Annotated in this window: 50 protein-coding genes (2 of these 50 running past the window's edge); 23 read left to right on the top strand and 27 right to left on the bottom strand. The window is 73.7% G+C overall.

Going from position 1 to position 56,066, the window contains the following annotated elements; genetic code table 11:
* Positions 1 to 225, top strand: the 3' portion of a protein-coding gene (locus ACQYWQ_RS30095; RefSeq protein WP_431038967.1) for a DUF6458 family protein. It extends 51 nt beyond the left edge of the window; only the last 225 of its 276 coding nucleotides appear in the window; its start codon lies beyond the left edge, outside the window; the stop codon is at positions 223 to 225.
* A 114-nt stretch (positions 226 to 339) separates the two neighbouring features.
* Here the strand turns inward: ACQYWQ_RS30095 and ACQYWQ_RS30090 are convergent, their stop codons facing one another.
* From ACQYWQ_RS30090 to ACQYWQ_RS30075, 4 genes are all read right to left on the bottom strand, one after another.
* On the bottom strand, positions 340 to 1,704 hold the full coding sequence (locus ACQYWQ_RS30090; protein ID WP_431038966.1) for a GH1 family beta-glucosidase: 1,365 nt from the start codon (positions 1,702 to 1,704) through the stop codon (positions 340 to 342).
* Between the two features lie 20 nt (positions 1,705 to 1,724).
* A complete protein-coding gene (locus ACQYWQ_RS30085; protein ID WP_431039407.1) occupies positions 1,725 to 2,564 on the bottom strand; it encodes a carbohydrate ABC transporter permease in 840 nt (279 codons plus the stop codon).
* A gap of 88 nt (positions 2,565 to 2,652) precedes the next feature.
* A complete protein-coding gene (locus ACQYWQ_RS30080; protein ID WP_431038965.1) occupies positions 2,653 to 3,660 on the bottom strand; it encodes a carbohydrate ABC transporter permease in 1,008 nt (335 codons plus the stop codon).
* 11 nt (positions 3,661 to 3,671) lie between these two features.
* Positions 3,672 to 4,985, bottom strand: coding sequence for an ABC transporter substrate-binding protein (locus ACQYWQ_RS30075; RefSeq protein WP_431038964.1), 1,314 nt, complete (start codon positions 4,983 to 4,985; stop codon positions 3,672 to 3,674).
* 156 nt (positions 4,986 to 5,141) lie between these two features.
* Here ACQYWQ_RS30075 and ACQYWQ_RS30070 point away from each other — a divergent pair, with 156 nt between their 5' ends.
* Both ACQYWQ_RS30070 and ACQYWQ_RS30065 read left to right on the top strand, forming a co-directional pair.
* A complete protein-coding gene (locus ACQYWQ_RS30070) occupies positions 5,142 to 6,452 on the top strand; it encodes an ROK family protein (RefSeq protein ID WP_431038963.1) in 1,311 nt (436 codons plus the stop codon).
* Positions 6,453 to 6,981: 529 nt separating this feature from the next.
* Complete coding sequence (locus ACQYWQ_RS30065) at positions 6,982 to 7,602, top strand: NAD(P)-dependent oxidoreductase (protein WP_431038962.1); 621 nt, start codon at positions 6,982 to 6,984, stop codon at positions 7,600 to 7,602.
* Here the strand turns inward: ACQYWQ_RS30065 and ACQYWQ_RS30060 are convergent.
* From ACQYWQ_RS30060 to ACQYWQ_RS30050, 3 genes are all read right to left on the bottom strand, one after another.
* Positions 7,593 to 8,159, bottom strand: coding sequence for a 2'-5' RNA ligase family protein (locus ACQYWQ_RS30060; protein ID WP_431038961.1), 567 nt, complete (start codon positions 8,157 to 8,159; stop codon positions 7,593 to 7,595). The genes ACQYWQ_RS30065 and ACQYWQ_RS30060 overlap by 10 nt on opposite strands.
* Positions 8,160 to 8,256: 97 nt before the next feature.
* Entirely contained in the window at positions 8,257 to 9,618 is a 1,362-nt protein-coding gene (locus ACQYWQ_RS30055) for an NAD(P)/FAD-dependent oxidoreductase (RefSeq protein WP_431038960.1), read from the bottom strand.
* A gap of 261 nt (positions 9,619 to 9,879) precedes the next feature.
* Positions 9,880 to 13,230, bottom strand: coding sequence for a GH92 family glycosyl hydrolase (locus ACQYWQ_RS30050; RefSeq protein WP_431038959.1), 3,351 nt, complete (start codon positions 13,228 to 13,230; stop codon positions 9,880 to 9,882).
* Positions 13,231 to 13,489: 259 nt separating this feature from the next.
* Here ACQYWQ_RS30050 and ACQYWQ_RS30045 point away from each other — a divergent pair, with 259 nt between their 5' ends.
* A complete protein-coding gene (locus tag ACQYWQ_RS30045) occupies positions 13,490 to 14,251 on the top strand; it encodes a Clp protease N-terminal domain-containing protein (RefSeq protein WP_431038958.1) in 762 nt (253 codons plus the stop codon).
* A 461-nt stretch (positions 14,252 to 14,712) separates the two neighbouring features.
* On the opposite strand, the gene ACQYWQ_RS30040 is transcribed toward ACQYWQ_RS30045, so the two are convergent.
* On the bottom strand, positions 14,713 to 15,213 hold the full coding sequence (locus ACQYWQ_RS30040; protein WP_431038957.1) for an SRPBCC family protein: 501 nt from the start codon (positions 15,211 to 15,213) through the stop codon (positions 14,713 to 14,715).
* A gap of 283 nt (positions 15,214 to 15,496) precedes the next feature.
* Positions 15,497 to 16,213: a (2Fe-2S)-binding protein gene (locus ACQYWQ_RS30035; RefSeq protein ID WP_431038956.1), complete on the bottom strand. Its 717-nt coding sequence runs from the start codon at positions 16,211 to 16,213 to the stop codon at positions 15,497 to 15,499.
* Positions 16,214 to 16,447: 234 nt separating this feature from the next.
* On the opposite strand from ACQYWQ_RS30035, the gene opcA reads away from it, so the two are divergent.
* The 6 genes from opcA to dhaM all read left to right on the top strand — a co-directional run bounded on the left by opcA (position 16,448) and on the right by dhaM (position 21,759).
* On the top strand, positions 16,448 to 17,380 hold the full coding sequence (opcA, locus tag ACQYWQ_RS30030) for a glucose-6-phosphate dehydrogenase assembly protein OpcA (RefSeq protein WP_431038955.1): 933 nt from the start codon (positions 16,448 to 16,450) through the stop codon (positions 17,378 to 17,380).
* A gap of 257 nt (positions 17,381 to 17,637) precedes the next feature.
* Positions 17,638 to 18,648 (top strand): aldo/keto reductase, encoded by a 1,011-nt coding sequence (locus tag ACQYWQ_RS30025; RefSeq protein ID WP_431038954.1) that lies wholly within the window; start codon positions 17,638 to 17,640, stop codon positions 18,646 to 18,648.
* Between the two features lie 43 nt (positions 18,649 to 18,691).
* The gene (locus ACQYWQ_RS30020) at positions 18,692 to 19,111 is read left to right on the top strand and encodes an SRPBCC family protein (RefSeq protein ID WP_431038953.1); all 420 of its coding nucleotides are present in this window, start codon (positions 18,692 to 18,694) and stop codon (positions 19,109 to 19,111) included.
* Positions 19,112 to 19,645: 534 nt separating this feature from the next.
* On the top strand, positions 19,646 to 20,638 hold the full coding sequence (gene dhaK, locus ACQYWQ_RS30015; RefSeq protein WP_431038952.1) for a dihydroxyacetone kinase subunit DhaK: 993 nt from the start codon (positions 19,646 to 19,648) through the stop codon (positions 20,636 to 20,638).
* Between the two features lie 54 nt (positions 20,639 to 20,692).
* Positions 20,693 to 21,349, top strand: a complete 657-nt coding sequence (gene dhaL / locus ACQYWQ_RS30010) for a dihydroxyacetone kinase subunit DhaL (RefSeq protein ID WP_431038951.1) — start codon at positions 20,693 to 20,695, stop codon at positions 21,347 to 21,349.
* Positions 21,346 to 21,759, top strand: a complete 414-nt coding sequence (gene dhaM, locus ACQYWQ_RS30005) for a dihydroxyacetone kinase phosphoryl donor subunit DhaM (RefSeq protein WP_431038950.1) — start codon at positions 21,346 to 21,348, stop codon at positions 21,757 to 21,759. The genes dhaL and dhaM overlap by 4 nt, the downstream gene beginning before the upstream one ends.
* Positions 21,760 to 21,769: 10 nt before the next feature.
* On the opposite strand, the gene ACQYWQ_RS30000 is transcribed toward dhaM, so the two are convergent.
* Entirely contained in the window at positions 21,770 to 22,729 is a 960-nt protein-coding gene (locus tag ACQYWQ_RS30000; RefSeq protein ID WP_431038949.1) for a glycoside hydrolase family 75 protein, read from the bottom strand.
* Between the two features lie 389 nt (positions 22,730 to 23,118).
* A complete protein-coding gene (locus ACQYWQ_RS29995) occupies positions 23,119 to 23,901 on the bottom strand; it encodes an SDR family NAD(P)-dependent oxidoreductase (protein WP_431038948.1) in 783 nt (260 codons plus the stop codon).
* 85 nt (positions 23,902 to 23,986) lie between these two features.
* Here ACQYWQ_RS29995 and ACQYWQ_RS29990 point away from each other — a divergent pair, with 85 nt between their 5' ends.
* Positions 23,987 to 24,841 carry a helix-turn-helix transcriptional regulator gene (locus ACQYWQ_RS29990; protein WP_431038947.1) on the top strand — a complete coding sequence of 285 codons (855 nt, stop codon included), beginning with the start codon at positions 23,987 to 23,989 and terminating at the stop codon, positions 24,839 to 24,841.
* 55 nt (positions 24,842 to 24,896) lie between these two features.
* Here the strand turns inward: ACQYWQ_RS29990 and ACQYWQ_RS29985 are convergent, their stop codons facing one another.
* From ACQYWQ_RS29985 to ACQYWQ_RS29975, 3 genes are all read right to left on the bottom strand, one after another.
* Positions 24,897 to 25,871, bottom strand: coding sequence for a D-alanyl-D-alanine carboxypeptidase family protein (locus ACQYWQ_RS29985; RefSeq protein WP_431038946.1), 975 nt, complete (start codon positions 25,869 to 25,871; stop codon positions 24,897 to 24,899).
* Between the two features lie 236 nt (positions 25,872 to 26,107).
* Positions 26,108 to 26,581 carry an NUDIX hydrolase gene (locus ACQYWQ_RS29980; protein WP_431038945.1) on the bottom strand — a complete coding sequence of 158 codons (474 nt, stop codon included), beginning with the start codon at positions 26,579 to 26,581 and terminating at the stop codon, positions 26,108 to 26,110.
* A gap of 25 nt (positions 26,582 to 26,606) precedes the next feature.
* Complete coding sequence (locus ACQYWQ_RS29975) at positions 26,607 to 27,302, bottom strand: type 1 glutamine amidotransferase domain-containing protein (protein ID WP_431038944.1); 696 nt, start codon at positions 27,300 to 27,302, stop codon at positions 26,607 to 26,609.
* A gap of 298 nt (positions 27,303 to 27,600) precedes the next feature.
* On the opposite strand from ACQYWQ_RS29975, the gene ACQYWQ_RS29970 reads away from it, so the two are divergent.
* Positions 27,601 to 28,266, top strand: a complete 666-nt coding sequence (locus tag ACQYWQ_RS29970) for a serine/threonine protein kinase (protein ID WP_431038943.1) — start codon at positions 27,601 to 27,603, stop codon at positions 28,264 to 28,266.
* Between the two features lie 12 nt (positions 28,267 to 28,278).
* Here the strand turns inward: ACQYWQ_RS29970 and ACQYWQ_RS29965 are convergent, their stop codons facing one another.
* Positions 28,279 to 28,554: a hypothetical protein gene (locus ACQYWQ_RS29965; protein WP_431038942.1), complete on the bottom strand. Its 276-nt coding sequence runs from the start codon at positions 28,552 to 28,554 to the stop codon at positions 28,279 to 28,281.
* A 371-nt stretch (positions 28,555 to 28,925) separates the two neighbouring features.
* Between ACQYWQ_RS29965 and ACQYWQ_RS29960 the strand changes: the two genes are divergently transcribed.
* From ACQYWQ_RS29960 to ACQYWQ_RS29925, 8 genes are all read left to right on the top strand, one after another.
* Positions 28,926 to 29,888: a LacI family DNA-binding transcriptional regulator gene (locus ACQYWQ_RS29960; RefSeq protein ID WP_431039406.1), complete on the top strand. Its 963-nt coding sequence runs from the start codon at positions 28,926 to 28,928 to the stop codon at positions 29,886 to 29,888.
* A gap of 322 nt (positions 29,889 to 30,210) precedes the next feature.
* The gene (locus tag ACQYWQ_RS29955; RefSeq protein WP_431038941.1) at positions 30,211 to 31,506 is read left to right on the top strand and encodes an extracellular solute-binding protein; all 1,296 of its coding nucleotides are present in this window, start codon (positions 30,211 to 30,213) and stop codon (positions 31,504 to 31,506) included.
* Positions 31,507 to 31,551: 45 nt separating this feature from the next.
* Positions 31,552 to 32,538: a carbohydrate ABC transporter permease gene (locus ACQYWQ_RS29950; RefSeq protein WP_431038940.1), complete on the top strand. Its 987-nt coding sequence runs from the start codon at positions 31,552 to 31,554 to the stop codon at positions 32,536 to 32,538.
* A 3-nt stretch (positions 32,539 to 32,541) separates the two neighbouring features.
* The gene (locus tag ACQYWQ_RS29945; RefSeq protein ID WP_431038939.1) at positions 32,542 to 33,384 is read left to right on the top strand and encodes a carbohydrate ABC transporter permease; all 843 of its coding nucleotides are present in this window, start codon (positions 32,542 to 32,544) and stop codon (positions 33,382 to 33,384) included.
* Between the two features lie 78 nt (positions 33,385 to 33,462).
* Positions 33,463 to 35,505 (top strand): glycoside hydrolase family 31 protein, encoded by a 2,043-nt coding sequence (locus tag ACQYWQ_RS29940; RefSeq protein WP_431038938.1) that lies wholly within the window; start codon positions 33,463 to 33,465, stop codon positions 35,503 to 35,505.
* A 64-nt stretch (positions 35,506 to 35,569) separates the two neighbouring features.
* Complete coding sequence (locus tag ACQYWQ_RS29935; protein ID WP_431038937.1) at positions 35,570 to 36,940, top strand: beta-xylosidase; 1,371 nt, start codon at positions 35,570 to 35,572, stop codon at positions 36,938 to 36,940.
* A gap of 55 nt (positions 36,941 to 36,995) precedes the next feature.
* Positions 36,996 to 37,463, top strand: coding sequence for an NUDIX domain-containing protein (locus tag ACQYWQ_RS29930; protein WP_431038936.1), 468 nt, complete (start codon positions 36,996 to 36,998; stop codon positions 37,461 to 37,463).
* 107 nt (positions 37,464 to 37,570) lie between these two features.
* On the top strand, positions 37,571 to 38,968 hold the full coding sequence (locus tag ACQYWQ_RS29925) for an NADP-dependent succinic semialdehyde dehydrogenase (protein ID WP_431038935.1): 1,398 nt from the start codon (positions 37,571 to 37,573) through the stop codon (positions 38,966 to 38,968).
* 53 nt (positions 38,969 to 39,021) lie between these two features.
* Here ACQYWQ_RS29925 and ACQYWQ_RS29920 read toward each other — a convergent pair whose 3' ends face one another.
* Genes ACQYWQ_RS29920 through ACQYWQ_RS29910 form a run of 3 tightly spaced genes read right to left on the bottom strand, consistent with a single transcriptional unit; the run spans position 39,022 to position 42,718 of the window.
* Positions 39,022 to 41,151 (bottom strand): xanthine dehydrogenase family protein molybdopterin-binding subunit, encoded by a 2,130-nt coding sequence (locus tag ACQYWQ_RS29920; protein ID WP_431038934.1) that lies wholly within the window; start codon positions 41,149 to 41,151, stop codon positions 39,022 to 39,024.
* Positions 41,148 to 42,158, bottom strand: coding sequence for an FAD binding domain-containing protein (locus ACQYWQ_RS29915; protein ID WP_431038933.1), 1,011 nt, complete (start codon positions 42,156 to 42,158; stop codon positions 41,148 to 41,150). Before ACQYWQ_RS29915 ends, ACQYWQ_RS29920 begins: the two co-directional genes overlap by 4 nt.
* Positions 42,155 to 42,718 (bottom strand): (2Fe-2S)-binding protein, encoded by a 564-nt coding sequence (locus ACQYWQ_RS29910; RefSeq protein WP_431038932.1) that lies wholly within the window; start codon positions 42,716 to 42,718, stop codon positions 42,155 to 42,157. Before ACQYWQ_RS29910 ends, ACQYWQ_RS29915 begins: the two co-directional genes overlap by 4 nt.
* Before the next feature lie 272 nt (positions 42,719 to 42,990).
* Between ACQYWQ_RS29910 and ACQYWQ_RS29905 the strand changes: the two genes are divergently transcribed.
* A complete protein-coding gene (locus ACQYWQ_RS29905) occupies positions 42,991 to 43,275 on the top strand; it encodes a chaplin (protein ID WP_431038931.1) in 285 nt (94 codons plus the stop codon).
* Between the two features lie 128 nt (positions 43,276 to 43,403).
* On the opposite strand, the gene ACQYWQ_RS29900 is transcribed toward ACQYWQ_RS29905, so the two are convergent.
* Positions 43,404 to 44,270, bottom strand: coding sequence for a tyrosinase family protein (locus tag ACQYWQ_RS29900; RefSeq protein WP_431038930.1), 867 nt, complete (start codon positions 44,268 to 44,270; stop codon positions 43,404 to 43,406).
* 49 nt (positions 44,271 to 44,319) lie between these two features.
* Complete coding sequence (locus ACQYWQ_RS29895) at positions 44,320 to 44,745, bottom strand: tyrosinase family oxidase copper chaperone (protein ID WP_431038929.1); 426 nt, start codon at positions 44,743 to 44,745, stop codon at positions 44,320 to 44,322.
* 412 nt (positions 44,746 to 45,157) lie between these two features.
* On the opposite strand from ACQYWQ_RS29895, the gene ACQYWQ_RS29890 reads away from it, so the two are divergent.
* A complete protein-coding gene (locus ACQYWQ_RS29890; protein WP_431038928.1) occupies positions 45,158 to 46,879 on the top strand; it encodes a coagulation factor 5/8 type domain-containing protein in 1,722 nt (573 codons plus the stop codon).
* Positions 46,880 to 46,996: 117 nt separating this feature from the next.
* On the opposite strand, the gene ACQYWQ_RS29885 is transcribed toward ACQYWQ_RS29890, so the two are convergent.
* From ACQYWQ_RS29885 to ACQYWQ_RS29855, 7 genes are all read right to left on the bottom strand, one after another.
* The gene (locus ACQYWQ_RS29885; RefSeq protein WP_431038927.1) at positions 46,997 to 47,734 is read right to left on the bottom strand and encodes an SDR family NAD(P)-dependent oxidoreductase; all 738 of its coding nucleotides are present in this window, start codon (positions 47,732 to 47,734) and stop codon (positions 46,997 to 46,999) included.
* Positions 47,735 to 47,872: 138 nt separating this feature from the next.
* Positions 47,873 to 49,822: a S53 family peptidase gene (locus ACQYWQ_RS29880; RefSeq protein ID WP_431038926.1), complete on the bottom strand. Its 1,950-nt coding sequence runs from the start codon at positions 49,820 to 49,822 to the stop codon at positions 47,873 to 47,875.
* Between the two features lie 254 nt (positions 49,823 to 50,076).
* Positions 50,077 to 51,072, bottom strand: a complete 996-nt coding sequence (locus ACQYWQ_RS29875) for a helix-turn-helix transcriptional regulator (protein ID WP_431038925.1) — start codon at positions 51,070 to 51,072, stop codon at positions 50,077 to 50,079.
* A gap of 4 nt (positions 51,073 to 51,076) precedes the next feature.
* Positions 51,077 to 51,586 (bottom strand): NUDIX hydrolase, encoded by a 510-nt coding sequence (locus ACQYWQ_RS29870; RefSeq protein ID WP_431038924.1) that lies wholly within the window; start codon positions 51,584 to 51,586, stop codon positions 51,077 to 51,079.
* A 102-nt stretch (positions 51,587 to 51,688) separates the two neighbouring features.
* Positions 51,689 to 53,287, bottom strand: coding sequence for an apolipoprotein N-acyltransferase (gene lnt, locus ACQYWQ_RS29865; RefSeq protein ID WP_431038923.1), 1,599 nt, complete (start codon positions 53,285 to 53,287; stop codon positions 51,689 to 51,691).
* A 114-nt stretch (positions 53,288 to 53,401) separates the two neighbouring features.
* On the bottom strand, positions 53,402 to 53,989 hold the full coding sequence (locus ACQYWQ_RS29860; protein WP_431038922.1) for a hypothetical protein: 588 nt from the start codon (positions 53,987 to 53,989) through the stop codon (positions 53,402 to 53,404).
* Positions 53,990 to 54,071: 82 nt separating this feature from the next.
* Positions 54,072 to 54,854, bottom strand: a complete 783-nt coding sequence (locus ACQYWQ_RS29855; RefSeq protein ID WP_431038921.1) for a glutamate racemase — start codon at positions 54,852 to 54,854, stop codon at positions 54,072 to 54,074.
* Positions 54,855 to 55,127: 273 nt separating this feature from the next.
* Here ACQYWQ_RS29855 and ACQYWQ_RS29850 point away from each other — a divergent pair, with 273 nt between their 5' ends.
* Positions 55,128 to 56,066, top strand: the 5' portion of a protein-coding gene (locus ACQYWQ_RS29850; RefSeq protein WP_431039405.1) for a glycosyltransferase. The gene runs 231 nt beyond the window's last position; only the first 939 of its 1,170 coding nucleotides appear in the window; it begins with the start codon at positions 55,128 to 55,130; its stop codon lies off the right edge, out of view.

Genomic DNA, 56,066 nt, shown 5'->3' with positions numbered 1-56,066 from the left:
TTCGCGGTGACGTGGCGGTTCGACCCGGTCGATCTGCCCGTGCTCGGGAACATCCTGCTCGTGGGCGGTTTCGCGGCTCTCGTGCTCGGTGTGGTGCTTGCCCGCAGCAGGCGGCGGCTGGCGCTCGCGGTGGAGCGGGCGCGGGATTCGGCGGCGTGGTCGGCCTCGGGGAGTGACGCGTATCCGCCGGAGCCGTACTACCGGGACCAGTACCCGCCGCACTGAGCGGGCGGGGTGCCGCGCGGACGCGGGACCTCCCTTGCGTGCGGACGCGGGACGCCGCCGCACCCTTGCCGGGTGCGGCGGCGTCGCGTGCGGGTGCCGCGTCGTGGTGGCGGGTCAGGCGGCGTGCCGGGCGCGGGCGCGGTGGCCGGCGACGAGTTCGGCGTAGCGGCGTCCTGAGGACTTCACGGTGCGCCCTTGCGTCTTGTAGTCGACGTGGACGAGGCCGAAGCGCTTGTCGTAGCCGTAGGCCCACTCGAAGTTGTCCATGAGGGACCAGGCGAAGTACCCGGCGAGCGGGGCGCCCTTGCGGGCGGCGCGGGCGCAGGCGGCGAGGTGGTCCTCCAGGTAGCGGATGCGCTCGGGGTCGTCGACGGAGCCGTCGGAGCTGACGACGTCGGGCCAGGCCGAGCCGTTCTCGGTGACGTAGATCTTCCGTGCCCCGTACTCCTCGGTGAGCCGGAGCAGCATGCGTTCGATGCCGTTCGCGTCGATCTCCCAGTCCATGCCGGTGCGCGGGACGTGCAGGCGGCGCACGGCGCGGGCGTAGGGCTGGGGGCCGCCGGGGTCGTCGGTGACCACGGCGGGGAAGTAGTAGTTGAGGCCCAGCCAGTCCAGCGGCTGCGCGATGGTGTCGAGGTCGCCGGGCTGCTCGGGCAGGGCGACGCCGTAGACGTCGACCATGTCCTCGGGGAAGCCGCGGCCGTGCACGGGGTCGAGCCACCAGCGGTTGGTGTGGCCGTCCATGCGGCGCGCCGCGGCCGCGTCGCCCTCGGAGCCGGTGGCGGGGTCGACGGGGTTGAGGTTGAAGACGATGCCGACCTCGGAATCCGGCGCCGCGGTGCGGATCGCCCGGGTGGCGAGGCCGTGGCCGAGCAGGAGGTGGTACGAGGCGCGGACGGCGGCCTCGATGTCGGTGAACCCGGGGGCCATCGTCCCTTCGAGGTGCCCGATCCACGCGGAGCACAGGGGCTCGTTGAGCGTGGCGAAGCGCTTCACGCGGTCGCCGAGCCGGTCCGCGACGACCTCGGCGTAGCGGGCGAAGTGCTCGGCGGTCTCGCGGTTCGGCCAGCCGCCCCGGTCCTGGAGCGCCTGCGGGAGGTCCCAGTGGTAGAGGGTGGCGAAGGGTTCGATGCCCTCGGCGAGGAGGCCGTCGACGAGCTTGTCGTAGAAGTCGAGGCCCTTGGCGTTGACGGGCCCGTCGCCGCCGGGGATGACGCGGGGCCAGGCGATGGAGAAGCGGTAGGCGCCCGCGTTCAGTTCCTTGATGAGCCCGATGTCCTCGCGCCAGCGGTGGTAGTGGTCGCAGGCCACGTCGCCGGTGTCGCCGCCCGCGATCTTGCCGGGGGTGTGCGAGAAGGTGTCCCAGATCGAGGGTGCCCTGCCGTCCTCGTCGACGGCGCCCTCCACCTGGTACGCGGCGGTGGCCACGCCCCAGGTGAAGCCCTCGGGGAGGGCCGCGTAGTCGAGTCCTTCGGTCACGGGGGTCCTTTCGGCGCGGCTCATTTGACGGCTCCCGCGGTGAGTCCGGTGACCAGGTACTTCTGGAGCAGCAGGAAGCCCGCCACGACGGGGACGCTGACGACGAGGGACGCGGCCATGACCTGGTTCCAGTAGACGTCGTTGAGCGTCGAGTAGTTCTGGAGGCCGATGGCGAGGGTGCGGGTCTCGTCGTTGGTGAGCACGGAGGCGAAGAGGACCTCGCCCCAGGCCGTCATGAAGGCGTACACGGCGACGGCGACGATGCCGGGGATCGCGGCGGGCACGACGACGCGGAAGAGCGCGCCGAGCGGACCGCAGCCGTCGACCATCGCGGCTTCGTCGAGTTCCTTGGGCACCGAGTCGAAGTAGCCGATGAGCATCCAGATCGCGAAGGGCAGCGAGAAGGTCAGATACGTGATGATCAGGCCGAGTCGCGAGCCGAAGAGCGGGATGCCGGTGGCGTTGCCGACGTTGACGAAGAGGATGAACAGCGGCAGCAGGAAGAGGATGCCCGGGAACATCTGGGTCGAGAGCACCGAGACGGTGAAGACCCGCTTGCCGCGGAAGTTGTAGCGGCTGACCGCGTAGGCGGCGAAGACGGCGATGATCACCGAGCAGATCGTCGCGATCCCGGCCACGAAGAGCGAGTTGTAGAAGTAGTGCGCGAGCGGCACCGTCTTCCAGATGTCGATGTACGGGCGGAAGGTGAGGCCGCTCGGGACCCAGCGGAACTGCCCGGTGACGTCCTTGAGCGGCTTCAGCGAGCTGGTGATCATGACGAAGATCGGCAGCGCGACGAAGACGGTCAGGAGCGTCAGGAAGATGACGCGCACGGTCTGGAAGGACCGCGGGGGCGCCATCGGGGAGCGGCCGGTGTGGAGCGGCTGCGGGACCTTGGCGACCGGGCCCTTGTCGTGGGGGCCGTCGGTCTTGGCGACGGGTGCGGCGCTAGACATCGGAGCCCTTCTTCTTCCGCGACGTGAGGAACAGGTACAGCCCCGTGACCACGAGCAGGAACAGGAGGAGCAGGACGGACATCGCCGAGCCTGTGCCGAAGTTCCAGGTCACGAAGGACGACTGGTAGATGTGGATGGAGATGAGGTCGGCGTTCTTCGGTGCCGAGTCCCCGAAGAGGAGGTACGGCGTGTTGAAGTCGTTGAACGTCCACAGGAACAGGACCAGGACGAGGACCTGGTTGACGGGCCGCAGCGAGGGCAGGGTGATCTTGCGGATCTGCTGCCAGGTGCCGGCGCCGTCGAGTGCCGCCGCCTCGTAGAGGTCCTTGGGGATGTTCTGGAGCGCCGCCATGACGATGAGGAAGGCGAAGGGCCAGGTCTTCCAGACCGCGACGACGACCAGGGAGATGAAGCTGTTGTTGCCGATGAGCCAGAAGGAGCGCTCGTCGGTGAGGTGGAGCTGGTCGTGCAGGACGTGGTTCACCATGCCGTTGTCGTGCTGGAGCATGAAGTTCCAGGTGATGACGGCGGCGTACATGGGCAGCGCGTACGGGGTCAGGAAAAGCGCCCGCAGGAAGCCGCGGCCCCGGAAGTTGTCCTGGAGGAAGACCGCGGCAGCGACGCCGATGAGCCAGCAGAAGGCGACGGCGAGCACGCAGAAGGCGCACGTGACCCAGAACGAGTGGAGCAGGGCCTCGCCGACCGGCTTGTCGAATTCGACGGCGAGTTTGAAGTTGTCGAAGCCGGCCCACGGGGCCTGGCCCCAGTTGCGGATGTAGAACTGGGTGAGTTCCTTGAAGGCCATGAAGATCCCGACGACCATCGGGATCATGTGGATCAGGAGTTCGAAGAGCAGGGCGGGCAGGAGCAGCAGGTAGGGCAGTCCCAGGCGGCGGAGGCGGTCGGGAAGGATCGGCTTGCGCCGCTTCTTCTTCCCGACCGGGCCGGGCCCCACGACAGGGCCCGGCGTCGCCTGCGCGTCAGGCAGGGTGTCGGTCATGGTTCAGTTGCTCACTTCGGCATCTGCTGCTCGGCCTTGGTCAGGGCGGCCTTGACGTCGGCGGTGGTGATCTCCTTCTTGCCCGCCGCGTCGGCCCACAGGTCCTTGATGGCGGTACCGACCGCCGTCTCGAACTGGGCCTCGTTGGGCACCTGCGGGAGCGCGGTGGCGCTCTTGAGCAGGGTGTCCTTGATCGTGCCCGCGCCGCCCTGGCTGAACGCCGCGTCCTCCTGCGCGTCCTTGACCGGCGGCACGGAGCCCCACGTCTTGTTGAGGAAGGTCGACTCCTCCTTGCTCGTCATGAACTTGACGAACTTGAGGGCGCCTTCCTTGTTCTTCGTGTTCTGGAAGACGGCCATGTTGATACCGGCGACCATCGAGTTGGTCTGCTTGTCGGTGCCCGGGGTGCCCGACTGGACCGGGACGGGCGCGACGCCGTAGTCGTCGGCCTTCATGCCGTGGGCCTGGAAGGTGGTGTCCGCGGCCTGCCACAGGACCATGCCGACCTTGCCGTCGGCGAAGTCGTTGAGGCTCTGGTTCTGGTTGTACTCGGCGTTGCCGGGGGCGATGATCTTGTCCTTGGCCATCCAGTCCACGTACTGCTTGACGGCGGCGACCGCCCCGTCGGACGTGAAGGTCGGCTTGCCCTCGGCGTCGAAGAAGTCGGCGCCGTGCTGCTTGCCGAGGACGAAGGCCTGGTGGATGTTGTTGGAGAGGTTGCTGCCCTCCAGCGCCGTCCCCCACGTGTCGCCCTTGGTGAGCTTCTTGCCGTCCTCGACGAACTCGTCCCACGTGGCCGGGGGCTTCTCGATACCGGCGTCGGCGAAGAGCTTCTTGTTGTAGTAGAGCGCGTAGGCGAGGGAGTACAGCGGCACGGCGGCCGGGTTCTTCCCCTCGGCGCCCGTGGAGCCGACGGCCGAGTCGACGAAGCGGTCGCGGCCGCCGATCTTCTTGAACGCGGCGTCGTCCCACTCCATGAGGGCACCGGTGGCCTGGAGCGAGGCCGACCAGGTGTTGCCTATGTTGAGGACGTCGGGGCCCTCACCGGAAGTGGTGGCGGTCAGGATGCGGTTGAGGAGGTCGGACCACGGAATGACCTCCAGCTTGACCTTGATACCGGTCTGCTTGGTGAACTTGGCGAGTTCCTTGGTCAGGACCTTCTTGTCCACCGCCACGCTCGCCCCCTGGTTGGAGGCCCAGTACGTGAGGGTCTTGGGCGAGGAGTTGCCACCCCCGCCGTTGTCGCTCCCGCCGCCGCAGGCGGTGGCGGTGAGCGCGAGGGTGGTGACGAGACTGGCAGCGGCAGCGGCTCGCAGTCTGCGCATGTCGGTATGCCCCTTTCCGGGGGGTGGCCAAGGAAGAGTGAAGGCGTTCAGTCCCTGAACGGCCTCACGACTTAATTTAGGACGTGAGTTAAAACCTGAGAGAAGGTCGCGTCAAGGGCTGCGGCGGGGGTATGTTGCCGTCCGGGAAGGGGCAAGATGGTGCAACGGCACAGACGAACCGTGCGTGACCTGCGAAGAGGCAACCGCGCAGCTGTTTTGCAACGGTTGTATTTCGACGGCCCGATGAGCCGTCAGGCACTGCTCCCCGCGACCGGCTTGAGTTCGGGCTCCATCAGCAACGTCGTCACGGAGCTGACCGCCGACGGGCTCCTGGAGGAGGCGGGCGTCGTCGAGTCGGACGGCGGCAGGCCGCGCACGCTGCTGCGCGTCGCGCCCGGTGCCGGGTACCTCGTCGGGGTCGACATCGGCGAGACGAAGGTGCGTACCGAGCTGTTCGACCTGGCGATGTCCGAACTCTCCCGTACGGAGACGAGTCTGACGGGTGTCGGCTACGACGTCGACCTCATCGTGCGCGCCGTCGCCGAGGGGGTCGCCGCCGTGCTCGCCGAGGCACGGGTCCCCGCGGACCAGCTGCTGGGCGTGGGCGTCGGCGTGCCGGGCATCGTGGAGCGGCCCGAGGGCGAGGGCGCGCTCGTGTACGGGCAGACGATCGGCTGGGACGCGGTCCCGCTGGAGACGCTGCTGCGTACGGCGACCGGGCTCCCCGCCGACGTGGGCTTCTTCGTCAACAACGGCGCCAAGGCGCTGGGGCAGGCCGAGTTGTGGTTCGGCGGCGGCCGGGGCAGCGAGGACGTCGTCATCGTGCTCTTCGGCTCAGGTGTCGGCGCGTGCATCGTGACGCGGGGCGCCATCCAGGGCGGGATGCACGGCAGCCCGAGCGAGTGGGGACACCTGACCGTCAACGTCCGTGGCAGGCGCTGCCGTTGCGGGGCACGGGGCTGCCTGGAGGCGTACGCGGGGGCCGAGGCGCTCCTGGAGCGCTGGCGCGAGGTGGGTGGCACCCTGCCCGAGGGGGCCGGCGAGGAGGAGGGCGTCACCGCGCTGCTCGCGGCCGCGGACCCCGCGGGCGCGGGCGGAGCCGATCCGGTGGCCGTCGCTGTCCTGGAGGAGACCGCCGAGTACCTCGGCGCCGGGCTCTCCGACCTCATCAATCTCTTCAGCCCCGAACAGGTCCTGATCGGCGGCTGGGCGGGACTGCAACTCGGCCCGCACATCCTCCAGTCGGTACGCCGCCACGCGGACAGCTTCGCTTTGCGGCGCCCGGCGGGCAAGGTCTCCATCGGCCTCGGGCTGCTCGGCGCCGACGCGGTGACGGTCGGCGCGGCGACGCTCGTGCTGGCCGACTTCTTCGCCAACGGCGGGCGCAGGGAGGCCCCGCTGCGGGAGGAGGATGTCGCCGAGGCGGGGACCGAGCGACGGGCGGCCCACGTACTGGGCGGCAACTAGGGTCCGCCCGGCACTTCCCGTCTGCCGCGCCTGTACGAGGCCGACCGGGGCCGTCCGCCATGCGCGAGCCCCACGGTGAGTGGACGTCGGACCGGTAGCGTCCCGGGTCGCGCCCGGAGTTCGCCGCGTGCGCTGAACGCCCGAGCGCCGGTCGCCGGTAGGTGGCGGCAGTGTCGATGCCGTGCGGTGTGAGCGCGACCCGCCCCACGCTCACGCCTTCCGCCGCCCCGCTGTCGCGCCTTCACGCCTTCACGCCTTCGGCCGCACCTTCGCTCGGCCGGTGGCCCCATTCGGGTGTGGGGGCGGGTGAGTCAGGCCCGTGCGCTGCGAATCCGCGGGGACGGGATGCAGGGTGGTCGGGTCCGTCGAGCCGCCACCCGGCCCCGGCCCGGCCGAGACGTGCACGGAAGTGTGACCCCAGGTGAGGCGGGGGCCGGTGCGGACGGGTCACGTGACTTGCGCCGGGGGCGCGGGCGCGCCACGTTCGTACTGTCCTGTCCCTCCCCGTTCGGAAAGGCGCGGTGCCCTCATGCGGATCACCGTCTTCGGCGCCTCCGGTCGCGCCGGTCGCGCCTTCCTGCACGCCGCCGCGCGCGCCGGGCACGAGTGCACCGCCGTCGTGCGCGATCCGGCGCGGCTCGCGGGCGCGCCCGCGGCACGGGTGCTCCGCGGCGGGCCCTTCGACGAGGACGAGGTGAGCGAGGCGCTGGCGGGGGCCGACGCCGCCGTCATCGCCTACGCCTTGCGCGGTGGGCGGCGCAACGTGCCGCTGTACTCGCGCGGGACGCGCACCATCGTGGACGTGATGCGCACGGCGCGGGTGTCCAGGCTCCTGGTGCTCTCGGAGGCCGCGTACGGTCCGCACACGGCGGGGCCGCTCAACCGCACCGTCTCGGCGCTGTACCGGGCGACCGCCCGCCCCGTGATCCGCCAGCGCGAGGAGCAGGACGCGATCATCGCGGCGAGCGGCCTGGACTGGACGATCGTGCGGCCCGTGATCCTCGTGGAGGGTCCCGCGCACGGGCACCGCAGGGCCCCCTTCACACCGCACCACTCGCGAGCGCCGCGCACGACGTACGCGGACCTCGCGCACGTGCTGCTCGACGCGCTGGACGACCCGGCGACCTACCGGCGCGACCTCTATCCCTGAGGCGCGCCGAGCGGCAGCGTGCTCTCCTCGCGCCACTCCCCCTGGGCCGTGTACACGGTGAGGCTCAGCTCGCGCACCTCGGCGTGCAGCGGAAGCACGGCGCCGTACGTCTCCTCCAGCGGCCCGTACACCGCGCGGTCGGTGCCCGGCTCCGCGTGGGTCGCGAGAGTGAGGTGCGGCGGGAGCCCGGCGGGCCCGAACAGGCCGCGGTACGGGACCGCTTGGGGCCAGGCGCGGCGCAACGCTGCGGTCAGCTCCTGGAGCACCGGGTGCGGCTCGGGGGCGAGGTGGAGGACGCCGGGGAAGTGCCCGAAGCGGGTGAACCGCAGCGTGAAGGGCGGGTGGGCCGCGACGAGGGCGGCGAGCGCCGCGCGGTGCGGCGGGCCGAGCGAGGCGCGCGGCACGAAGGGGTGCAGGACGCTCACGTGGGCGGGGAAACCTGTCGTGACGAGCGCGTCGGCCGCCGGGACACGGATGCTGAGCGAGGTGTCGCCCTCGCGGTCGCCCCAGTCGGGGGATGCGGGGGCGGGCTCGGTGGCGGGGGGTGTCGCGGGCACGGGGCATCGTCCCACGAGGCGGTGGGACGGGTACGGGGCGGGGCGGCCCCGTACCGCCGTGGCCGCCCCGCCCCGTACGCCGCTCCTGCCCGTGCGCTCAGTGGACGGCGTGGAGCGCCGCCGTGTGCTCGCGGACCTGGTCCGGGGTGAGGTAGACGTCCGTGTGCTCGAACTCCTGGAGCGTGCCGGCCTTCTGGTCCTGGAAGCCGGTGCGGACGAAGTCGTCGCCCGCGAGCGCGTTGAGCATCCAGTTGGTGAGGACGCGGGTCTTGGCGACGCCGGTGCGCAGCGCGGACCAGTGGTAGCCGCGTGCCACGGCCTGGGCGGGGACGCCCCGCATGTTGAGGCCGAGCGGGCGCGAGACCGCGTCGTGCCCGCCGAGGTCGACGACGAGGCCGAGGTCCTTGTGGACGTAGGGGCGCAGGGGCTGGTGGAGGATCGTGGCGAGGACGTTGTCGGCTGCGACACGGCCCTGGCGCATGGCGTGCTGCGCGGTCGGCGGGCAGATGGCGTCCTCGCCCTTGGTGAGGTCGGGCACGGCGGCGGCGTCCCCGAGGGCGAAGACCCCGTCGATCCCCGGGACCTTCAGCTCGGGGGTCACGGCGAGCCTGCCCCGTACCGTTTCGCGCTCCAGTGTCGCCATGAGCGGGCTCGCGGCGACGCCCGCGGTCCAGATGAGGGTGCGGCAGGGCAGTGTGCGGCCGTCCGTGAAGGTGACCTTCTCGGGTCCTGCCTCGGCGATGGAGACGCCGAGCGAGACCTCGATGCCGCGCCGGGTGAGGATGTCCAGCGCCGCCTTGCCCAGCTCGTCGCCCAGTTCGGGCATGAGTTTGGGCGCGATGTCGATGAGGTGCCACTTGATGAGCGAGGGGTCGAGGCGCGGGTAGTGCTTGACGGCGCTCGTCGTCAGGCGCTGGAGGCAGGCCGCGGTCTCGGTGCCCGCGTAGCCTCCGCCGACGACGACGAATTGCAGGCGCGAGGCGCGTTCCTCCTCGTCCTCGCTCGCGTCGGCGAGGTCGAGTTGCGCGATGACGTGGTCGCGGAGGTAGGCGGCCTCGGCGAGCGTCTTCATGCCGCGCGCGTTGTCGGCGAGCCCGGGGATGTCGAAGGTGCGGGTGATGCTGCCGGGGGTGAGGACGAGGATGTCGTACGGCTCGTAGATGATCTCCCCGGTGATCTTCTGGACGATGCACACCTTCTTCTCGGTGTCCACGCCGATCGCGCCGCCGGGCAGGATGCGGGTGCGGTGCTTCTCGCTGCGGCGCAGCGAGACGGCGACGGACTGCGGGGTGAGGACGCCCGAGGCGACCTGCGGGAGCAGTGGCAGGTAGAGCTGGTACTCGAACGGGGCGACGAGCGTGACCTCCGCCCGGCCGGGCGGGATGCGGCGTTCGAGCCTGTGGACGCACCCCACTCCGGCGAAACCGGCGCCCACTACGAGAATCCTGGGTCGTGCCACGATTGCGTCCCTTCTCAGGGGTCTGTGCGGTCTCCGGGCCGGTGCGTGCGCCCCCGGTCCCGGACGGCTTCCGCTCGCCTGCCCGCTCAGCGGCGCCTGTCACGGACCATCTTCGCGGAAGGGGCGGGGGCGCGCTTGTCGAACGGGGCGGAAGGGGGCGCCCTGCGGACGCGGAGCGGCCCCGTACCCGGGTGGGATACGGGGCCGCCGTGCCGTCCCGCGTGTGTGCGGGGCCGTGGCGTCCAGGGTCCTGCCTGCCGGTCAGCCGGTCGTGGCCGCGAAGACGTGCAGGATGCCTCCCTCGGTGGTCTCGGGGAGCGTGACGCTCGCGAGGGTCTTGCCGCTCGTGAGGGGCACGGGGGCGGTGGCGAAGAGGTAGGCGTGGACGGGGTCCTTGCCGCCGCCGAGCGTGTCGCGGTAGTCGGAGGTGACGGCGACGGTGTTGCCGTAGGAGGGCTTGTCGCCTCCGCCGCCGAGGGTCCAGTCGGAGAAGCCGATGTCGGCCTGCTGGGTCGTGCCGTCGGTGTAGGTGAGGGTCATGGTGCCGTGAGCGTCGCCCTCGGCCGCGCTGCCGAGCAGGCTCAGGCGGGTCGCTCCGTCCCCGCCCCGGACGGTGAGGGTCTGGCCGCCGCCCGCGACCTCGATGTTGTCGGGCTCCCCCGCGCCGGTGTCGGGCAGGGTGAAGGTGAAGTCGCCCGAGGTGACGGTCTTGCCGGGGACGGCGCCGCCCGCCGCGAGGGCGGGGGCGGAGTAGCTCCAGCCTTCGCCGTCGAAGTTGGCGCCGGGCTTGGCGTCGTCCTCGGAGACGCCGTCGTTGTTGAGGTTCCACAGGAGGCTGTTCTTCGCGGCGACCGTGACGGTGAGCTTCGCTCCGGGCAGTTCCTTGCCCGAGGCGTTGCGCAGGGTGACGGGGATCGTGCGGAAGCCCTCCTTCGCGCCGTCGGGCGCCGTGACGGAGAGCGTCGTGCTCGCCGTGCCGCCCGAGGGGACGGCGAGGGTGCCGGAGGCGGGGCTCACGGTGAGCCCTTCGGGCGCTTCGGCCGTCCAGGTCACCGTCTCGGCGCGGTCCTGAAGGGTGCGCACGGTGAGGTCGGTGCGCGCCTCGGTGCCGCCCGGCGCCGTCTTGAGGGCGCTCGGGCTCGTACTCGTGAAGTACGTGTCACCGCCGCCGGGGAAGGACGGCGGGGCGTCGGCCGCGGCCGTGCCCCACGTGGTGTCGGGGTGCGTGCCGAGCGTGTAGTCGAGGGTGCCGCCGTGCTGGACGAGGGTGTCGGGCACCCAGGTCCTGGTGCTGGGCCTGCCGTTGACACGCAGGCCGTGGATGTAGGTGTGGCCGGCGTCGGCCGCCGGGGCGTTGACGGTGATGCGCTTGCCGTGTCCGGTGCGGACGACGGCGCGGGGGAAGAGCGGCGCGGTCAGCACGAGGTCGGCGCGGCTGGGGTTCTGCGGGTACATGCCGAGCGCGGAGAACACGTACCAGGAGGACATGGTGCCCGCGTCGTCGTTGCCGGGGATGCCGCCGGGGGTGTCGGTCCAGAGCTGGTCGATCTCGGCGCGGACCGTCTCCTGGGTCTTGGTGGGGGCGCCCAGGTAGTTGTACAGATAGGGGGTGTTGATGTCGGGTTCGTTGGTGGGGTCGTAGCGGGTCGCGTCCTTGGCGGAGAAGTCGAACTTTCCGTCCTCGTCGCGGAAGAAGGCGTCGAGGCGGGCGGCCGCCTTGTCGTTGCCGCCCATCGCGCGGGCGAGTCGGGCGACGTCGGAGTAGACCATCCAGGTGTAGCGGGCGCTGCTGCCCTCGACGAAGCCGTTGCCCGTGCCGGGCGTGAAGACGCCCGCCCAGGTGCCGTCCGCGTTGCGGTTGCGGATGTAGCCGCCCTCGGGGGTCGCTGCGGGGTCGAAGACGTTGGTCCAGTTGCCGGAGCGGTCGAGGAACTTCTGCTGGTTCCCGCGGTCGCCGGTGGCGCGGGCGAGTTCGGAGAGTCCGTAGTCGGCGGCCGCGTCCTCCAGGGTCTCGGCCGCGCCGCCCCAGCAGTGGCAGTCGTCGGCGGGGACGTAGCCGAGCTTGAGGTACTGGTCGAGCCCGGGGCGCTGCCCGACGCACTCGACGTTGCAGCCCGCGCTGTCGGAGTCGTTGGCGGTCGGTACGGTCGCCGCCCGGACGAGGGACTTCAGCGCCCCCTTGACGTCGAAGTCGGTGCCGCCGAAGGCGTGGATGCCCGCGAGTGCCGGGGCGGCGGGGTCACCGGACATGACGCTGGTCTTGCCGTGCTGGAGGAGCCAGCGGTCCCACTCGCCGCCGCGCTGGGAGGCGTACTGGTAGAGGGACTGGGCGTAGTCGCTGCCGGCCTTCGGGTTCAGGAGCGTCAGGAGCTGCACCTGTGCCCGGTACTGGTCCCAGCCGGAGAAGGTGCCGTACTGGGCGTGCTGTCCGCGCGAGAGGCGGTGCGTCCTGTCGTCGGCGCCCGTGTAGCGGCCGTCGGTGTCGCTCGTGAGGGTCGGCTCCAGCATCGAGTGGTAGAGCGCGGTGTAGAAGGTGCGGTACTGGGCGCTCGTGCCGCCGCCGACCTGGATCGCGCCGAGCGCCTTGTCCCAGGCGCGGCCCGCCTCGCGTGCGACGGCCTCGAAGGTCTTGTGTGCCGGGTTCTCGGCGCGGAGGTTGGCCTCGGCGCCCGCGTCGCTCACGTACGAGAGGGCGACTTTCGCGCCGACCTCGCGGGTGCCCTTCGGGAAGGTGACGTAGGCGCCCGAGCCCTTGCCGGCCACGGGGTTGCCGCTGGAGCTGTAGCCGGTGCCGCCGCTCGCGTCGGTGGTGCCGGGGCGAAGGGTCGTGTCCTGCCAGGTGCCGGTCTTCGCGAAGGGGGTGTCGAAGTGGATGGTGTAGTGGAGCGTGTAGAGGGCCTTGCGGTTGTTGGCGCTCTGCGGGCCGCAGAAGTTCCCCGCGTCGATGGAGCCGGTCACGGTCTTCTTCGCCGGGTCGATGTGCACGCGCGCGTCGGCGCTGCCGGACTCGGCGTTGGAGCCGCGGACGAGGAAGCTCGCCGCCTTGCCCGCGGGGAAGCCGAAGCGGCCCGAGCCGGTGCGCTCGGTCGCGGTGAGGGCGGCCGACGCGCCGTTGGCGAGCTTCACCTCGTAGCGGCCCGCGCTCGCCTTCTCGTTGTCGTGCGAGAAGGCGGAGGCGTAGACGGAGTCGTCCGTGTCGGCGGTGGGCGAGGTGGTGACCTCGCCGGGGTAGGGCATGAGGGGGACGTCGCCGTTCGCGCCGGAGCAGCCCACGCCGTTGAGGTGGGTGAGGCTGAAGCCGCGGATCGACGTGGCGTCGTACTGGTAGCCGCCCGGGGCGGGGTTGGAGACCTGGTTGCCGCGCGTGGTCTGGGGGCTGAACGCGAGCATGCCGAAGGGGCGGACCGCTCCGGGGTAGGTGTTGCCCGCGTTGGCGGAGCCGATGAGGGGGTCGACGTAGGCGGCCGGTTTCCCGACCAGGGCGGTGTGCCCGGCCTGCGCGGACCGCTCGGGGGCCGCGGTCGCCGCCGGGGCGAGCGCGGTGAGCCCCAGTGCGGTCGCCGCGGTGAGGGCCAGGAGGCCACCGGCGGCGCGGGCGGGACCTCGGTGCACGGAACGTGCGGGGGTACGGGCGGAGCTTCTGCGTCGCGTCACTGCTACTGACACCGTTCCTCTCCCCGGGGTGACCGGGATGGGCGGCCGGACAACGTTGTCAAGCGCGAGCGATGCTCCACCCGGGGCTGAAGGGACGTCAAGGGGCGGTACCCGAAGATCACTCCGGGCGTTCGACCGGTCGCAGTCCAGGAAGCGCTCAACCGGGAGAGCAACCCGAGGTTGACACTCTTTCGATCGTCAACCTAAGGTTGCCTGTATGACGGAGCAGACACCGGCACATCGCGCAGTACGGCTCGATGATCTGATCGACGCCATCAAACGGGTCCACACCGGCCCCTTGGACCAGCTCACGGACGCGGTGCTCGCCGCGGAACACCTCGGCGAGGTCGCTGACCACCTGATCGGCCATTTCGTCGACCAGGCGCGTCGTTCGGGCGCCTCGTGGACCGATATCGGCACCTCGATGGGCGTGACACGCCAGGCGGCGCAGAAGCGGTTCGTGCCGAAGGACAGCGGCGAGGTCGCCGCGCTCGACCCCGAGCAGGGCTTCTCGCGCTACACGTCGCGCGCCCGGAAGGTCGTGGTGGCCTCGCAGACCCGGGCACGGGAACACGGGCACACGCGCATCGCGCCCGCGCACCTCGTCCTCGGTCTCCTCGACGAGCCGCAGAGCCTCGGCGTCGTCGTCCTCGCGGACCAGGGCATGACGCCCGCGACCGTGCGGGAGGCGGCGGAGGCCGCGTTGCCGCCGCGCGGCGAGGAGGACCTGCCGACGCTCATCCCCTTCGACGCCGCGGCGAAGAAGGTGCTGGAGCTGACCTTCCGCGAAGCCCTGCGCCTCGGCCACAACTACATCGGAACCGAGCACCTGGTGCTCGCCCTCCTGGAGCACGAGAACGGCGAGGGCGTCCTCTCGGGCCTCGGCATCGAGAAGGAACGCACGACGGAACTGATCGCCGGCCACCTGCGGCGCATCCGGGCGCAGTTGGAGGAGGCGCGGCAGACCGAGGGAGGCTGAGCGAAGGAGAAGGAGAGCGGTCCGCACATCCGGAGGCCGCCCGCTACCCCAGGTTGACAGGGGTGCGGGCGGCTTCCTCACCGTTCGGGCGGCTTCCTCATCCTTCGGCGGCTTGCCCGCGCTTCGTTCGGCCGCCCCACGCTTCGGCGGCTGCCCCCGTGCTTCGGCGGCCTGCCCGCGTCCCGCGGCCTTCCCGCGCTCCTGCGGCTCTCCCTCCGCCCCGGCCGGGAGGAGACACGCGTCCCGCACGGGGCGAGCGGAGCTTCCTCGCTCCGGGCGAACGGCACTCGCGGCTGGTCGGCCGTCAGGAGGGACAGGCGCTGCGGACGCTGGAAGGACGGTCCGGCGCCGGACGCGCGCTGCGCCCGGCGGACACGACGCCCCACAAGGTCACGGCCGGGAACTGACGCCTCCCGCTGTCCGGGCGACCGGGTGCTGTGCGGACGACCCGGTGCCCGGGGTCAGTACGGGCGGGTCGGCACGAAGTCCCGCGGGGAGACGGCGGGGGCGGCCTGGGCGCTCCCGGCCTGCCCGGGCTCCTCGGCCGCGCGGGCGAGGCGGGCGAGGACGGCACGGTGGCGCAGCCGGAGGACGGTGGCGAGCGCCGCGTCGCGGCCGGGGGCGCGGGCCTCGTCCAGAGGGTTCGCGGCGAGGACGAGGAGAGTGTCGGGGCCCCAGGGGCGCAGGTCGAGCGTGACGCGGAAGCGGCCGAGCCGGGAGCCGCTGATCTCCAGGTCGAGCGTGCGGGGCTCCTGGGCGTGGCGCACGGTGGCCCGCAACGGTTCCCGCCGCCGTCCGCGCCTCGCCCCGTACGAGAGCACGGCTCCCGGCTCGGGCCACACCCCGCCCGCGGCAGGGTCGGCCGCGCGCCCCGTGAGGCAGGGCCCGAGGCGCCGCGCGTCGGCGAGGACCCGCCACACCTCGGCGGGCGACCGGGCGATGAGCTGCTGCCGCAGAGCCATGACGCGCTCCTCGTGAGGGTGCGGGAGGGGCGTACCGGGGGCGCGCCACCGCGTGCGGACCACGGTAGGCACGGCACCCGGCGGGGGCGCGGTGCGGGCGCCGGTGGGGTGACGAGGAGGGGCGCCGGTGCGGTGACGAGGGGGTGGGCGCGGGCGCGGTGACGAGGGGGGGCGCGGGCGCGGTGACGCGGGGGCGCGGGCGCGGTGACGCGGGGGCGCGGTGACGCGGGGGCGCGGGCCGGGCGCCGGCTCATCACATCGCCGTCGGCGCCGCCTCTTCCCTTCAGTCTCGGCGGCTCGGTGCTCCGCGCAGGACGCAGTCTCCGCACAGGCCGCCTCGCGGGGTCCGGTAGAAGAGGCAGCAGCTGTTGCGCTGGTAGGCGACACCCAGGTCCGGGTCGTACAGGTAGGTGCCGTTGTCGCCGAGGCCGTCGGTGCGCAGGAGGCGGGCGGCGAGGGGCCCCGCGTCGAGCGGGGCGTCGGGAACGCGGTCGAGAAGGACGCGGACCGTGCCGGTCAGGGCGGAGGCCGTGTTGCCGCGCAGGAGGTGCGGGGAGAGGCCGTAGCGGGCGCGCAGATGGGCGTGGAGCGGGGCGAGGTGGGCGGTGAGGAGTGCGTGCAGGCCGGGGACCGGGTCCTCGTCGGCCGGGCGCGCCGCGGGCTCGGGCACCCACAGGCGGGGCGAGCCTTCGGGCGAGAGCGTGAAGCGGAGCCGGCCGGGGCCGAGGTCGGGGACGCCGCCGCCCAGTGCCACGGTGCCCAGGGCGAGCGACCACAGCCGGGCGACGTGCCCGAGGTGCACGGTCGAGGCGGCGACGCGCCCAGGTCCCGTGCCGAGGCGGGCGCCGACGAGGGCGGTCCAGTCGTCGAAGGCGGCGCCGGGGAGCGTGGCGAGCGGCCGGTAGGAGGCCGCGTCGGGTGGGGGCGCGGTCGCCACGGCGAAGTAGGGGCCGAGCGTCGCGAGCCGGGCGAGGAGGCCGGCGGTGGTGGGGGCGGTCATGCGGTGGTGTCCGTTCCCGGCGCGGGGCGCGCCGCGCACGGGATCGTTTCACAGTGCCGGGTGACTGCCGCCCCGGGCGGGGGCGCTCGTACGCTGAGGGCGGACGCGACCTGCGCTCCGGAGGGCCGCGGCCGTCGCCGCGGACTTCCGGAGGTCGCGCGGGGACGGCCGCGGCGCGCCCGTACGACTCGGGTACGGCGCTCGTACGACTTGGGACGGAGCAACGCGCACACCATGAGGATCGATCTCACCGACACCACTTCCAGCGACATCAACAAGGCCCTCGTGTCCGCCCGCCGGGCGCTCGGCACCCCGACCGTGGGACGGGTGCTGACCCTGCTCGTCGTCACGGACGAGGAGGACGCGTACGACGCGCTGCGCGCCGCAGGGGCATCGGCGCGCGAGCACCCCGCGCGCATCCTGCTCGTCATCCGCCGTACCTCCCGCTCCCCGCACCGGCGCGCGCTCGCGCGGCTCGACGCCGAGGTGCGCGTCGGCGCGGACGACGCCGGGGCCGGCGAGATCGTGGTGCTGCGGCTGTACGGCGAGGTCGGCAAGCACGCCGACTCGGTCGTGCTGCCGCTGCTGCTCCCCGATGTGCCGGTCGTGACCTGGTGGCCGTACGGCGCCCCGGAGAACCCGGCGGCCGACCCGCTGGGCGCCCTCGCCCGGCGCCGTATCACCGACGCGTACGCCTCCGAGGACCCGGTGGCCTTCCTCGGCGGGCTGCGCCGCTCGTACACGCCGGGTGACACGGATCTCGCCTGGACGCGGCTCACGCTGTGGCGCTCGACGCTCGCGGCCGCGCTGGACCAGGTGCCGGGGCCCGTGCGCTCCGCCGTGGTGGAGAGCGAGGCGGACAACCCGAGCGCCGAACTGCTCGCACGGTGGCTCGGGGTACGGCTCGGGGTCGCTGTCGAGCGGGTGATCACGGGCGGTCCCGTGATCACGGCGGTGCGGCTCGGCACGGCCGCCGGGGAGCTGAGCGTGGAGCGGCCCGAGGGCCCGCTCGCGAGCCTCGCGCTGCCCGGGCGCCCGCCGCGCCCGCTCGCCCTCAAGGTGCGCGCGCTTCCCGAGCTGCTCTCGGAGGAGCTGCGGCGTCTCGACCCGGACGAGGCTTACGCGCAGGCGCTGCACGCGGAGGCGGGGGCAGCGGCGACGTCCTGAGTCCGCGACCCACGAGGCCCCGCTCCGGCAGTACGCCGGGGCGGGGCCTTCGTGCGTCGCCGGCTGGTCCGTCCGCGAGGCACCGCGCACGACGTGAAGCACACCACATACCCCGCGCTTTGCATTAACCCGCGCATGCAATTATTGTCGACACAGGTAAGCGGCGAAAGCCCGTAGAGGGCAAAGGCGGAGGATCGGTCCCGCCCGCGCCGCGCACCGGACAGGCACAGCCACCCCCACAGGAAGGCACTCGCGTCATGCGTCTGCGCACTCTGCTTCCCGGCCGTCTCGGTTTCGGGACGGCCCCGCTCGGCAACATGTTCCGCGCGATCCCCGACGAGGAGGCCCGGGCGACCCTGCGGGCCGCCTGGGACCAGGGCGTCCGGTACTACGACAGCGCGCCCTTCTACGGCGCTGGGCTCGCCGAGATCCGGCTCGGCGAGATGCTCGCCGAGCACCCCAGGGACTCGTACGTCCTCTCGACGAAGGTCGGCCGCGTCATCCTCGACGAGGTCGAGGACCCTGCCACGCGCGACCTCGGCGAGAAGGGCGGCCTCTTCGAGCACGGCCGTCCGAACAAGATCGTCGACGACTACTCGGCGGACGCCACGTACCGCTCGATCGAGGACAGCCTCAAGCGCCTGGGCACCGACAGGCTCGACATCGTGTGGGTCCACGACATCGCGCAGGACTTCCACGGCGACCGCTGGCTCGCCCAGTTCGAGACCGCCCGCACGGGTGCCTTCCGCGTCCTGTCGAAGCTGCGCGAGGAGGGCGTCATCAAGGCGTGGGGGCTCGGCGTCAACCGCGTGGAGCCCGTCGAGCTGACCCTCGACCTGGACGAGCCGCGTCCCGACGGCTTCCTCCTGGCGGGGCGCTACACACTCCTCGACCACGCGCGCGCCCTCCAGCGCGTACTGCCCACCGCCACCGAGCAGGGCGTCGACCTGGTCGTCGGCGGCCCGTACAGCTCCGGTGTCCTCGCGGGTGGCGCGCACTTCGAGTACCAGAAGGCGCCGCGCGAGATCGTCGACCGCGTGCGGCACATCCGTGAGCTGACCGAGCGGCACGGCATCTCCGTCAAGGCGGCGGCGCTCCAGTTCGCGCTGGCTCACCCCGCCTCCGTGGCGGCCATCCCGGGAGCGACGCGTCCCTCGCGCATCGCCGAGGACCTGGCGGCACTCGACGAGCGCGTGCCCGCCGCCTTCTGGGCCGAACTGCGCGAGAGCGGGCTGCTGAGCCCCGAGGCCCCGCTGCCCACCGCCTGAACCACCCCCCCCCACCCGCACAGTCCCCTGTCAGGAGCACCACATGGCTTCCACTTCCGTGAGCCGCGTCGTCCCCGCGGACCCCGAGACCGTCTGGCGTCTCGTCGGCGGCTTCCACGCGCTGCCCGACTGGCTCCCGTACATCCCCGAGAGCACCCCGCGCGAGGGTGGCCGCGCGCGGCGGCTGCGCAACGCGGACGGCGGAGTGATCGTCGAGCGCATGACCGCGTTCAACGACCGCGAGCGCCACTACACGTACACGATCCTCGAAGCGCCCTTCCCTGTGCGGGGCTACCTCTCGACGCTCCGCGTGCACGAGGTCCCCGGCGCCCCCGGCAGCGCGGAGGTCGAGTGGACGGGCCGCTTCGCCCCTGACGGGGTGAGCGAGGAGGAGGCGGTCGCGCTCTTCACGGGCATCTACCGCGAGGGGCTCGACGCGCTGTACGCGGCGCTCACCGGCTGAGCGCCGGAGCGCGGTGGGCCCGGCGCCCCCGTCCGTGGCGGGTCCTCCCCGGCGTACGGTCGGCGCATGGACGCAGGGGGCCGGCCCACGCCCGACGAGAGCGAGGTGCTTCGTCGCGCTCGTCGAGGGGCGGCCGGGCCGGGACGAGGCCGGCCGCGGGCCGCCCGCCGGGTGGCCGACGACGACGCGGGGCACGACGACGTCGCCGGGTGGGCGCTGGGCCTCCGCCACGGGATCGCCCTGCCCGCCGACACGAGCGGCGCCCGGCTCCACGAGGACGCACAGGTCCGTGCGTGGCTCGCGAGCCGCGGCGGCGCCGGTCGCCGTGAGGGGGCCGCGCGCCCGCGACCAGGGGTTCGTCACCGGGAGCGGGTGGGCCCGGCCCCGTATCGGTAGGGGAGATCCCGTCGCAACAGGTGCGCGAACGCGCCCGGCGTCCCACACTTGTCCCTGCGCTGTGCGTCCGGCCCCGGTCCCTCGTGTCCGAGGCCGCGGGCACCGCGCGACGGAGACGCCCACGCCACCGGAGGCACCGTGAAGATGCTCATCAACGTCGCGGAGACCGTCGTCCCCGACGCCCTGCGCGGCCTCGCCGCAGCGCATCCCGAATTGACCGTGGACGTCGAGAACCGGGTCGTGGTGCGACGGGACGCGCCCGTCGCGGGGAAGGTCGCGCTCGTCTCGGGCGGCGGCTCGGGGCACGAACCACTCCACGCCGGTTTCGTCGGCCCGGGGATGCTCGACGCGGCCTGTCCGGGCGAAGTCTTCACCTCGCCCGTGCCCGACCAGATGGTGCGCGCGGCCGCCGCGGTCGACAGCGGGGCCGGGGTGCTCTTCCTCGTGAAGAACTACACCGGCGACGTCCTCAACTTCGACATGGCCGCCGAACTCGCCGAGGAGGAGGGCATCGCGATCGCGAAGGTCCTCATCGACGACGACGTCGCCGTCACCGACAGCCTCTACACGGCGGGACGGCGCGGCACGGGCGCGACACTCTTCGCCGAGAAGATCGCGGGCGCCGCGGCCGACGAACGCCGCCCGCTCGCCGAGGTCGCGGACCTCGCGACCCGCGTCAACGCCGCCTCACGCAGCTTCGGCGTCGCGCTCTCCGCCGTGAGCACCCCCGCCAAGGGCGGCCCGACCTTCGACCTGCCGCCCGGTGAGCTGGAACTGGGCGTCGGCATCCACGGCGAACCGGGCCGCGAGCGGCGCCCCATGATGACCGCGGGCGAGATCGCCGACACCGCCGTGCACGCCGTGCTCGACGACCTCGGCGGCGACGGCCCCGTCCTGCTTCTCGTCAACGGCATGGGCGGCACGCCGCTCCTGGAGCTGTACGGGTTCACCGCCGAGGTGCACCGCGTGCTCGGCGAGCGCGGTGTCCCTGTCGCGCGCTCGCTCGTCGGCAACTACGTCACGTCGCTCGACATGGCGGGCGCGTCGGTGACGGTGTGCCGCGCCGACGAGGAACTGCTGCGCCTGTGGGACGCGCCCGTCGCCACGGCCGGACTGCGCTGGGGCCGCTGAGGCCCCGTACGTGCCCACAGGGCAGAGGACGACACGAAGGGGTGACGGACGGACATGGGCCAAGAAGACAGGGACACGAGCGGTACGGGCGCGCTGGACGCCGCGTTCTTCCGGCGCTGGCTGGACGCCGCCGCCGCGCTGATCGACGCGGAGGCCGAACGGCTCACGGCGCTCGACTCGGCGATCGGCGACGCCGATCACGGCGCCAACATGCGGCGTGGCTTCGCGGCCGTGCGCGAGTCGCTCGCCGCCGAGGAGCCTGCGAGCCCGCAGGCGGTGCTCGCTCTCGCGGGGCGGCGGCTCGTCTCGACGGTCGGCGGGGCATCGGGACCGCTGTACGGGACGCTGCTGCGCCGGACGGGCAAGGCACTCGGCGAGGCGCTCGGGGAGCGCACGGAGCCGGACCGTGCGGAGTTCGCCGCCGCCCTGCGCGCGGGAATCGACGCGGTCTCGGCGCTCGGCGGCGCGAAACCGGGCGACAAGACGATGCTCGACGCGCTCGTCCCCGCGGCCGAGGCCCTGGGCACGTCGTGGGAGGCGGGGGCCGAAGCGGCGCGCGAGGGCGCCGCGGCGACCGTGCCTTTGCGGGCGCACAAGGGGCGGGCGAGTTACCTCGGCGAGCGCAGCGAGGGGCACGAGGACCCGGGCGCCGCTTCGGCCGCCCTCCTCATCGGGGCACTCGCCGATACGGCGGGGAAGGCGGACGTGTGAGCGCGGAGCAGGCTGGCGTGGGGCTCGTCCTCGTCTCGCACTCGGCGGAGGTCGCGCGGGCCGTCGCGCACCTCGCCGCCCACCTCACGGGCGCGCCCGACGAGGTAGCGATCGAGGCGGCCGGAGGTACCGAGGACGGCGGGCTCGGGACGAGCGCGGACCTCGTGGTGCGCGCCGCGCACGCGGTGGACAGGGGCGCGGGGGTCGCGATCCTCGCCGATCTCGGCAGCGCGGTGCTCACCGTCAAGGCGCTGCTCGCCGAGGACGGGGAACTGCCCGCGCACAGCGTGCTCGTGGACGCCCCGCTCGTCGAGGGCGCGGTCGCCGCGGCCGTCGCCGCCTCGGCGGGCGCGGACCTGGAGGGGGTGCGCGCCGCGGCGGCCGAGGCGTACGACTACCGCAAACGGTGAGCCGGCGGACTCAGGGCGACGTCTCGCGCAGGTAGCGGGCCACGCGGTCCCTGCCCGCCGCGCGGGCGGCCGCCGGGTCCTCGACCGGGCGGACGCGCGTATCGGGGAAGAGCAGGTACAGGACGTCGCCCTGCGTGCCGGCGGCCTGCGGCGCGCCGCCGAGACCGAGCGAGAGCGCCGCGGCGTAGGAGGCTTCGCCGATGACGTCGACGGGGCCCGTGTCACCGACGACCGCGTACCGCACCCGCTCGCCGTGCACGAGCACGGCGAGCGTCCCGCCCGTGACGCCCGCCGCGGCGGGGCTCCAGCGCGCCGAGGGACCGGGAACGACGACGTACGGGACCTCGTCGGCGCTCAGCGGGCGGCCGTCCGAGCCGTTCCACGCGGTCGTCTCCTGGAAGTACGGTCCCGAACCCGCGTGGCACACGGGCCCGGGGCGTCCGTCGCAGTCGATGTCGAGGTCGGCGGTCCAGTGCAGCGCCCCGCCCACGCCCGCGCACACGGGCACATCGGGCGGCCGCGCCGCGTCCCGCCGGAAGAGCCCCGAGGAGAGCTGTCGGCAGGAGCGGGCGGCGCGGGAGCGGAGGGCGTCGGCGCTCGCCCCCGCGGGACGGGGAGCCGCGGCGGACGAGGACGACGGCGAGGCGGTGGGGGTGCCGCTGGGGGGTGGGGTGGGGGACGCGGGCGCGGTGGGGGCCGGGGGTCTCGTGGCGCGTGACGCGGGTGCGCCGGCGCCGGTGCGGGGTGGGGGTGAGGCGGTGGGGGCGGGCCGCGTGGGGGCGGCGGGGGCGGGAGGGGCTGCGGGGAGCGGCGCGGTGAGGGTGGGGGGTGCCGTCGCCGTCGTGTGGAGGCCGGGCGGGCCCGGGTGCGGGGGCGCGGGGTGCGGCGGGGGCGCGGCGGCCGCGGCGGTGCGGGGGCGGGCGGGGGGTGCGGGGGCCGCGCAGGCGAGGGGGACGAGGGCGAGGGTCACCGTGAGCAGGGCGTGGCACGACCTGCGGGCGGCGGCTCCCGGCCGCGGGCACGACGGCATCGAGGACGTCAACCGGCCTCCAGCGAACGCACGAACGGATGAACAAGCCGTCAGGGACGCTAACCCCCTGTGACCCCGTCGCCGGGCGCGGTGGGGACGTGACGCGCGAGAGGTCACCCGGGTACCGGCAGGGCGGCGCTGAGGGCGACCGCGGCCCGGGGTCGTGAGGCCCCCGTACCGCCGGTCCTGGTCCCTCTCCGCACCGCCGAGCCTCGTCACCCTCCGTACCGCCGAGCCCCGTCACCCTCCGCACCGCCGGGCCCCTACCCTCCGGCCTGCCCGTACCGCCGCCCCGTCAGGCCCGTCGTGCCCCGTGCCGCCGCGGTTGCTCAGGCGCCCGCTCCCCCGTCCACCGGCAGGATCGCGCCCGTCACCATCGACGCCCGGTCGCTGAGCAGCCACGCCGCCGCTTCCGCCACTTCGCGGGGCGCGCCCATGCGGCCGATCGGGACCGTCGCGGTGATCCTGTCGACGACTCCGGGGGTCGCCGCCTCCCACTCGTCGATCATCTGCGTCGCCGTGCCGCCGGGAGTGATGCCGTTGACGCGGATGCCGTCGCGCCCCCAGGAGACGGCGGCGCTCTCGGTGATGCTGTTGAGCGCGCGCTTCATGGCCCCGTAGGCGGGGAGCGCGGGATTGGCGCGGCGGCTGCCGATGCTCGACGTGTTGACGATCGCTCCGCCGCCGGAGCGGCGCATGAGCGCGGCCTCGGCGTTCATGGCGGTCCAGTGCGCGCGGAAATTGACGGCGAACTGTTCCTCGATCACCTCCTCGCTCGTGGTGTCGAGCGGCCCCGGCCGCTGCCCGGCGGCGCCGTTGTTGAAGGCGCCGTCCAGACGCCCGTGGAGCTGCTCGACGCGGTCGACGGCCGCGCGGACGCTCGCGGTCTCCGCGAGGTCCAGCGTGACCGCGTCCGCGGTGCCGCCGCCCGCGCGGATCTCCTGGACGAGCGCGTCGAGCGCCTCCTTACTTCGTGCCGCGAGGACGACGGAGGCGCCTTCGGCGGCGAAGAGGCGGGCGGCCGCCGCGCCGATGCCGCGGCTGGCGCCGGTGACGAGGACGGCCTTGCCGGTGAGCAGGCCGATGGGGCGGTGTTCCGTGCTGTGTGTCATGGCCTCAGCGTCGTCCGGGCGCCGGGCCGCATACAGGCACAAGCGGTACCAGGATGACCCGCCGGGCGCGGAGCACACTGGGCGTATGGACAAGCAGGAACTGGGCGCGTTTCTCCGCAGCCGCCGCGAGCGGCTGCGCCCCTCGGACGTCGGTCTCCCCTCGGGCCCGCGCCGCCGTACCCCGGGGCTGCGGCGCGAGGAGGCCGCCGTCCTCGCGCACATCTCGACGGAGTACTACGTGCGGCTCGAACAGGGGCGTGCGCCGCGCCCGTCGGGGGAGGTACTCGCCGGGATCGCGGGCGCGCTGCGCCTCACCGAGGCGGAGACGGCGCATCTGCACGTACTGGCCGGGACCGTGCCCGTGCGCGACACGGCGCCCCTGCGCGAGGTGCGGCCGAGTGTCCTCGCGCTCCTGGAGCGGTTGCCGCTCACGGCGGGGTTCGTCCTCTCGGCGACCTTCGACGTCCTCGCGTGGAACGATCTCGCCGCCGCGCTCATGGAGGATTTCGGGGCGCTCGACCCCACGGACCGCAACCTCGCGCGCCGGGCCTTCCTCGCCGCAGAGGACCCCGGGAAGCCGCTGTACGGGATCTCCGACGCCGCCGAGTTCCGCCACCACGTCGTGACGGAGCTGCGGGCCGCTCTCGCCCGTTACCCGAAGCACCCGGGGGTGACCGGCCTGATCGACGAACTGCGGGCGGGTTCGCCTGACTTCGCGCGGCTCTGGGAGCGGCACGACGTGCGCGGCGCGCACGTGCTCACGAAGACGTTCCGCCACCCCGTCGCCGGCGCGATCACCGTCGACTGCGATGTCCTCGGCCTCGACGGGAGCGGCCAGCGGCTCGTGCTCTACAGCGCGCCCCAGGGGTCGCCGAGCGCCGAGGCGCTGGCGTTCCTGGGGGTGCTGGGTGCCGAGGCCGGCCGGGGCCGTCCCCGTTGAGCCCCGGGCGGTGGGCCCGGCGTGCGGCTCGGGCGGGGTCGGCCCCGGCGCAGGCTCAGTGGGCGAAGCCCCAGTCGAGCACCTTCGTGGCGTCGTCGAAGCGGCCGGTGTCGTCGCCCAGGATGACGCCGATCAGGGTGCGGTTGTCGCGCTCGGCGGCGAAGACGACGCAGTAGCCGTCCTCGGGGCCGCTGCCCGTCTTGACGCCGAGGGCACCGTCGTACGTGGTCAGCAGCTCGTTGGTGTTGATCCAGGTGTAGTAGCGGGTACGGCCGTTGGCGGCCGGGGCCTCCGTCTCGTACTGCGTGTTCTTGACGACGTCGGCGAAGACCGGCTGGAGCATGGCGCGCTGGCCGAGCTTGGCGAGGTCGCGTGCGGTGCTGTGGTTGTTGCCCTGCGAGATGCCGTCGACGGAGTCGAAGTGGGTTCCCTTGAGGCCGAGTTGCTGCGCCTCGGCGTTCATCTGCGCGATGAAGTCGCTGATCCGCGCCTCCTCGGTGTCCCCGTTGCCGAAGTGGTCGGCCAGGGCGCGGGCGGCGTCGGCGCCGGAGGGGATGAGCATGGCGTGCAGGAGCTGGCGGGCGGTCAGGGTGTCGCCGGTCTGGAGATCCGCCGTGCTGGCGCCCACCTCCTGCACGTAGTCCCGGTACTCCTGCTTGACGGTGATCTGCCGCTCCAGCCACTCGGGGTGCTTGAGCACGACGACGGCCGTCATGATCTTGGTGGTGCTCGCCATCGGCACGCTCTCGTCGGCCTTGGCCCCGGCCCACAGCTCGCGTTCCTGACTGCCGTCGCGCGCGTCGAGGAGGAAGGCGTGGTCGGCCTTGATGGCGGGCCCGGCCTGTTCGGCGGGCGCGGCCTGCCCGGCCTGCTCGCCCGTGTCGGCGGCCGCGGCGTGCGGGGTGTCGTCCGGAGTGGCCGCCTGGGCAAGGCCTGTGGCACCGATCGGGAGCGCCGCTCCCACGAGGGCGGCCGAGGCGATGCGGACACCGGTGCGGTGAAAGCGGTTGGGGCGGGCGTGTGCACCCATGAAGTCTGTTTCCTCCTACCGGCGCTGACGCCGGACCGTACGTGCCCGGGGCCCGGCGGGCGTGACACCGGCCGTGACGCCCGGGAAGGCCCCCGAGAACGCCTCGGAGACACACCACGCCATCACGCGGAGCGCGTCCGCTCAAGGAACCGCATGATCTCGTCACAGGGCCCACACGCGGCGGTCCGATGATCGTCATGGAGTGGGGTGATGCGGTACGGGGCGGGGCGTCCGGCTCAGTGCCGGATCAGGCCGCCGACGGGTACGGGCGCGACGTGGCCCGTCGGCGGCCGTTCCCGCGCGAGGGCGAGACCGACGTCGACGAGCGAGGAGCGGACGAGCGCGGGCACGTCGCCGAGCGGCGTCCACACGGATTCGGCGATCTCGCCGTCCGGTTCGGGGCGCGGGACGCCGCCGGTGACGCGTACCGCGTAGAAGATGCCGACGTTCTGGTGGTCGGGCAGCCCTGGCGCCGGGCGCTCGGCGGCGGGGACGACGCGGGAGTCGACGCCGAGGAGGCGCTCGACGACCGCCGTGCGCCCGGTCTCCTCGGCCACCTCGCGCAGCACCGCGTCGAAGGGGTCCTCCGCGTGCTCGACCCTCCCGCCCGGCAGGGTCCAGGTGCTTCCGCCCGACGGCGGGACGTGCCGGGCGAGCAGCACCAGGCCCCCTCGGAGGCAGACGGCGTACGCGGCGAGACGGAGGCTCATGCCGGGACCGTACCGCGACGGCCCGTCAGCCCAGTGCGGCGAGGACCACCTCGGCGAGGGGTCCCGCCGAGGCCGGGTTCTGACCGGTGTGGAGGGTGCGGTCGCTCACCGTCTTCGGGGCCCAGGGCTCGCCCTCCCGGAAGTCGGCGCCGAGGGCGGTCAGCCGGTCCTGGAGGAGCCAGGGGGCGCGGCTCGCGAAGCCGGACTGCTCCTCCTCGGCGTCGGTGAAGGCGGTGAGGCGGTACCCCGCGAAAGGGCTGTTCCCCTCGGTGTCCGCGGTGGCGAGGAGCGCGGCGGGGCCGTGGCAGACGAGGGCGAGCGGGTGGCCGGAGGCGAGGGCGCGGGTCAGCAGGGCCGCCGAATCCGCGTCGTGGGAGAGGTCCTCCATCGGGCCGTGGCCGCCGGGGTAGAAGACGGCGGCGTACGCGTTCGGGTCGACGTCGGCGAGGGGGCGCGGGCGCAGCAGCGGCGTCATCGTGTCGAGCGCCGCGCGCAGCCGGTCCGCGCCCTCCTCACCGCCCGCGAAGGAGGAATCGAGACTGACCGGGTCCACGGTCGGGACGACAGCGCCGGGGGTCGCGACCTCGACCTCGTACCCGGCCTCCGTGAACAGGCTCCACGGCGCGACGGCCTCCTCGGCCCAGAAGCCGGTGGGGTGACGGGTGCCGTCGGCGAGGGTCCAGTGGTCGGTGCCGGTGAGGACGAGGAGGATCTTGGGCACGGGGGCTCCTTGGCAGAGGGTCAGGCGGTGCGGGCAGGGGCAGGGCGCGGCAGGGACGGCAGGGGGACGGGGCTCCTGTTCCCCGCGCGGCGCGTTTCACCGGGTCCCTGCCCGCGCGGGTGGCCGAGGCCCCCGCGGGGCTGGGCCGGACGGATGAGGTCGTCACCTGCGCGGCGGCAGCCCGGGGCGCCGCGGGTGCGGAGGGGGCGGCGCGGACGTGGGCTGGGCAGCGGCCCGCACGGTCCTCCCGTCGCGCGCCCGCCCGGGCGCCGCCGTGCCGCGCCCGAGGACGGTCCCCATGCCTTGCGCGACCCCCCTGACAGCGACCGTGCTGGGTGCCTGCGCCCTGCTGACGCTCGCCCCGTGCGCCCACGCCGACGGCGCCCCCGCGCGGGACCCCGTGACAGTCCGTGCGCAGGGTTCGACGGTGCGGCTCACCACGTCGGCGTGTCCCCGGGGCGGCACGGCGACCCTCGTCCCCGTGGGCGGCGGCGCTGCGGACGGGGGCTACGCGGTGGACCTGGCGCCCGGCGGCCACTCCCGTACCGCCTCCTGGCTCGCGGTCGACGACGGACGGTACGTGGCGCGGGTGCGCTGCGCCGACGGTACGCGGGTGAGCGGGGCCGAGGTGGGGGTGCCCGGGCCGCTGCCGTCCCCGAAGGCGGCGCCGGACCCCGAGGGCTCGGGCGCGAAGGACGCGCCCGCTTCGCCCGTACCGCGTCCCAGCGGGGCCGCGACGGCGAGCGCGTCGCCCGTGGACCCGTACGCGGACGCGGGGATGGCGGATGCGCCCGCGGGGGTGCCGGGTGAGATGCCGAAGGGCGGCGTACGGGGCGGGCTCGGCGGCAGCGCGAAGGCGGAGCGTGACGCGCCCGGCGCCTTCGGGGCGGGGATCGCGCTCCTCGCCGCGGCGGGGGTGGGCACGGCGGTGTGGTGGCTGCGCAGGAGGGTGTGGGGGCGGTGAGGGGGACGCGCCTCAAGCCCGCCGTTCCCCCGGCAGCGCCTCGGCGATCCAGCCGACGGGCAGTTCCTCGTTGTCGACCGTGACCGCTTCGACCGCGTTGTTCTCGGGGTTGATGTCGGCCTCGACGCCCTCGCCCGCGAAGCGGGGATAGCCGCTCGTGCCCTCGGCGCCCGTCGGGCGGACGACCGCGCGACGCAGTTCCGTGCCGTGGTCGAGGTGCCCGGCCTCGTCGGTGAGCTGGGGTTTGAGCACGACGGTGTACGTGGGATCGGCTGGCGTCGACATCATGGGCCCGGAGTGTAGGGCGGTCGCGCGCGGGAGCCGGGGCGCCTCGCCGGTCCCGCGCCCCGTACGACCGGGGACCGTGTGCCGATTCCGCGCCGCCTGCCGCCGCCGCGCGGGTCGGGCGCGCCCCCCTGCCCGTACCCCGGAAAGAAGTTCGTGCAGGGGATCTTGACGGCCCGGCGAAACCCCTCTGTAATGCGTTGCGAACCGGTTCGCGAACCGGTTCGCAACGAAGAGCGTCCCGGGGCTCGGCAGTCCGCTCCGGGGCGGTACCTTCGCCTCACGCATCGTCAGGACGTCGTCGTCAGGAGGCCGTGGTGAACATCGGCGAGATCGCCCGCAGGGCCGGGGTGTCGCGCAGCACGGTCTCGTACGTGCTCAGCGGGAAGCGGCAGGTCTCCGAGGCGATCAGGGAACGGGTCATGCGGGTCGTGGAGGAGTCGGGTTACCGGCCGAGCGCCACGGCACGGGCCCTCGCCCACGGTTCGACGCGCACCTTCGGTCTCGTCATCCCGCCCACGAGCGAGCATCTGCTCGTGGAGCAGCTCCGTTTCGTCGGCGCGGTCGCCGAGGCGGCAGCCGCGCACGATCACGACGTCCTGCTCTCGCCGAGCGGCGAGGCGCACGAGAGTGCCTTCGACCGGATGGTCGGGGAGCGCAGGGTGGACGGCGTGATCGTGATGGAGACGATGCTCCACGACAGCCGGGTCGCACGGCTGATCGAGGAGGGGCTGCCGTTCGTCACGATCGGCAGGACGGGGGCCGAGGAGGCGCACAGCTGGGTCGACCTCGACTACGCGGGGCTCGTGACCGAGGCGGTGACGCGGCTCGCCGCGCTCGGGCACGAGCGGATCGCCCTGATCAACCGTCCGCAGCGGCTCCTCGACCGGGAGTACGGGCCCGCGTTCCGCGCCCTTGACGCCTTCGAGAAGGCCGTCGCCGCGCACGACCTGCGCGGCATGGCGGTCTGCGCCGAGGATGCGGAGGAGTCGGGGGCGGAGGTGACGCGGCACCTGCTCGACGCCGTGGTGCCACCGCCCACGGCGATCGTGACGGTCAACGAGCGCGCGCTCGACGGCGTGGTCGCCGCCCTGCGGTCCGCGCGCGTCGCCGTGCCCCGCGATCTCTCGCTGCTCGCCGTCACGTCCGAGGAGCACGCCCGCGCCCACGAGCCGCAGATCGGCGGCGCCGACGTGCCCACCACCGAAATGGGCCGCAGCGCCGTCGAGGCCCTGCTGCGCCGCGTCACCCACCCCGAGGAGCCGCTCGCCCACGTCCTGCTCAGCCCGCCCTTCATCCCGCGCGGCACCGAGGGCCCCGCCCCCGCTTCCGCCTGACCCCGCGGCGGGGCCCGCCCCGTACCGCAAGCCACTCGCCCGTACCGCAAACCCGCCCTCGTACCCGCGCTCCCCGGCCCTCCCGGCGCGCCGTCCGCCCGGAGCACCGGCACCGCACCCGCACCGCCCGCGGCTTCCTTCCCGCGCCTCCGCACCCGCCGCGGCACCGCGCGCGTGCGCCCTCGCGGCCCCACCGGGCCGCGCGCTCCCGCACCACCACCACCGCGCACCCGCGGCCCCTTCAGCCCACCGCACGCGCGGCCCCACGCGCCCGTCCCTTCGGCGACGGGCCCCGTCGCCGTGCCCCCGAGAGGACCCCGTCATGCCCCGTACACCCCGACGCCCGTCCCTGACCCCGCGCAGAGCGCCCCGTACCGCCCGCCGCGCCCGCCGGATCGCGCTGCTCACCACGGCGACGGCGACCGCCGCCACGCTCCTGGCCGCGTGCGGCGGGGACGGCGGCGGGAGTTCCGCCGCGAAGGATTCCTCGGGGCGGCTCGTGCTGACCGAAATGGACTACTACAACACCGACCCGACGATGAGCGCGCTGCCGAAGCTCCTCGACTCCTGCGGCAAGAAGGCCGGGGTCACGGTGCGCCGCAAGATCGTGCCGGACCTGCGGACCAAGCTCATCCAGCTCGCCGGCTCGCACGCGGTGCCCGACCTCGTCCTCCTCGACAACCCCGACCTCCAGCAGCTCGCTGCCACGGGGGCGCTCACCGATCTCGGCGCCGCGGGGCTCAAGACGGACGGGCTGTACGAGAACGTGGTGGCGGCCGGGCAGTACGAGGGAAAGCTCTACGGGGTCGCGCCCGGCGTCAACTCCCTCGCGCTGTACTACGACAAGAAGCTCTTCGCGGACGCGGGCCTCACGCCGCCCACGACGTGGGACGCGCTCGCGAAGGCCGCGCGGAAGCTCACGTCGGGCAAGCGGCACGGGCTCGGTTTCGCTGTTCCCGCGACCGAGGAGGGGAGCTTCCAGTTCGAGTCGTTCTTCCTGTCGGCGGGTGCCTCGCTGGCGAAGCTGGACTCGCCCGAAGCGGTGCGGGCCCTCACCTTCCTGAACACGCTCGTGAAGGAGGGCTCGGCGCCGAAGGACGTGCTGAGCTGGACGCAGGCGAACGTGCAGGAGCAGTTCGCGAACGGCTCGCTCGCGATGATGGTCAACGGCCCTTGGCAGCTGCCGCAGTTGAAGAAGGCGGGACTGTCCGGAGCGGACTACGGCATCGTGCCGATGCCGGTTCCCGCGAAGGGCGACACCCCGTCAGGGGCGCTGGGCGGCGAGGTGTGGGCGGCAGGCAACAACGGTGCGGAGAAGTCGCGCAAGGCCGCCGAGGTCATCTCCTGCATGGTGAACGAGACGAACAGCCTCACGTGGTCGAAACTCACGCAGTACGTGCCGGCCGCGAAGAGCGCCGCCGCCGAACTCGCCGGTGAGCAGCCGCAGATGAAGCCGTTCGTGGACGGGATAGCGGGCGCGCGGGGGCGCACGGCGAAGCTCGGCGCGAAGTACCCTGCCGCGTCGCAGGCGCTGTGGACGGCCGTGCAGGCGGCGCTCTCCGGGCAGAAGAGCCCGTCCGCCGCGCTCGCCGCCGCGCAGGCCGAGGCGACGCGATGAGCGCGCGGTGGCGCCGGGTGCCCGTGCCGACCCCGGGGGCCTGACATGGCGTACGCGCTCAGCGAGCCCCGCACGGCGTCCCGGGCACACGGAGGCAGGTCCCGTCGGGCGCGCAGGTCGTTCCTGCTGCGGACCGCCTTCCTCGTCCCCGTGGTCGTGTACACGGCGGTGTTCTTCCTCTACCCGCTCGTGCGGAACCTGCTGCTGTCCTTCCAGGACTACGGCATCGAGTCGGTCTACAGCGGTGAGGCCCCCTGGAGCGGGCTCGCCAACTACCGGCGCCTGTTCGACGACCCGGTCTTCCACAAGGCGGTCGGCAACACACTCGTGTTCGTCGTCGTCTCGCTGCTCGCGCAGTTCGTCATCGGGCTCGGTCTCGCCGAGTTCTTCCGGCGTTCGTTCCCGCTCGGCGGGGTGCTGCGCGCGCTGCTCCTCGTGCCGTGGCTGCTGCCGCTCGTCGTGGCGGGGACGGTGTTCCGGTGGATGCTCGACACGAGCAACGGGGTCGTCAACCAGGTGCTGCTCGCGCTGCACCTCGTGCACGACCCGGTGCCCTGGCTCAACGACCCGGGGTACGCGATGGCCGGGGTGCTCCTGTGCAACATCTGGATCGGGGTGCCGTTCAACATGGTGATCCTGCACGGCGGCCTCCAGGCCGTCCCGGGTGTGCTCTACGAGGCGGCCGCACTCGACGGCGCAGGACCCGTGGCCCGGTTCCGGCACATCACGCTGCCGCAACTGCGCCCTGTGATCGGGGTCGTGCTGACACTCGGTCTCGTCTACACGCTGAAGGTCTTCGACGTCATCTGGGTGATGACGAAGGGGGGCCCGGCGAACGCCACGCAGACGGTGACGACGTACGGCTACCAGCTCTCCTTCGGCGGGCTCTCGCAGTTCGGTCTCGGTGCGGCGGCGGGGAACCTGCTGATCGTCGTGGCGACGGTCTTCGCGCTGCTCTACCTCCGCTCGCTCCGGGGCGAGGACCACTCGGGCGACCGGGGCGGGGCGCGCACCGGCAAGGGACGGAAGTGACCCATGACCACTCACACCGTGCGCCGGCGCCGGTCCCCGGTCCGTACGCTCGTCGCGCTCGTCATCGTCGCGGTGATGCTCTTCCCGCTGTACTGGATGGTCAACGCGTCCTTCCAGACCAATGAGCAGCTCGCGCGCCGCTCGGCCTTGTGGTTCCCGCTCGGCGGCACGCTGCACGGCTACCGGGACGCCTTCGCGCAGCAGGGCGGGCACCTGCTCGCCTCACTCGTGGTGGCGCTCGGCGCGACGGCGCTCACGCTGCTGATCGCGGCGCCCGCCGCGTACGCGCTCGCGCTGCTGCGCGCCCCGGGCGGGAAACCGCTGCTCAGCGTGCTCCTCGTGGTGCAGCTCGTGCCGGGGATCGTCATGGCGAACGCGCTGTACAAGATCTTCGGTTCGGCGCACCTGCTCGACTCGGCCTTCGCGCTGATCCTCGCCGACTCGACGCTCGCCGTGCCGTTCGCCGTGCTCGTGCTGCGCGCTTTCATGACCTCGGTGCCCGGGGAGCTGATGGAGGCCGCGGCGCTCGACGGCGCGGGTGCCGTCCGTACCTTCGTGCGGATCGTCCTTCCCCTGGCGCGCAACGCGCTCGTCACTGCCGGGCTCTTCACGTTCCTCTTCGCGTGGGGCGACTTCCTGTTCGCCACGACGCTCAACCTCGACTCCGATACGTGGCAGCCGATCACGGTCGGGCTCTACGACTACATCGGTGCCGGGACGAACACGACGAGCTGGAACTCGGTGATGGCCACGGCCGTCATCGCCTCGCTGCCCGCCGCCGTGCTCCTCGTCTTCGCGCAGCGGCACGTCGCCGCCGGGCTCACCTCGGGCGCGGTCAAGGACTGACCGCCGCGTGCCCGGCACGGTCGAGGACCGACTGCCGCCGTACCCGGCACTCCCACACCTCACAGCGGAAGGACCGTCTTGTCCCTGAACGGCTCTCTCACCCCCGCCCCCTGCGGCACCCCCGCGCTCTCCTGGACGAGCGCCGAGCACACCCTCCTCGTCCAGCCCTGGGGCGCCGACAGCGTCCGGGTGCGTGCCGCGCGGCACGCCGTCGCGCACGACCTGCCGGGGGCACTGCTCGACGGGCCCGAGCCGGTCGCCGCGCAGCGCGTCGACCACCCGGACGGCTCGGCGACGCTCACGGTCGGGGCGCTGACCGTGCGGCTCGACGCGGAAGGGCTGCTGAGCTTCCACCGCACGGGCGGCGGCGAGCTGTTGCGCGAGCGGCGCGGGCACTTCGCCTGGCCGGGCCCGCGCCAGTTCACGCCGGTGGACGGCCACCACCACCGCCTGGAGCAGCGCTTCGCCGCGTACGAGGACGAGCGCCTGTACGGGCTCGGGCAGCACACGCACGGGCTGCTCGACCACAAGCACCTCGTCCTCGACCTCGTGCAGCGCAACGGCGAGGTCTCCATCCCCTTCGTCCTCTCCTCGCGCGGCTACGGGCTGCTGTGGAACCAGCCGGCGGTCGGGCGCGTCGAGTTCGCCGCGAACGGCACGCGGTGGGTCGCGGACGCGGCCGAGCAGCTCGACTACTGGGTCACGACGGGCGAGGACCCCGCGGCGCTGCTCGCGCACTACGCGGACGCGACCGGGCACGCGCCCCGGCTGCCCGCGTGGGCGCTCGGGCTGTGGCAGTCGAAGCTGCGCTACCGCACGCAGGAGGAGCTGCTGTCCGTGGTGCGCGAGTACCACGAGCGGGGGCTGCCGCTCTCGGTCGTCGCCGTCGACTACTTCCACTGGCGGCACCAGGGCGACTGGAGTTTCGATCCCGAGGACTGGCCTGACCCCGCGGCGATGGTCGCCGAGCTGGCCTCGCTCGGGGTGCGCCCGCTGCTCTCGGTGTGGCCCTCGGTCAACGCGCTGAGCGAGAACTTCACGCCGATGCGGGAGCGGGGGCTGCTCGTGGGCACGGCGCAGGGCCAGCCCTTCCACCACTCCTTCCCCGACGCCGGGTTCGGCGGCCGCGAGCTGCCCGTCGCCTTCTACGACCCGACGGAGCCGCGCGCCCGCGACTACGTGTGGGAGCGGGTCAAGGAGAACTACTACGACCTCGGCTTCCGCACGTGGTGGCTCGACGCCTGCGAGCCGGAGATCTTCCCCGAGCAGCACTCCCACCTGCGGTACGCGGCGGGCGAGGGCCGCGCGGTCGCGAACCTGTACCCGCTCGCGCACGTGCGCGGCTTCTGGGAGCACACGCAGGCCGAGAACGCGCGGCGTCCGCGGGACGCGGAGCACGGCGAGGCCACGGTCTCGCTCGTGCGCTCGGCATGGGCGGGCAGCCAGCGCTACGGGGCCGCGCTGTGGTCGGGGGACATCCCCGCGACGTTCGCCGCGCTCGGCGCGCAGATCCGCGCGGGGCTGAGCGCGGGGCTGAGCGGTGTCCCGTGGTGGACGACGGACATCGGCGGCTTCCACGGCGGCGACCCGGACGACCCCGCCTACCGCGAACTGCTCGTGCGCTGGTTCCAGTTCGCCGTCTTCTGCCCGATCCTGCGCATGCACGGCCACCGCGACCCGCGCGGCGCCTTCTCCGCCGGGCACAGCGGCGGCCCGAACGAGCTGTGGTCGTACGGCGAGGAGGCGTACGCGATCCTGCGCGCCCAGCTCGGCCTGCGCCACCGCCTCGCCGGATACCTGGCCGCGCACCTCGACGAGGCGGCGGCCACGGGGCTGCCCCTGCTGCGCCCGCTCTTCCTCGGTTTCCCCGGCGACCCGCGCGCCTGGGAGGCGGAGGACAGCTTCCTGTGCGGTCCCGACCTCCTCGTCGCGCCCGTGACGCGGCTCGGCGCGCGCGAGCGCGAGGTGTACCTGCCCGCGGGCGCCGACTGGACGGACGCGGCGAGCGGCGAGACGTACGCGGGCGGCACGACGGTGACGGCGAAGGCGCCGCTGGAGCGCGTCCCCGTCTTCGTACGGGCCGGGGCGGACCAGGCGCTCGGCGCGGTCCGGAGCGCGTGACCCCCTACCCCCTGATCCCCCGTCCGGCACCCGCCGGGCGGGTTCCCCTCCGAAGGAGCACGACGTGTCCCCCACACCCGCACGGACGAGGCACCACCTCCTGGGAGCGCTCGGCGCGGTGACGCTGCTCACCGCCTGCGCGCTCGGCCCAGGCTCCCCCGCCTCGGCGGCCTCTCGGGCCGCCGCCCACTCCGTCACCGTCGACCTCGCCGACACCTCCGGGCCCGTCACCGGGGTCGGCTCCGGCTTCCTGTACGGCCTCACCGAGGACGGCAGCGGTCCTGGGGACGACCTCCTCGCCCCGCTGGAGCCGACCTCGGGGCGCGGCGGCGGGGCGCGGCTCGACGGCGGCGGCTGGGCAGGCGACGGCTACACGGCCGGGCCCGGCTACGAGCGCCGCGTCACCTCCGCGCTCGCGCAGGCGCGACGGCTCACCACGGCGCCGTACCACGGCACGTACGACCTGCTCGTGAGCGATGTGTGGGGCGCGGACACGACGCAGGCGCCCGACACGGTCTACCCGTGCGCGGACGGCGACTGCGGGAACTGGGAGTCGTTCCTGCGGCGGCTGGCCCAGGACGTCCGCGCCTCGGGCCTCGACGTGCGGCTCGACGTGTGGAACGAGCCGACCGGGGCGTTCTTCCCGCCGGGCTTCAACACGGAGCAGTACTACGGGATGTGGGACACGGCGGTACGGGTGCTGCGCGAGGAGCTGCCCGGGATGCCGCTCGTCGGGCCCTCGCTGTGGGACTACAGCCCGGGCAACATCGGCCCCTTCCTCGACCACGCGAAAGCGGCGGGGACCGTCCCCGACGTCCTGAACTGGCACTTCAGCCAGGACCCGGTGGCGGACGCGGCGAGCGCGCGCGGACTGCTCGCCGCGCGCGGGCTCGACGGCGTCGCGCTGAGCATGAACGAGTACCTGCACGCCGACGAGCAGCACGCCGGGCACCAGGCGTGGTACCTGGCGCGTCTTGCCGCCTCGGGCATTCCTTCGGCCTCGCACGCGATCTGGGACGACTGCTGCGCCGCCGGCACACTCGACGGGGTGCTCGCGCGGGACGGCTCGGGCGCGCTGCGCAGGACCGGGCAGTGGTGGGTGTACGAGGCGTACGCGAAGCTCGACGGGGTGTACGCGCGCACGACGGCGGACGGGCCGCTCGACGCGGTCGCCGCGGTGGACGCGGGGGCGCACTCGGCCGGGGTGCTGCTCGGCGCCGCTTCGGGCGGCGCAACGGACACGGACCTGACGCTGCGCGGCCTCTCGGGGCTCGGCGGCACGACCGTCACCGTGCGGCGCGTACCCGACGCGGCGCCGCTCGACGCGCCGGTCACCGTGAGCACCACGGAGGTCCCCGCCGGGACGGACACCCTCACGGTGCCGTTGCGCCCGGAGTCGGGCCAGGACGCCTTCAGCGTGAGCATCACGGGCTGAGGCACCGCGTACCGGGGGCCGTGCGCGACGCGGTCCCCGGTACGACACTGGTCGCATGGCGATTCGGCGCAGCGCGGGCCTGCTGGTGCACCGCGGGACGGACGAGGCGGGTGTCGAAGTGCTGCTCGGGCACATGGGCGGTCCGCTGTGGGCCCGCAAGGACGCGGGGGCGTGGTCGATCCCGAAGGGCGAGTACGGCGAGGAGGAGGCGCCGCTCGACGCGGCGCTGCGCGAGTTCGCGGAGGAGCTGGGTGCTCCGCCTCCGCCGGGCCCGTACACACCGCTCGGTGAGATCAGGCAGAGCGGCGGCAAGCGCGTGACGGTGTGGGCGGTGGCCGGGGACTTCGACCCCGCGGCGCTGCGGCCGGGGACGTTCACGACGGAGTGGCCGCCGCGCTCGGGGCGCCTCCGGGAGTTTCCCGAGCTGGACCGGGTGGCGTGGTGCGGGCCCGAGGAGGCGCGCGGGAAGCTCGTGAAGGCGCAGGCCGCGTTCGTGGACAGGCTCTTGGAGCACGTGGGCTGAGGCATCGCGTGCCGCGCGCGGGGCAGGCGCCTCGTACGGCCCCGTTTGCACGCCTGTCGCAGGCGCGCGAGCGTGGGAGTGGACGAGTACCTGCCAGGAGGAGAGCCATGCCCATCGCGACGGTGAACCCGGCCGACGGCGAGACGGTCCAGACGTTCGAGGCGCTGTCGGCGGACGAGGTGGAGGAGCGGCTCGCGCGCGCGGAGCGCACGTTCGCCGCGTACCGCACGACGTCCTTCGCCGAGCGCGCCCGGCTGCTGCGCGCCGCGGCCGACCTCCTGGAGAAGGAGGAGGCGGAGATCGGGCGGACGATGACCCTGGAGATGGGCAAGACGTACGCGGCGGCGCGCGCGGAGGCGGCGAAGTGTGTCAAGGCGATGCGCTGGTACGCGGACCGCGCCGAGGGGCTGCTCGCGGACGAGCACCCGGAGCGGCGGGACGTGGAGGACTCGGGGGCGCGCGCCGCGCGGGTCGTGTACCGGCCGCTCGGGGTGGTGCTCGCGGTCATGCCGTGGAACTTCCCGCTGTGGCAGGTCGTGCGGTTCGCCGCGCCCGCGCTCATGGCGGGGAACGTGGGGCTGCTCAAGCACGCGTCGAACGTGCCGCGGACGGCGCTGTACCTGGGGGATCTCTTCCGCCGCGCGGGTTTCCCTGAGGGTGCCTTCCAGACGCTCCTGGTGCCGTCGTCGGCGATCGAGGCGATCCTGCGCGATCCGCGCGTGAAGGCTGCGACGCTCACGGGGAGCGAGCCGGCCGGGCGCTCGGTCGCGTCGATCGCGGGCGACGAGATCAAGAAGACGGTCCTGGAGCTGGGGGGCAGCGACCCGTACCTCGTCCTGCCTTCGGCGGACCTCGCGAAGGCGGCGCGCACGGCGGTGACGGCGCGGGTGCAGAACAACGGCCAGTCGTGCATCGCCGCGAAGCGGTTCCTCGTGCACGCGGACGTGTACGAGGAGTTCGCGCGCGCGTTCGTGGAGGGGGTCGCCGCGCTGAGGGTCGGTGACCCGATGGACGCGCGCACGGACGTGGGGCCGCTCTCCAGCGAGCGGGGGCGCGCGGACCTGGAGGAGCTGGTGGACGACGCGGTCGCGCAGGGCGCGCGTGTCCTGACCGGCGGGAAGCGGCCGCAGGACCGCCCGGCGGGCTGGTTCTACGAGCCGACCGTGCTCACGGACATCACGCCGCGGATGCGCATCCACCGCGAGGAGACCTTCGGGCCCGTCGCGACGCTCTACCGCTTCGCCGACCTGGACGAGGGCATCCGGCTCGCGAACGACTCGTCGTTCGGGCTGAGTTCCAATGTCTGGACGCGGGACGCCGCCGAGAAGGAGCGCTGTGTGCGGGACATCGAGGCGGGCGGGGTCTTCTTCAACGGCATGACGGCCTCGCACCCGGCGCTCCCGTTCGGCGGCGTCAAGCGTTCGGGGTACGGGCGCGAGCTGGCGGGGCACGGGATCAAGGAGTTCTGCGATGTGACGACGGTGTGGGAGGGCCCGGAGGACTGAGGGCCCTGCGGGTACGGGCGCGGGGCGCACGCGCGCCCGTACCCGCGGCGCTGTCAGGCCCCCTCGTCCCCCTCCCCCGCCTTCGCCTCCGCGAGCCCCGCGAGGATCTTGTCCGGTGTGAGCGGCAGGTCCCTGAAGCGGACCCCCGTGGCGTGGTGGACGGCGTTGGCGAGGGCGGCGGCGGTGCCGACGATGCCGATCTCGCCGATGCCCTTGCTGCCCATCGGGTTGAGGTGCGGGTCCTCCTCGTCGAGCCAGTCCGCCTCGATGTGCGGGACGTCGGCGCAGGCCGGTACGTGGTAGGCGGCGAGGTCCGCCTCGACGAAGGCGCCCGATGCGGGGTCGAGGAAGCTGCCCTCGGTGAGGGCCATGCCCAGGCCCATGACCATGCCGCCCCGGAACTGGGAGCGGGCGGTGCGCGCGTTGAGGACGCGGCCCGCGGCGTAGTGGCCGAGGAGACGACGGGCGCGCACCTCGCCGGTCACGGTGTCGACCTGGACCTCGGCGAAGTGGGCGCCGAAGGCGTGCCGTGCGTAGGGGGAATCGGCGTCGGCGATGCCGGTCGTGTCGGCCGCGGTGGTGAGCCCTTCGGCCGGTACCGAACCGCCGAACTCGCCGAGGGCTTCGAGGAGTTGCGTACAGGCCTGGTGCACTGCCCAGCCCCAGGACGCGGTGCCCGAGGAGCCGCCGGCGAGCGGGGCGCGCGGCAGGTCGCTGTCGCCGAGGGCGAGGGAGACGCGGGCGAGCGGGGCGCGGAGCGCGTCGGCGGCGATCTGCGCGAGGACGGTGCGGGCGCCCGTACCGATGTCGGTGGCGTTGATCCGTACCTCGTACGTCCCGTCGGGACGCGCCGTGACCTCCGCCGTCGACGGGGAGACGAGGACCGGGTACGTCGCGGCGGCGACGCCGGTGCCGAGCAGGAGGCGCCCCTCGCGGCGCACGCCGGGGCGCGGGTCGCGCGCCCCCCAGCCGAAGCGCTCGGCACCCGCGCGCAGGCACTCGACGAGGTGGCGGCTGCTGAAGGGGCGCCCCGAGTCCGGTTCCGCCTCGGGTTCGTTGCGCACCCGGAGTGCGAGCGGGTCGATGCCCGCGGCCTCGGCGAGTTCGTCCATCGCCGATTCGAGCGCGAACATCCCCGGGGCCTCGCCGGGAGCACGCATCCAGGAGGGGCTGGGGACGTCGAGGGGCAGGACGCGGTGGGTCGTGCGGCTGTTCGGCGAGGTGTACATGACGCGCGCGGGCACGGCGGCCTGTTCCACGAACTCCTTGATGCGCGAGGTGTGCGTGATGATCTCGTGGGCCAGGGCGCTGATCGTGCCGTCCTCGGCGGCGCCGATCCGCACCCGGTGCAGCGTCGGGGCGCGATGGCCTACGACGGCGGGCAACTGGCGCCGGGGCAGGGCGAGTTTGACGGGTCGGCCGACGTGCAGCGCGGCGAGCGCGGCGAGGACGGACTGCGGGCGCGGGGTGCCCTTGGAGCCGAAGCCGCCGCCGACGTGCGGGGAGCGGACGGTGACGTCCTGTTCGGGGAGGGCGAAGAGCGTGGCGAGCGCGGTGCGGACGGCGTTGGTGCCCTGGCTGCTGTCGTGGACGACGAGCCTGCCCGCGTCCCAGGCGGCGACGCTCGCGTGCGGCTCCATCGGGTGGTTGTGGAGGGGGGCGACGCGGTAGGTGCGGTCGATACGGACGGGGGCGCGGGCGAAGGCTTCGGCGAAGTCGCCGCGTACGCGGTCGGTGGGGTTGCCGCCGTTCGCGTCGTGCGGGCGGTAGATGCCGGTGTGGCCCGGGCGCAGTGCCACGTCGTGCGGGTCGGTCTCGTAGTCGACGCGCAGGGCGAGGGCCCCGGCACGGGCGGCCTCCAGGGTCTCGGCGACGACGAGCGCGACGTACCAGCCGAAGTGCGGGACGCGCGGGTCCTGGAGGACGTGCAGCGTGGGGTCGTCCGGCGCGGCGAGGCGGCGGGCGTTCTCGTGGCTGAGGACGGCGAGGACCCCGGGCAGGCGCAGGACCTCCGTGTCGTGGATCGCGGTGACGCGCCCGGAGGCGACGCTCGCGGGGACGGGCCAGGCGTGGGCGAGGCGCGGCGGGAGGTGTTCGGCGGCGTAGCGGGCGGTCCCTGTGACCTTGGCGCGGCCCTCGGCGCGCGGGACGTCGGTGCCGAGGACGGGGGCGGGGGTGTTCACGGCTGCGGCTCCGGGGCTCTCTGGGCGGTGGCGAGGTCGGCGAGGGTCGCGACGGCGAGTTCCGTGGCGAGGGGGACCTTGAAGGCGTTGTCGGGGAGCGGCTCCGCCTGGGCGAGTTCGGTTTCGGCGGCGCGGCGGAAGGTCTCCTCGTCGGCGCGCGCTCCGGTGAGGACGTCCTCGGCCCGCAGGGCGCGCCAGGGGCGGGGTGCGACGCCGCCGAGCGCGAGCCTGACCTGCTGAACGGTGCCGTCGGGGCCGAGGCGCAGCGCGGCGGCGACGGAGACGAGGGCGAAGGCGTACGAGGCGCGGTCGCGGGCCTTGCGGTAGGCGGAGGGGGCTCCGGCGGTGGCGGGCGGCAGTGTCACCGCGGCGATGAGTTCACCGGGGGCGAGGGTCGTGTCGCGTTCGGGGTGCGCGCCGGGCAGGCGGTGGAGTTCGGTGACGGGGAGGACGCGGGTGCCCTCGGGCCCTTCGACGGTGAGTTCGGCGTCGAGCGCGGCGAGGGCGACGGCCATGTCGGAGGGGTGGGTCGCGACGCAGGAGGGCGAGGTGCCGAGGATGGCGAGGTCGCGGCTGTGTCCCGCGAGTGCCGCGCAGCCGGTGCCGGGGGCGCGCTTGTTGCAGGGCTGGGCGAGGTCCTGGAAGTAGGGGCAGCGGGTGCGCTGGAGGAGGTTGCCGCCGGTCGTGGCGGCGTTGCGGAGCTGTCCCGAGGCTCCGGCGAGGAGGGCCTGCGAGAGGACGGGCCAGCCGGTGCGGACGCGGGGGTGGGCGGCGAGGTCGCTGTTGCGGACGTTGGCGCCGATGCGCAGGCCGCCCTCGGGGGTCTCCTCGATCGCGTCGAGGGGCAGCGCGCTGATGTCGACGAGGGTCGCCGGGGTCTCGACGCCGAGTTTCATGAGGTCGACGAGGTTGGTGCCGCCGCCGAGGTAGCGTGCGGCGGGTCCGCTCGTGTGGGCCTCGATCGCCTCGGGGACGGTGCGGGCGCGGACGTAGCCGAAGGGTTTCACCTGGCGACCTCCGCGACGGCGCGCACGAGGTGCGGGTAGGCGCCGCAGCGGCACAGGTTGCCGCTGAGCCGTTCGCGGATCTCGGCCTCGTCGAGGGGTACGGGTCCGGGCGGGCGTCCCGCCGGGGTGACGTGCGAGGGGTGTCCCGCCGCGGCCTCGGCGAGGACGCCGAGCGCGGAGCACAGCTGGCCCGGGGTGCAGTAGCCGCACTGGTAGGCGTCGTGGGCGAGGAAGGCCTCCTGGAGCGGGTGGAGCCGGTCCCCGTCCGCGAGTCCCTCGACGGTGGTGACCTCGGCGTCCTGGCACGTGACGGCGAGGACGAGGCAGCTGTTGACGCGGCGTCCGCCGATGAGCACGGTGCACGCGCCGCACTGGCCGTGGTCGCAGCCCTTCTTGGTGCCGGTGAGGCCGAGGTGTTCGCGCAGCAGGTCGATGAGCGCGGTGCGGTGGTCGAGCGCGGGGACGTCGTACCCGGTGCCGTTGACACGGAGGGTGAGGTCCGAGTGGTGGGGGGCCTCGGCGGCGGGGGGCTCGGCGGGGGCGTTCTCCGGCTGGGGCACGGGCTTCCTTTCCTGGGGGTGCGGTCGGGGGCGTCCCGCGGGACGGGGCGGGCACGGGCGTCCCGCGCCTGGTCACGGGGTGGGGCGGCGTGGTTCCTTGTCAAGACTGCGGGGGCGGGGGGTCAGGGGCCCGCCGGGCACGGGCGGGCGCCCGCCTCGTCACCCGACTGCCACACGTGGCGGCGAGGAGCGTGACCCGGCGTGTGTGCGCGCGTTGGAGAGGGCACAGCGGTCACGGGGTGTGGCCGCTGCCTCTTGGAAGGAACACAGACATGTCGCGTATCGCGAAGACCGCCGCCGTTCTCGCGGGCACGGGTGCCCTGGTCGCCGCCGGCGCGGGCCTCGCCGCCGCGGACGCCGGCGCCGAGGGCCTGGCCGCCGGTTCCCCGGGCGTCCTGTCGGGCAACGCCGTACAGGTCCCCGTCCACATCCCGGTCAACCTCTGCGGCAACACGATCGACGTCGTCGGTCTGCTCAACCCGGCGTTCGGCAACACGTGCGCCAACGTCGACGGCGGCCACGACGGCGGCTACGGCGACGAGGGCTACGGCTACTGAGCCCCTCCCCCGTGTGACGGCGGGCCGACCGGGCACCCGTGCGATCCGGTCGGCACCCGCCCGTGGACGAGGAACGGCCCCGGGGCGCGAGCGCGCCCCGGGGCCGTCGTGCGTGCCCGTACCGCGCCTCAGGCGTACTGGTAGATCCCGCTGTGGTCGAGCAGGTCGGCGGGCTTCACGCGCCACGGGGGCATGGGGTCCTCCAGCGTCGGGACGCGGCCCCGCTGGGAGTTGCCGAGCGGGAGCGGCCGGTCGGGCAGGTAGCCGGAGCGGGGGTTGGCGCGCTGCCAGCGGGACCAGACGAGGTCGATGAAGGCGTGGTGGAGCCAGAAGACGGGGTCGTTGGGCGAGGCGCCGCTGAGCATCGTGCCGCCGACCCAGCGGTGGACCCGGTTGTGGTTGTGCCAGCGGGCGCTTCCCCTGCCGCTGCCCCAGCCCTCCAGCTTGTTGCGCAGGCCGCGCGAGGAGGTCGAGTTCCAGGGCGACGAGTCGTAGGTGGTGTCCGAGGTCGCCTCTTGCAGTTCCCGTGCGGTGGGCAGCTCCAGGGGGTCCTGGGGGCGGCCGAAGGCGCGGCGCAGGTAGGGGCGGTCGTCGGTGGACTCGGTGAGGGTCCAGTCGCCCCCGGCGTGGGCGAAGGCGCCGGTGGTGACCTGCTGGTCGGACGCCCGGCCGTCGCCGCCGAGGAAGTCCTTCTGCCACAGCGCGGCCCGCGCTGTGCGGTCCTTCGTCCAGTCCCAGTAGGGGACGGTGACGCGCGCGTCGATCTTGCGCAGATCGCGTTCGAACTCCAGGAGGAACTGGCGGTGCCAGGGCAGGAAGGAGGGCGTCATGTGGGCGGCGCGGAGCCCTTTGGCGCCGTCGGACGTGTAGTAGCGGATGTGGGTGCGGACGTAGTCGTCGTAGCGGCCCGAGCGTTTGAGGGCGAGCACGGCGGCGACGAAGCGTTCGCGCTCGGCGGCACTCAGGTCGCGCTGGTTCTTGCGGGTGTACGTCATCGGGGCGGTCTCCTGCGGGTCGCGTGCCTGCGCGTCGTTCGCTCGCGCGTCAGGCGCTGTACGCCGGGGTGCTCAGCTGCGCGCCGCCGAGTTCGTCGACGGCCGCGCGGGCGGCGGCCCGGGTGCTGGGGTACGAGGTGAAGTGGTCGACGGAGCTGACGAAGCCGCCGTCCGCGCGGGGCATGAGGTGCAGGGCGCGGCCGTCGATCGTGGCCCAGTCCGGGCCGTAGGTGAGGCGTCTGCCCCGGTAGGTCTCGGCCGCGCCGGGAGCGGTGACGGTGGTCCCGCCCGAGGTGCGCAGGAGCGGGGTGAGAGCACCCGCGGTCCCCGCGAGCCCGGCGAGGGCGAGGAGCGCGCCGAGGAGGCCGCGGCGGCGCGGGCGCGCTGGTGCGGGAGGTGCGGGTGGGGCGGGTTCGGGGGGCGTGGGGGGTGCCGCGGGGAGCGGTGCGTGTTCGAGGGGGCTGAGTGCGGTCATCGGGGCGTGGCTCCGTCGTCGTTGTCGAGTGCGCTGGTCGGGGCGGGGTGCCGCCCGCTGGGGACAACGAGCGGTACGCGGCGCGGTTGCTCGCCCGTACGGCTTCATCGGTCACAAGCCGAAGACGGGAGGCGCCGGGGAGGGGCCGTGAAAGGGCTCAATTCCTGGTGAATCGCTCTGGATAACAAGGAATCCCGCACTAGGAGTTGAAGGCAGCGAGGGGTCAAAAACCAATCCGTGCACAGGACTTGACGTGTTCGACACGCCGGGGAAACATCGTCACGCACAGTCCACGACCCTTGGAGTGGCGCAGATGCCCTTTCCCCCCACGAAGTCCCCCAGTGATCCCCCCACCGGTTCTCCCCACAGAGCCGTCCGCTCCCCCCGGTCGCGCGGCCGGCGCCGCGCGACCGTGCTGACCGCCGTATCGGCGCTGCTCACGCCGCTGTTCCTGCTCGCGCCCACGGGGCAGGCGACGGCCGCGGATCTGCCCGGCGGCGGGGACCTCGGCCCGAATGTGAAGGTCTTCGACCCCTCGACCCCCGATATCCAGGGTCAGGTCGACACGATCTTCAACCAGCAGGAGTCCGCCCAGTTCGGTGACGGGCGCTATCAGCTCCTGTTCAAGCCTGGAACGTACGACAACCTCAATGTCCAACTCGGTTTCTACACCTCGATATCCGGGCTCGGCCTGAGTCCGGACGACACCACCTTCAACGGTGACGTCACGGTGGACGCGGGCTGGTTCGACGGGAACGCCACGCAGAACTTCTGGCGTTCGGCGGAGAACCTGGCGCTCAACCCCGTCAACGGCACCGACCGCTGGGCCGTCGCGCAGGCCGCGCCGTTCCGCCGGATGCACGTCAAGGGCGGGCTCAACCTCGCCCCCGACGGCTACGGCTGGGCCAGTGGCGGCTACATCGCCGACAGCAAGATCGACGGCGAGGTCGGCCCGTACTCGCAGCAGCAGTGGTACACGCGTGACAGCACGGTCGGCGGGTGGACCAACGGGGTGTGGAACATGGTGTTCTCGGGGGTGAACGGCGCCCCGGCGCAGTCCTTCCCCGAGCCGCCTTACACCACCTTGGACTCGACGCCCGTCTCGCGCGAGAAGCCGTTCCTGTATCTCGACGGCGACGACTACAAGGTGTTCGTCCCCGCCAAGCGCGAGAACGCGCGCGGCACCACGTGGGAGGGGGGCAACCCGGCGGGCGAGTCCCTCTCGCTCGACCAGTTCTACGTGGTCAAGCCGGGTACGAGCGCCGACACGATCAACGAGGCTGTCGAGCAGGGCCTGCACCTGCTCTTCACGCCCGGCGTGTACCACGTGGACAAGGCGATCGAGATCGACAGGCCCGACACGGTCGTCCTCGGCCTCGGGTACGCCACGATCGTGCCGGACGGCGGGGCGACCGCGCTGCGCGTCGGTGACGTCGACGGTGTGAAGGTGGCCGGGCTCCTGGTGGACGCGGGCACCACCAAGTCGGACACGCTCGTCGAGGTCGGCACGAAGGGTTCGCACACGGATCACGCGGCGAACCCGACCTCGCTCCAGGACGTCTTCATCCGGGTCGGCGGCGCCGGTCCCGGCAAGGCGGACAACGGCATGGTGATCAACAGCGACGACACGATCGTCGACCACACCTGGATCTGGCGGGCCGACCACGGCGACGGGGTCGGCTGGGAGACCAACCGCGCGGACTACGGGTTCACGGTCAACGGCGACGACGTCCTCGCGACGGGTCTGTTCGTCGAGCACTTCAACAAGTACGACGTGCTCTGGAACGGTGAGCGCGGCCGCACGATCTTCTTCCAGAACGAGAAGGCGTACGACGCGCCCAGCCAGGAAGCGGTCCAGGACGGCACCACGAAGGGCTTCGCGGCGTACAAGGTCGCCGACTCGGTGCAGACCCACGAGGGCTGGGGGCTCGGTAGCTACTGCAACTTCACCGCCGACCCCTCGATCCAGCAGGACAACGGTTTCCAGGCCCCGGCCAATCCGGGCGTGAAGTTCCACGACCTGCTCGTCGTCTCGCTCGGCGGCATGGGCCAGTACAACCACGTCATCAACGATGTCGGCGGCGCCACGTCGGGCACCGACACGATCCCCTCGCAGGTGGTGTCCTGGCCGTAAGCGGCCCGGCACTCAGCCCCCGAGGACAGCCGGGGCCCGGTCACCTTCGCCGGACGGTGACCGGGCCCCGGCCCGTGTCGTGGCACAGGCCGCGGTACGGCTACGGGGCGGCGCCGCTCAGCGGCCCCCCGTGACGCGCAGGACCGCGCCGGTCGCGTAGGAGGACTCGGGCGACAGGAACCAGGCGACGGCGGCGGCGATCTCGGAGAGTTCGCCGACGCGGCGCAGCGGGACCCCGGCGGCCATGCGCGCCGGGCGCTCCGGGTCGGGGTGGAAGTCCGTCACCACGGCCCCGGGGGCGACGGAGTTGACACGGATGCCGGAGGGGCCCACCTCCTTGGAGAGCCCGATGGTGAGCGCGTCGACGGCGGCCTTGCTCGCCGCGTAGTGGATGAACTCGCCGGGAGAGCCGAGCGTCGCGGCCCCTGAGGAGATGTTGACGATCGCGCCCTGGAAGCCGTCGCGCTCCCAGTCGCGCACCGCGCGGCGCGCGCACAGCAGGCAGCCGAGGACGTTGACATCGAGTGCGCGGCGCATCCCGGCGGCGTCCGCGTCGGCGAGCCTGCCGATCGGGCCGCTCACGCCCGCGTTGTTGACGAGCCCGGTGACCGGGCCGAGCGCGCTCGCCGCGTCGTCGAAGAGCCGTTCGACGTCGGCCTCGTCGGCGGTGTCCCCGCCGATCGCGACGGCCTTCACGCCCCGGGCCCGCGCGTCGGCGGCGACGGCCTCGGCCTCCTCACGGCCCGCGTGGTAGCCGACCGCGACGTGGTGGCCCTCGTCGGCGAGCCGGGCGACGACGGCGGCGCCGATCCCCCGGCTGCCGCCGGTGACCACGGTGACCTGCTGACCGGACATGGCTCCTCCACAAGGCTCGCTCGCTGGGCCCCTCAGCCTAGACGGGCCCCACCTGCCACGACGCCCGGCCCCGGCGCGCGCGGGGCGTACCGGGGCCGGGCGGGCGGCGCCGAGCCGGGGAGGAGGCTCGGCGCGGGCTCAGCGCCTGCGGAAGGACTTCAGGTAGCCGCCGGCCGGGGTGCCGACGCCGGTCACGTCGTCGTAGCCGGGGACCGCCTTGAGGGAGGCGTCCTTGCCGAGGACCCGCAGCGTGGTCCTCGTGCCGTCGCTGTCGTCGTAGCTGTTGACGTAGTCGGTGCGCACGACCGCGAGCCCCTTGCCCTTGCCGAGCGGGGTGTCGGTGACGTCGTGGTAGGCCGAGGTGCCGTACCGGTCGTAGATCGCCGGGTTGGCGAAGCCGATCGGCACCCCGTGCTGCGCCTGCTGCGCGAGGGCCTGGACACCCGCCACGACCGGCGCGGCGAGCGAGGTGCCGCCGATGCGGTACTCGTCGTACCGGAGCGAGCCGTCGGGGAAGGTCTGCGTCTGGCCCACGAGGAAGCCGGTGTTCGGGTCCGCCACCGCCGCGATGTCGGGGACGGTGCGCATGGCCTTCCCGCCGCCCGCCTTCGCGAGCTTCCCGGGCACCACGCCGCGCTGGTAGAAGGGCTGCGCGACGAGCTTGCTGGTGCCGCCGCCCGCGCCCGAAGTGTAGGTGCCGGGGAAGCCGGTCCAGGAGTCGCCGTCGGCGGAGAGCGGCGCGTTCTGCGTGCCCCAGCCGGTCTCCCACTTGTACGTGTCGCCCTTGCCGACGGCGAGCGAGGTACCGCCGACCGCGGTGACCCAGGCGGAGTTGGCGGGCATGTCGACCTGCTTCGTCCCGCTGGAGGCGACGTTGTCGCCGTTGTCGCCGGAGGAGAAGTAGAAGCCGATGCCCTCGACCGCGCCGCGCTGGAAGATCTGGTCGTAGGCGGCCGCGCTCGCCGTCGTCTCGTTCGACTCCAGGTCGCCCCAGGAGTTGGAGACGATGTCGGCGAGACGCCCGTCGACGATCTTGCCGAGCGAGTCGAGCAGGTCGTCGTCGTAGCAGGAAGCGGCGCCCGCGTAGACGATGTTCGCGTCCGGGGCCACGGCGTGCACGGCCTCGACGTCGAGGGTCTCCTCGCCGTACCAGCCGGAGGCGCCGCACTCCTCGGTGCGGTTGTAGTCCCCGGGCAGGACCTGCGTGAGCTGGCCCTTGCGGTACTTCTTGTCGCCGTTGCGTTTCGCGTACTTGCTCGCGTCGGCGGCGATGGTGGGCGAGGCGTAGGCGTCGGTGATCGCGACGGTGACGCCCTTGCCGGTCTGCTTGCCCGCGCCGTAGGCGGCACGGAGCTGCTTGCCCGTGTAGCCCTTGACGGCGTACGGGGCCTTCGCGCCGAAGGCGGAGGGCAGCTTCTTGTCCGTCTTGGAGCCGAAGTACGTCGAGAAGGGCCCGGCGTTGCGGAAGACGGCGTCCGGCGGGGGCAGCGTCTCGTCATGCCGCGCCTTGTGCGGCGCGTTGTCGAGGCCCGTCACGGTGAGGACGGCGCCGTGCAGCGAGGCGGGCACCGAGGGGGTCGTGAGCGGCGCGTGGTAGGTGTGGCCGCTACGCGCGTAGTTGTGCAGCGTGGTGGAGAAGGCGCGCTCGACGGCGGAGGCGTGTCCGCTGACGGTCAGGTAGTTCTGGTTCTGCCCGGTGACCTTGAGCCCCGCGCCGTGCAGCCAGGCGGTGATCCCGCTGATCTGCTCCGCGCTGGCGCCGTAGCGTTCCTGGGTCTGCCTCGCGGTGAGGTACTTGCCGTACTGGGGCGAGGAGGGGTCGGAGACCTCGGTGGCGTAACGGGCGAGGCCCGCCGCGTCACGCCCGGCCAGGTAGACCCGGAAGGTGAGCTGCTTGCCCGCGGAGAGGGCGCCGCGGTCGGCGGAGCCCTTGGCCCAGTGCGGAGTGAGTCCGGCGAGGGTCTGCCGCGTGGAGTGGCCGGAGTCGGCGGACGCGGCGGGGACGGCGAGTGCGAGGCACCCGACGGCCACGGGCAGCGCGGCGGCCCGTACGAGTGCGGCACGCGAGCGGGGACGGACGGGTCTCATGGAACCCCCTGGGGTGACGGAGGGACGCGGTGCGGTCTTCCAGGACGCGGCCGCACGCACCGTCCACCCTCTCGATCAAGTGTTCACGTGGGGTCCATGTGTTGGTCTGGGAAGTGCCAAAGACGAACCACAAAGACACCAAAGCGGCCATCAAGTGCGCGACGGGAAAAGGGATATGACACGCTTTCCGGTATCACACGCCCGCCGCGCCCTCCGGTCGGCGCACGCGTGACGGCTCCCCCGGGCGCGGTCTCTCAGCCGCGGTACCGCTCCGCCAGGGCGCGTGCGTGAGCGGCGAAGCGGGCGCGCAGGGTGGGCGGGGCGAGGACTTCGGCGTCGGCGCCGAGGCGCGTGAGCTGGTCGAGGGCGACCTCCTCGGACTCGGTGGGGACCGTGACGGTGACTCGGCCGTCCTGGTCCGGCGGTCCGGGCGTCAGGTCCTCCGTGCTCGCGGGGCCCAGCACGTCGGGCAGGCGGCGCAGGCCCTCGGGGGTCAGGCGCAGGGTGACCGGGGTGCGCAGGAGGACGCGGGCGAAGCGCTCCGCCTCGGTGCGCCAGTGCGCGGCGAGGTCGAAGGAGGCGGCGCGTGTGAACGGCTCCCCCGGTGCGAGCGTGGTGAGGCGGTCGACGCGGTACGTGCGCCACGCGGCCTCGCGCGCGCCTTCGCCGGGGACCCGGCCGACGACGTACCAGACCCCGGCCTTGAGGACGAGGCCGTACGGCTCGTAGTCGCGGCTGACCGTGCGCGCGGGACGGTCCTCGCGCGCCGGGCGCGCGTAGCTCAGGCGGACCGTGCGGTCGTCCCACACGGCGCGGGCGAGGGCGGGCAGGAGCGGGGGCGCGGCCGGTTCGCTGAACCAGGCAGGGGCGTCGAGGTGGAAGCGGCGCACGGAGGACTCGGCGGCGGCGCGCAGCGAGGGGAGCAGCGTCGCGGCGAGCTTGAGGCGCGCGGTGCCGGCCGCCTGGGCGAGGCCGAGGTCGGCGAGCGCGGAGGGGAGCCCGCCGAGGTAGAGGGTTTCGGCCTCGGTGGGGTGCAGGCTCGTGAGCCGGGTGCGGTGGCCGGGCGCGAGGTGGTAGCCCCCGGCGCGGCCGCGCTCGGCGCGTACGGGGATGCCCGCCTCCTGGAGGGCCCGCGCGTCACGGATCACGGTGCGCTCCGAGACGTCCAGTTCGCGCGCGAGCGCGGCGGCGGTGAGGCCGGGCGAGGACTGGATGAGCAGGGCCATGCGCAGGAGGCGGGCGGCACGCATCGGTTCAGCTCACGGCCGCGTTCCGGTCGTCGACCTCGGCCTGGGTGTGCGCGAACCACGCCGCCTGGTCCTCGCCGAGCGCCCGCTCGACGCGGAAGAGCGAGAAGCGCTCCAGGGGCGGCAGGGCGTCGAGCGCGAACCAGCCGACCTCCAGGGACTCCTCGTCGGCGACGTGCGCCTCGCCGCCCGTGGCGCGGCAGCGGAAGGTGATGTCGAGGAACTGGCAGCGGTCGCCGTTGGGGTACGTGATCGGTTTGAGGGTCTCGACGAGGACGACGCGTTCGGCCGCGCAGTGCACGCCGGTCTCCTCCAGGACTTCGCGGACGATGGTCTCGGCGGGCTGCTCGTCCGGTTCGCAGATCCCGGCGGGCAGGGCCCATCTGCCGGTGTCGGCACGCCGCCCGAGGAGGAGGCGCCCGGCGTCGTCGATGACGACGCCGTTGACGCCGGACAGGAGGAGAAGGTCCTGGCCGATCTTCTCGCGCAGGGCGAGGATGAATTCCGGAGTGGGCATGGGCCGAGCCTATCCCGGGCGCCCGGCCGGTTTCCCGCGCGCGTGAGCCCCCGCACCGGGCGGCGGCTCACGCGCGCGCACGGGCGGGGGCTCAGCGGGGGCTCAGGCGGTACGACGCCTGCGGACGGCGCCCGTGAGCGCCCAGGCGAGGCCCCCTGCCGCGATGACGACGAGCGCCGTCTCGGGCGCGGTCCCCATGCGGGTCGCGGGGGTCTCGGAGGTGCGCAGCGGGACGTCGTCGACGAGCGTCGCGGGCACGAACATGCCGGTGCGCTGGACGATCTTCCCGTCGGGGCGGATGACGGCACTGACCCCGCTCGTGACCGGCACCGTGACGCTGCGGCTGTGCTCGACTGCGCGGACGCGGGACATGGCGAGCTGCTGGTAGGTCATCTCGCTGCGGTCGAACGTCGCGTTGTTGCTGGGCACGGAGATCAGCTCGGCGCCGTGGGTGACGGTGTCCCGCACGGCCCAGTCGAAGGCGGCCTCGTAACACGTGGCGATGCCGACGCGGGTGCCGTCGATGGTGAAGACACCGGGGGTGGTGCCGCGGCTGAAGTCCTGCGCGACCATCGTCGTCCAGGAGTCATTGATCTTGTGCAGCAGGGAGCGCATCGGGAGGTACTCGCCGAAGGGCTGGATCTGCCGCTTGTCGTACGTGGCCGTGGGGCCCTTGCCCGGCAGCCACAGGACCTGCTCGTTGTAGAGCTTGCCGTCGTCCTTCTCGACGACCGCGCCGACCGAGATCGGGGCCTTGACCGCCTCGGCCGCGCTGTCGATCGCGGCGCTCGCGTCCGGGTTGCGGAAGGGGTCGATGTCGGAGGAGTTCTCCGGCCACAGGACGAAGTCGGGGCGCTTGACCTCGCCCCGGTTCACGCGCTCCGCGAGCCGCTTCGTCTCCTTGACGTGGTAGTCGAGCACGGCACGGCGCTGGGCGTTGAACTCCAGCCCCGCGCGGGGCACGTTGCCCTGGATGACAGCGACTCGTGCCGTACCCGCCTCCGCCGCGTCCGAGACGAGCGCGCGCGAGGCGAACGCTCCGGCGAGCGGCAGGAGCACGGCGACCCCGGCGGTGAGCGCGGCGGCGCGGGGCAGGACGCCGCGCGCGCGGCGCTCGTACAGGGCCCGGCCCACCGCGTACAGGCCGAAGCCGCACAGAACGACGGCGAAGCCGAGCACGGGGGTGCCGCCGAGCGCGGCGAGCGGGAGGAAGACGCCGTCGGCCTGGCCGAAGGCGACCTTGCCCCAGGGGAAGCCGCCGAAGGGGACGCGGGCGCGGGCGGCCTCGCCCGCCGTCCACAGCGCGGCCGCCCACAGCGGCGCCCCGGGCAGCCGCGTGACGACGGCGATCCCGGCGCCGACGAGGGCCGCGAAGACGGATTCGGCCGCGGCGAGCGCGAGCCAGGGCCCCGAGCCGACCTCGACGCCGGTCCAGACGAGGAGCGGGAGGAAGTAGCCGAGGCCGAAGAGGTAGCCGAGGCCGAGCCCCGCCTTCCAGCTCCGGCCGTGCAGGACCCAGGCGAGCAGGGCGAAGGCGGGGAGCGCCAGCCACCACACGGTACGGGGCGGGAAGCTCAGGTACAGGAGCACACCGGCGACGACGGCCCCCGCGGCGGGCGCGAGGCGCAGCAGTCGCCGCCCGGCCCCGGACGCGGGGGCGGGCGGCGAGGCTTCGTCCGGTGGGGAAAGGGTGACGGTCACGCTCCGGAGTTTACGGCCGGGGGCAGGAGGTGGCCCTGTGGCGTGGGTCTCGGGCGGGACGGGGGGTACGAGAAGCGTCCGGCCGGCGCACGCGCCCGCGCTGCCCGGCCAGGCTCACGCGCCCGCGGGTGCCTGGCCGGGACCGCCGTGGGTTCCGTAGAGGTGGAGGCGTCTGCGGATCTCGTGCACCGCGGACTCGGCGTCGTCGACGGTGAAGGTGAAGGTGCGGCCGTCGCCGAGGCGCAGGACGACTCCCTCGCCGCGGCGTACGACGACGGCGGTGCCGAGTTCGGGTCGCCAGCGGTAGCCGTAGCCGCCCCACTGGCGCGGGGTGACGGCGGGCGCGAAATCGGCCTCGACGACGTGGGCGAGGGGGATGCTGCGCCGCGGCACGCCGATGTGGCCGCAGCGGACCTCAAGGGTCGCGTGGTCGACACGGACGGCGACGCTCACGAAGGCCAGGGTGCCGAAGAGGATGAGGAGCCCGGCGAGCAGGCAGCCCACGACGGACATGGCGAGGGCCGCGACGCCTGAGGTCCAGGTGGAGTTGACCGCGAGGGCGATGCCGAGGGCGACACAGGCGACACCGGCGAGGGCGAGTACCCATTGCACGCGGTTTGTCGCGGTACCCGTCCAGACATCGGGGTGGGCGCCGGTCTCCGCCGGGCCCGTGGGCGCGTCGTCATGGGGTGGATGCCTCATGGCGCCGAGCGTACTCAGAATCGGCGCGGGAGGAGGCCCCCGCGCACGGGTGCGTCCGGTGGAACCGGCCACACCCGGCGGCTCAGCGGGCGGCGCCGACCCCGGCGAGGAGACGGCCCTCGGCGTAGGCGAGCGCCTCCGTCGGCAGGGGTTCGTCGACGCCGCCGAGGAGGACCGTCAGCTCGCCCGTTCGGGTGAGGTCGGGTGCGCCGCCCCCCGCGCGGCGCAGGGCCTGCGCGGCGACGGCGGGGGCGGAGCCGAGCAGCGTGGGCGGGTTCCCGCCGGGACGGGTGAGGGCGGCGGCGATACGGCTGCCGACCAGCTCGTAGTGGGTGCAGCCGAGGACGACGACGCGGACCCCGGCGGGGGTGCGCGCCGCGGCGTCCGCGATCGCGGCCTCGGTCGCCGCCTCGTCGGCGTGCTGCACGGCGTCAGCGAGACCGGGGCAGGCCACCGCGGTGACATGGCCGCCGGGCGCGAATTCGGCGATGAGGCGGCGCTGGTAGGCGCTGCCGGTGGTGGCGGGCGTGGCCCAGATCGCGACAGGGGCGCCGAAGGCGGCGGCGGGCTTGATCGCGGGGACGGTGCCGATGACGGGGAAGGTGTCCTCGAAACGGGCCCTGAGCGCGGGGAGCGCGTGCGTCGACGCGGTGTTGCAGGCGACGACGAGCGCGTCGGGCCGGTGCGCGGCGGCGGCCTCCGCGGCACGGAGCGCGAGGCGCGTGATGTCCTCGCCGGTGCGGGGCCCCCACGGCATCGAGGCCGGGTCGCTGGAGAGCACGAGGTCCGCGTCGGGCCGCAGGCCGCGTACCGCGGCGGCGGCGGGGAGCAGGCCGATACCGGAATCGAGGAGCGCGATCTTCACTCGGCCACTTTATGTCATGAGGTGACGCTTCCCGCCGTCGGCGGCGGCCGCGCAGGGTGGCGGGGGGCCGGGGGTGGCGGGGGTGGCGTGGGCGCGAAGGGGGCGGTCAGGGGGCAGCCGCTCTCGCGGGCGCCCGCGGTGCGCGCGTCGTGCGGGGACGTCCCCTCCGCACGCGCCCCTCGGCGGCCCTCCCCCGCTCCCTGCGACGGTCCCGCATGTCCGGTCCTCCGTCCCTCCCCCGCTGGTGGCAGACTGCCGCGCGTGAGTGCCGTCATGTGGATCGCCGTTCTGTCCCTCGTGTCCTGGGTGTGGATGCTGCTCGCCCAGGGCTTCTTCTGGCGCACCGATGTCCGGTTGCCCAGGACCGACGGGGAGCCGGAGCGGTGGCCCTCGGTGGCGATCGTGGTACCGGCCCGGGACGAGGCGGAGGTACTGCCACTGAGCCTGCCCTCGCTGCTCGCGCAGGAGTACCCGGGGCACGCGGAGGTCGTGCTCGTCGACGACGGCAGCACGGACGGGACGGGCGAGCTGGCGCGGGGGCTGGGGCGGCGCGAGGGGGCCCTGCCGTTGCGGGTCGTCTCGCCGGGCGAGCCGCCGCGCGGGTGGACGGGGAAGCTGTGGGCGGTGCGGCACGGCATGGCGCTCGCCCGCGGGAGCGGCCCCGACTTCCTGCTGCTCACGGACGCCGACATCGCGCACGAGCCGGACAGCCTGCGCCGCCTCGTGGCCGCGGCGGAAGGGGCGGGGCTCGACATGGTCTCGCAGATGGCGCGGCTGCGGGTCGCGAGCGTCTGGGAGCGGATGGTGGTCCCCGCGTTCGTCTACTTCTTCTCGCAGCTCTACCCCTTCCGCCGGGTCAACAAGGCCGCCTCGCGCACGGCGGCGGCGGCGGGCGGCTGCGTGCTGCTCCGTGCGCGGACCGCCGAGGCCGCGGGCGTCCCGGACACGATCCGGCAGTCCGTGATCGACGACGTCGCCCTGTCGCGCGCGGTCAAGCGCTCGGGGGGCCGCATCTGGCTCGGCCTCGCCGAGCACGTCGACAGCGTCCGGCCCTACCCCGCGCTGCGCGACCTGTGGCGGATGATCTCGCGCAGCGCCTACGCGCAACTGCGCCACAACCCGCTGGTCCTGCTCGGCACCGTGCTCGGACTCGCGCTCGTCTACCTCGTCCCGCCGTGCGCCCTGGTGGCCGGGCTGCTCGCCCCTCACGCG

This window comes from Streptomyces sp. P6-2-1 (assembly GCF_050613165.1).
GTDB lineage: Bacteria > Actinomycetota > Actinomycetes > Streptomycetales > Streptomycetaceae > Streptomyces.
Note: the sequence above shows the minus strand (reverse complement) of the source record. Positions and strands in the feature narration are given on the sequence as shown.

Bases quoted from the DNA above. Each gene is read 5' to 3' on its own strand.
- ACQYWQ_RS30085 (WP_431039407.1), bottom strand. From the start codon at position 2,564: ATGGCGCCCCCGCGGTCCTTCCAGACCGTGCGCGTCATCTTCCTGACG.
- ACQYWQ_RS30080 (WP_431038965.1), bottom strand. From the start codon at position 3,660: ATGACCGACACCCTGCCTGACGCGCAGGCGACGCCGGGCCCTGTCGTG.
- ACQYWQ_RS30075 (WP_431038964.1), bottom strand. From the start codon at position 4,985: ATGCGCAGACTGCGAGCCGCTGCCGCTGCCAGTCTCGTCACCACCCTC.
- ACQYWQ_RS30070 (WP_431038963.1), top strand. From the start codon at position 5,142: ATGGTGCAACGGCACAGACGAACCGTGCGTGACCTGCGAAGAGGCAAC.
- ACQYWQ_RS30065 (WP_431038962.1), top strand. From the start codon at position 6,982: ATGCGGATCACCGTCTTCGGCGCCTCCGGTCGCGCCGGTCGCGCCTTC.
- ACQYWQ_RS30045 (WP_431038958.1), top strand. From the start codon at position 13,490: ATGACGGAGCAGACACCGGCACATCGCGCAGTACGGCTCGATGATCTG.
- ACQYWQ_RS30040 (WP_431038957.1), bottom strand. From the start codon at position 15,213: ATGGCTCTGCGGCAGCAGCTCATCGCCCGGTCGCCCGCCGAGGTGTGG.
- ACQYWQ_RS30035 (WP_431038956.1), bottom strand. From the start codon at position 16,213: ATGACCGCCCCCACCACCGCCGGCCTCCTCGCCCGGCTCGCGACGCTC.
- opcA (WP_431038955.1), top strand. From the start codon at position 16,448: ATGAGGATCGATCTCACCGACACCACTTCCAGCGACATCAACAAGGCC.
- ACQYWQ_RS30025 (WP_431038954.1), top strand. From the start codon at position 17,638: ATGCGTCTGCGCACTCTGCTTCCCGGCCGTCTCGGTTTCGGGACGGCC.
- ACQYWQ_RS30020 (WP_431038953.1), top strand. From the start codon at position 18,692: ATGGCTTCCACTTCCGTGAGCCGCGTCGTCCCCGCGGACCCCGAGACC.
- dhaL (WP_431038951.1), top strand. From the start codon at position 20,693: ATGGGCCAAGAAGACAGGGACACGAGCGGTACGGGCGCGCTGGACGCC.
- ACQYWQ_RS29995 (WP_431038948.1), bottom strand. From the start codon at position 23,901: ATGACACACAGCACGGAACACCGCCCCATCGGCCTGCTCACCGGCAAG.
- ACQYWQ_RS29990 (WP_431038947.1), top strand. From the start codon at position 23,987: ATGGACAAGCAGGAACTGGGCGCGTTTCTCCGCAGCCGCCGCGAGCGG.
- ACQYWQ_RS29985 (WP_431038946.1), bottom strand. From the start codon at position 25,871: ATGGGTGCACACGCCCGCCCCAACCGCTTTCACCGCACCGGTGTCCGC.
- ACQYWQ_RS29980 (WP_431038945.1), bottom strand. From the start codon at position 26,581: ATGAGCCTCCGTCTCGCCGCGTACGCCGTCTGCCTCCGAGGGGGCCTG.
- ACQYWQ_RS29970 (WP_431038943.1), top strand. From the start codon at position 27,601: ATGCCTTGCGCGACCCCCCTGACAGCGACCGTGCTGGGTGCCTGCGCC.
- ACQYWQ_RS29965 (WP_431038942.1), bottom strand. From the start codon at position 28,554: ATGATGTCGACGCCAGCCGATCCCACGTACACCGTCGTGCTCAAACCC.
- ACQYWQ_RS29955 (WP_431038941.1), top strand. From the start codon at position 30,211: ATGCCCCGTACACCCCGACGCCCGTCCCTGACCCCGCGCAGAGCGCCC.
- ACQYWQ_RS29950 (WP_431038940.1), top strand. From the start codon at position 31,552: ATGGCGTACGCGCTCAGCGAGCCCCGCACGGCGTCCCGGGCACACGGA.
- ACQYWQ_RS29945 (WP_431038939.1), top strand. From the start codon at position 32,542: ATGACCACTCACACCGTGCGCCGGCGCCGGTCCCCGGTCCGTACGCTC.
- ACQYWQ_RS29930 (WP_431038936.1), top strand. From the start codon at position 36,996: ATGGCGATTCGGCGCAGCGCGGGCCTGCTGGTGCACCGCGGGACGGAC.
- ACQYWQ_RS29925 (WP_431038935.1), top strand. From the start codon at position 37,571: ATGCCCATCGCGACGGTGAACCCGGCCGACGGCGAGACGGTCCAGACG.
- ACQYWQ_RS29905 (WP_431038931.1), top strand. From the start codon at position 42,991: ATGTCGCGTATCGCGAAGACCGCCGCCGTTCTCGCGGGCACGGGTGCC.
- ACQYWQ_RS29900 (WP_431038930.1), bottom strand. From the start codon at position 44,270: ATGACGTACACCCGCAAGAACCAGCGCGACCTGAGTGCCGCCGAGCGC.
- ACQYWQ_RS29895 (WP_431038929.1), bottom strand. From the start codon at position 44,745: ATGACCGCACTCAGCCCCCTCGAACACGCACCGCTCCCCGCGGCACCC.
- ACQYWQ_RS29885 (WP_431038927.1), bottom strand. From the start codon at position 47,734: ATGTCCGGTCAGCAGGTCACCGTGGTCACCGGCGGCAGCCGGGGGATC.
- ACQYWQ_RS29880 (WP_431038926.1), bottom strand. From the start codon at position 49,822: ATGAGACCCGTCCGTCCCCGCTCGCGTGCCGCACTCGTACGGGCCGCC.
- ACQYWQ_RS29875 (WP_431038925.1), bottom strand. From the start codon at position 51,072: ATGCGTGCCGCCCGCCTCCTGCGCATGGCCCTGCTCATCCAGTCCTCG.
- ACQYWQ_RS29870 (WP_431038924.1), bottom strand. From the start codon at position 51,586: ATGCCCACTCCGGAATTCATCCTCGCCCTGCGCGAGAAGATCGGCCAG.
- ACQYWQ_RS29860 (WP_431038922.1), bottom strand. From the start codon at position 53,989: ATGAGGCATCCACCCCATGACGACGCGCCCACGGGCCCGGCGGAGACC.